The organism is Blautia sp. HCP3S3_G3 (genome assembly GCF_052063365.1).
GTDB lineage: Bacteria > Bacillota > Clostridia > Lachnospirales > Lachnospiraceae > Blautia_A.
In genome coordinates, this window is the sequence record NZ_JBQHXR010000018.1 from 1 (window position 1) to 51,011 (window position 51,011).

A 51,011-nucleotide genomic window follows, 5' to 3' on the forward strand; every position below is an offset into this window, starting at 1 on the left:
GTTTTTCACATCACACTTCACAGTGTTTCGCACTGAACCAAAGTTCCGGAGAAAACCATACGCATAGTAAAACTCGAAGAATTCTCACATACAGTTGCTGAACTAAAGCCTTCTTTAATTAACAAAAACTCACTTTGATTTTCAGGCATATACATAACAATTTCATAATCCGGCACAAAAACGAAAGCGCCATTGCCTCCGCAGAACCCCTTCTGCCGGAACCAACAGCGCCTTAAAACACCCCATATAAAAAAACTTATCCGTTAATTACAACACCCTTCTGCAGCATAACATTTGCATAAAGAGCCTTTTCGCTTGTAGAAATAATGCAGTAAGCAGTTTTTGCTTCATCATAGAATGCAAAACGCTCGATATTACCAACTGCTGCAGCACCACGCTCATCATGTTTGGCAATAATCTCTTTATAGGTATCCCAGATCGGAGTCTCTACATTATCACCAGGCATTACTTCCATCAGATTCACAGGATGCTCTACATAAGTATCCAGAGGGAATAACTGAAGGATCGCATCCAGAATTTCCGGAACACCATGTCCATCGCAGCGGATCGTGATTGCATTCTTGCCCATGGATTCTACCGGGAAATTGCCGTCTGCAATAACAAGACGGTCACTATGTCCCATTTCACACAAAACCTTTAATAATTCAGGGGATAAAATTTCAGGAATTCCTTTTAACATATTCATTTCTCCTTTCATTTCAGCAGCAGCGTATGTCCGCTGTGACTGATTTTCCATAACGTACGAAGCAGAATCTCTTTTTCGCTACTCTATACCATAACTTGATTTTGGAATGAAAACAAGGCAATATTTTCCGGGAAATGATGAAATTTTTATGGTTGACAGGAAGATAGGGATGAGGTAATATGAAATTAAACAGAAACGTTTCGGTTTCTGAGACAACATAGTGCGTACACATGAAAAAAGGATTGCCAGAGAATAGAAAATGTACAATCCGGTGCTCCAGATCGGAGAAATCAGATCTGATTAGTATAATCCACGTTAGTGTTGATTATACGAGACACAATGATATCAGGTTCATACAAAACAATCAAAAAACAGGATGATATCAGGCACATACAAAACAATCACAGAACAGGGAGGAAAAAATTATGCCATTAGTTACATCGAAAGAAATGTTATTAAACGCTCAGAAAGGCGGCTATGCAGTTGGTGCATTTAATGCAGAGAATATGGAGATGGTTAAAGCCATCATTCAGGCTGCGGAAGAATTGAAAGCTCCGGTCATGATCCAGACAACTCCATCAACAATCAAATATGGAACACTGGAAACGTACTCCGCAATCGTAGCAGCAGAAGCAGCAAAAGCGACAGTACCGGTATGTCTGCACCTGGATCATGGCAGCAGTTTTGAACTGGCTATGCAGGCGATGAAAGCAGGATATACTTCTGTTATGATCGACGGTTCCAAACTGGATCTTGAGGGAAATATGGAAGTCAGCAAAAAAGTAGCAGATGTTGCTGCAGCAATGGGAATTCCATGTGAGGCGGAACTTGGAAAAGTCGGCGGTAAAGAAGATGATCTGGAAGCCGAGGCAGATACTAATACAGATCCGCAGGAAGCAAAAGAATTTGTTGAGCGTACAGGAGTAACTTCTCTTGCAGTAGCAATTGGAACAGCACATGGATTTTATGTGGGAACTCCGGTTCTGGACAAGGAACGTCTCAGTGAAATCAGAGAAGTGGTAGATATTCCGCTGGTTCTTCACGGTGCATCCGGTCTTACCGACGAAGATGTCCGTGACTGTGTAAAACGGGGTATCTGTAAAGTGAATTTTGCAACAGAACTTCGTGCTGCATATACCAAAGCAGTGAAAGAGCTTCTGGAAGAAAAACCAGATACGATTGATCCGAAAGCATATGGAAAAGCCGGTATTGCAGCAGTCAAAGAACTGGTAATGAGCCGTATGAAAGTCTGCGGATGTGACGGAAAAGCAGAATAATAAGAAAACAGCAGATACGAGGTGAGGTGATTTTTACGGCTGCAACGATGAAAGATATCGCCAAACGTACCGGGCTTGGACTGGCTACGATTTCTTCCTATTTTAATGGAGGAAATGTAAGAGAGAAGAATCGCATAAAAATCGAAGAAGCTATTGAAGAACTTCACTATGAAGTTAATGAGGTCGCAAGAGGATTGAAGACCAATGCGACAAAGACCATCGGTGTTGTCATTCCAGAACTGAATAACGTGTTCTGCTCGGAAATTATCACTGGAATGGAAGATATTCTGCGAAGTCATGGTTACGCTACCATTATCTGTGACTGCCGGACAGACAGAACTCTGGAAAAAGAAGCTGTGGATTTTCTGACCCGCAAACGAGTAGATGGAATTGTGAATATGCCGGTGGATATTACAGGAAGCCATCTGACAGAATTTCAGGATAAAGGCAGACCGGTTGTACTGATTGACCGTAAAATTCAGGGTATGGAGTGTGACAGTGTTCTGGTAGACAATCAAAAAGCTGCTCACGACGCTGTGGAACTGCTTTTGAAGAACGGACACAGGAATATTGGAATCGTGTGCGGACCGAGAGATGTATTTACTGCCCGGGAACGCATGAAAGGATATTATGCCGCTCATGAGGAAACCGGAATTGCGGTACGGGAATCGTTGATCTATCACGGGGATTATACGATTCAGAGCGGGGCTCGCGCTCTGGAAACACTTGTGGATCGAAACAAAGATATGACTGCTGTTTTTGTTACGAATTATGAAATGACCATGGGGGCTGTGATCGGACTGAATGAACTGGGGATTTCCATTCCGGGACAAATGTCGGTCATCGGTTTTGATAATCTGCAGTTTGCCCGGGCATGCAGCCCGAAACTCACGATTGTATCGCAGCCTACACAGGAAATCGGCAGAGAAGTGGCAAGAATCCTTCTGAAACATCTGGAAGACGGAGAAACAGCAATAACCACCGAAAAACTGCAGACAGAAATGATCATGGGCAGATCCGTGGTGAAATATGGAGGAATATATGAATAAACCGTATTTATTAGGCATTGATATCGGTACCAGTGCCTGCAAAGTGGCAGTGTTTGACCGGGAAGGTCATGTGGTTGCTGCTGCGACAGGCGACTATCCGGTGTATTACCCGAAGGAGGGGTGGGCGGAACAGAATCCTGAGGAATGGTGGACGGCAGTCTGCCATGCGATTGGTAAAACTCTGGACAGCGGGAAAATCTGTCCGGACCAGATTGCAGGAGTAGGAATTGACGGACAGAGCTGGTCTGCGATTGCAATTGACAAAGAGGGCCATGTATTGACCAATACACCGATCTGGATGGATACCAGAGCGCAGTCCATCTGTGACCGCCTGAACAATGAAATAGGAGCCGATGAAATTTTTGCGCTGGCAGGGAATTCCCTTCAGCCCTCATATACGACTGCAAAGATTCTCTGGTATCAGGAAAACCTGCCGGATGTATATAAAAAAATTGACAAAATCCTGCAGTCCAACAGTTATATTGCCTATAAACTGACAGGGGCTGTGACTCAGGATGTATCGCAGGGATACGGACTTCACTGCTTTGATATGAGAAATGGATGCTGGAATGAAGAGATGAGCAGAAAGCTTGGAATTCCCATGGATTTTCTGCCGGATATTGTTCCATGTGATCAGGTTGTCGGAACTGTTACGAAAAAAGCCGCACAGGAATGCGGCCTTGCAGAAGGAACTCCGGTGGTTGCAGGAGGCCTGGATGCTGCCTGCGGTACACTGGGAGCCGGAGTGATTCATCCGGGAGAAACGCAGGAACAGGGCGGTCAGGCCGGAGGAATGAGTATCTGCATGGATACCTACAAAGCGGATCCAAGATTGATCCTGGGATATCATGTGGTTCCCGGACAGTGGCTGCTGCAGGGAGGAACTACCGGCGGCGGTGGTGTCATGCGCTGGTTTGAAAGAGAATTTGCCGGTTATGAGCGGGAAATGCAGAAACAGAACGGGAAATCTTCTCTTGTTCAGCTGAATGAGATTGCCGAAGAAGTCGCACCGGGAAGTGAGGGAGTGGTTTTTCTTCCTTATATGGCGGGCGAGCGTTCCCCGATCTGGAACCCGGATGCCAAAGGCGTATTTTATGGACTGGATTTTTCCAAAACCAAAGGTCATATGGTCCGGGCATGTATGGAAGGGGTTGCTTTTTCCCTGAGACACAATCTGGAAGTGGCAGAGGAGGCAGGTGCAGAGGCAGAGGTACTTCGTGCCATGGGAGGTTCCGCAAATTCTCTGCTGTGGACACAGATTAAATCCGATATTACCGGAAAACCGATCGTGGTTCCGTCTTCTGATACGGCAACCACCCTGGGAGCGGCTATCCTTGCAGGTGTTGGTGTAGGATTTTATAAAGATTATGAAGAGGCGGTTTCGCTGACTGTAAAAACTACAAGAGAACATCATCCGAATCCGGAAAACAGAGAAGTCTATGATCAGAATTATCAGACCTATCTGAAGGTGTATGAATCTTTGAAAAACCTGATGAAGAGATAAAACGTGTGTTTTCAGGAATGATGAAGATGCAACAGGTATATTTTCAAAATGCATAAAAGAAATAAAAACGTGTGCTTTTGAAATGACCTAAAAATAAAAGTTGAAAAACAGAAGTCTTTCAAAAAAGGAGGAACTGACAAATGAAAGCAGCAGTAGTTGTAGCTAATGAGGATGTACAGTATCTGGATGTGGAAGAACCACAGGTAAAACCGGGGTATGTCAAAGTAAAAGTAAAGGCATCCGGAATCTGCGGATCGGATATCCCGCGTGTGTTGCATAACGGCGTGCATTTTTATCCAATTGTACTGGGACATGAATTTTCCGGAGATGTAGTAGAGGTAGGGGAAGGCGTTACCAAGACAAAAGTCGGCGACCGTGTTTCCGGTGCACCTCTTCTTCCGTGCATGAAATGTGATGACTGCCAGAACGGAAATTATTCTTTATGCAAGCATTATAGTTTCATTGGTTCCAGAGAGCAAGGAAGCAATGCGGATTATGTGGTTCTTCCGGAAAAAAATGTAGTACCGTTTGATGCATCCGTTCCTTATGAACAGGGAGCAATGTTTGAGCCGTCTACCGTTGCTCTTCATGGCCTGCTTCAGAATGACTATCAGGGAGGACAGTATGTTGCCATTCTCGGCGGTGGCACCATCGGTATGTTTACTATGCAGTGGGCAAAAATTTTCGGCTCCAGAAAAGTTGTTGTTTTTGATATCAGCGAGGAACGTCTTGCTCTGGCAAAACGTCTGGGTGCGGATGAAGTGATCAACACAACCAAAGAAGATTTTATGAAGACTGCTATGGACATTACCGGCGGTAAAGGTTATGGATATGTTTTTGAGACCGCAGGACAGGTGCCGACTATGCATATGGCATTTGAACTGGCTGCCAATAAAGCGCATGTATGTTTTATCGGAACACCGCATGTAGACCTTTCCTTTACACCAAAGCAGTGGGAAAATATGAACCGCAAGGAATTCAAACTTACCGGTTCCTGGATGTCCTACAGTGCACCATTCCCGGGAAAAGAATGGGAACTTACCGCACATTATTTTGCAACAGGGCAGCTGAAATTTGATCCGGATCTGATCTACAAAAAGATACCGATGAGTCAGGCGCAGGAAGCATTCCAGCTGTACAAGACACCGGGACTTGTAAAGGGCAAGATCCTGCTTGTGAACGAAGATTAGGAGAATGCGGGAAATGATACTGACAGTAACGTTAAATGCGGCAATTGATAAGCGCTATGTGGTGGAAGGCTATAAGGTCGGCGAGGTAAACCGGGTCAAAGAATGTGCCTATGTACCTGGCGGAAAAGGATTGAATGTTTCCAAACCTGCCGCAATCTATGGCGCGGAAGTGGTTGCTACGGGATTTGTGGGCGGTCATGCAGGCAATTATATTGAAGAAAAACTGCTGCCGTTTCATATTAAGAGTGATTTTTATCATGTAGAAGCAGAAAGCCGTTCGTGCATTAACATCTGGGATGAAGTGAACCATGTGCAGACGGAATTTCTGGAGCCTGGCTTTACACTGACACCGGAGGATTTTGCCGGATTTACAGAGAAATTTCAGGGGCTTGTACAAAAAGCGGATGTGGTGGCAATGTCCGGAAGCGTACCAAAAGGACTGGACGGAACCGCCTACCAGAAACTGGTAAAAATCGTAAAAGACGCAGGGAAACCGGTGATTCTGGATACCAGCGGCAAACTGCTGGAAATGGGAATCGAATCCTGCCCGACGATGATTAAGCCGAACATTGATGAGATTCGTATGCTGACCGGAACATCCTGCGATAATCTGGAAGAGATTATTGAGGCTGCTAAAGCTATACATGAGAAAGGCATTGAGATCGTTGCCGTTTCTCTGGGCGGGGATGGTTCCATTGTAGTGTGTGGCGAAGGTGTTTTTCAGGCGAAAGTTCCGAAAATTGATGCAGTGAATACGGTTGGATGCGGTGATTCCATGATTGCCGGATTTGCGCTTGGAATCAGTGAAAAACTGCCGATGGAGGAAATCCTGCGAAAGGCCAGTGCAATTTCTGCTGCAGCAGCCATGAGAGAAGAGACCGGATTTTTTGTAAAGAAAGATATGGAAGAAATTCTGCCGAAAGTACAGATTATCAGGCTGGACTGAAAAAGCTTCAGAAGATAATAAAAATAACTATTTATAAAATAACCATTTATATTGAAGGAGGAAATGAACAATGACATTTATTGATCCGTCTACAGTACCACAGAGAACCCTGTATACAGGGGTAAAAATGCCAGCAGTGGGAATGGGAACCTTTGGAAGTGACCATGCAGATCCGGATGCAGTATCTGCTTCCGTTGCAGGTGCCATCCGTGTTGGATACCGTTCCTTTGACTGTGCAGCCTGCTATGGAAATGAAGATCAGATTGGAAAGGTTTTCCAGGATGCTTTTGCGGAAGGCATTGTAAAAAGAGAAGAGCTTTTTATTGCATCCAAGGTATGGAACGACATGCACGGTGATGGAGATGTTCTTCTGGCATGTGCGAAAACTCTGAAAGACCTGAAGCTGGATTATCTGGATATGTACTATGTACACTGGCCATTCCCGAACTACCATGCACCGCACTGTGACGTGGATTCCCGTAATCCGGATTCCAAGCCGTTTACGGTAGAACGTTTTATGAAGACCTGGAGACAGATGGAACGCCTTGTGGATATGGGACTTACAAAACACATCGGTATGTCAAACATGACCATTCCGAAACTGGAAGCAGTTCTTCCACTGTGCAGAATCCAGCCGGCAGCTATTGAGATGGAACTTCATCCATGCTTCCAGCAGCCGGAGCTGTTTGATTACTGCCGTGCACATAATATTGAAGTGGTAGGCTTCTGCCCGATCGGTTCTCCGGAACGTCCGGAACGTGACAAAATGCCGGAAGATATTGCGGATATCGAACTTCCGGAACTGAAAAAAATCGCAGAGGCTCATGGAGTCCATCCGGCAGTTGTCTGCATCAAGTGGGCAGTTCAGAGAGGCCAGACTCCGATTCCATTCTCCCTGAAAGAAAAGAATTATACCAAGAATCTTCAGTGTGTGACAGAAGATCCGCTGACAGAGGAAGAAATGGAAATCATCAAATCACTGGATAAAAACAACCGCCTGATCAAAGGCCATGTATTCCTGTGGGAAGGTGCCAACGACTGGCATGATCTCTGGGACGAAGATGGAGTGATCGTGAAATAATAAGAGGGGACTTGTCGGTTAAGGACGTTTTTAAGTCTTTCATCAATAAGCAGGAATCTTCTTCAGAATCCGGTGCTTTTTGGCATCTGGTTTTCTGCAGGAGATTTCTGTTTTTTTACATTACAGGAAAGTGCTTTGTATTTTCCTGTGATATAGATAAAGATTACAGGAGTGTGCTTTGCATTTTCCTGTGATATAGCAAAATTACAGGAGCGTTCTCTGTATTTTTCTGCAATATAAGAAACTGCTTCATGAAACGACAATTGTAAAAATTGCTGAAACATGATAACATAAAAGAATAGATGCCGTATTTTTGAAAGAATAGAATAGTGTGCGGCTTTTAAGAAAAATGAACGGAGAAGGCAGAATTTATGTATCGTATTTTACTTGTGGATGATGAGATTCTTGTGCGTGATGCGATTAGGGAAAATATTGACTGGGCCGGCATGGACTGTGAACTTGTGGGGGACTGCCAGAACGGGCAGGAAGCAGCAGAGTTTGTAAACAAGCACCCGGTTGATATTGTATTAACGGATATCTGTATGCCTTATATGGACGGCATGGAACTGAGTCATTTTCTGCACGATAACTATCCGGATATTGTGATTGTGATCTTCAGCGGATTCGGGGAATTTGAGTATGCCAAAAAAGCAATTCAGTATAATGTAAGCGAATATCTTCTGAAACCGATCACAGCCATGGAACTGACTGCTGTGATCGGTCGGATGAAAGAAAAAGTAGACCAGCGTCAGAAAGAAAAACGGAAACTGGAAAATCTCACAAAAGCCTCCGAGAATTACCGCAAAAATGCGCAGATCATCCGCTCCAAGGCGATTGAAGCACTTGTTGGCTGTTCACAGGATGTAAATGAGAGTCTTGCGCAGCTGAAAAATATGGGAATCGAACTTGTCGGTCCCAATTACAGAGTGGCGGTGTTTGACATTGACCTTTACTCGGATATGTATAAAGTGGATGTGGAAAAGCGGCAAGAGAGCGCCCTGATGGCATTTGTCCTTTATAATATCAGCAATGAGATCGCTGAGAGGGAATCCGCAGGAATTGCTTATCAGGAAGGCAGCAACCGTGTGTGTATTCTGTTTCAGGGAGTGCGGACACGGGATTCGAACAATAAAATCCGCAGTATCTGCAGAGAAATCCAGCAGAAAGTAAAAGAAGTGATCGGAATCGAAGTTTCCATGGGAATCGGCGGATGGGTGAGAAACCTGGAAGATCTGATACTTTCTCATGACGTGGCTGCCAAAGCAATACAGTATCGTTATCTGCTGGGTGGCAGCCTCCTTCTGGATATGGAAGAGAAAAAACCGAACAGAGAAATCTCTCTGTATGATACTTTGGAACAGCTTACAGACAGTTTGAAAACCGGCAAAAAAGAAACGATGGAACTATGCCTGTCGCGGATGGAGCAGGAAATTAAAGATGCACTTGTGGAAAAAAGCCGTGCATGCATGTATCTGCAGCAGATTGTCCGTGCAGTCGGAAGTGCCAGTGAGTCTTTACAGACAGAGCGGGAGGAGCCGCTCCGGGGAAGTGAGACTCTGCTGCGCAATGTGACAGAGCAGAGTACGTTTCAGCAGGCCATCGGTCTGGTCAAGGAATATGCGGAAGAAGTATTTGAGAAACTGTCCAGTCTGAACAGCTCTAGCGGCCAGCGTCAGGCCAGTCTTGCACTGGATTATATACAGAATAATTACATGGATCCCAATCTGAGTCTGAACAGTATCTGTTCTTATTTAAGTATCAGTACCAGTTATTTCAGTACGATATTCAAGGAAGTAACAGGCGAGACCTTTATGGAAGTACTGATTCGCACCCGTATGGATAAGGCAAGAGAGCTTTTGGAAAATACAACCCTCAAAAACTATGAGATCGCAGAAAAAGTAGGATTTTCCGATCCCCATTACTTCGGAATCTCGTTCAAAAAGATCACCGGAAAAACTCCTACCGAGTATGCCAGGGAGTATCGTAAATGACAGGCAAAAAAGAATATGGACGGATTCTGGGAAAGTTTAAAAGTATACAGAGTTCGATATTTATGGCAATATCAGTACTGGTTCTCTGTGCGGTCGTTATTGTAACCGCTGTTTCCATGAGATATACCCGTTCTTCTATTTTTGAGAATTCCGTTGTATACACAAAAACAATCATACAGCAGATGACCCAGAATATCGATTCCTATATTGATTACATGGATAATATTGCGCTGATGGTTTCGGAGAGTGATGATGTACAGAATTTTCTTTTTTCGGACAATGACAGTTCGGAATTCAGAAAGAGGCTTTCGAGTCAGTACTCCACAATTCTTAACAGCCGTAACGATATCCGTAATCTGGGTGTCCTCTGCGTGGGCGGCAAATATCTGGTGAATGAAGGAACGCAGACTCTGAATCCTTATCTGGATATTGAGGGACAGGAGTGGTATCAGAAGGCAATGTCCAGTGAGGGAGCATCCAGCCTGACATCTTCTCATGTGCAGCATGTGATCCAGGGGGAAAGGCCGTGGGTCATTACACTGAGCCGCAGGATTCCGAATAATCTGGACAATGGGAAGGACAGAGACGGTATTTTCTTTATTGATCTGAATTACAGCGCAATCAGTGGATTGTGTGATAACAACAGCATCGGGGAAAAAGGTTATATCTTTATCGTGGATGAGAATGGAAATATTGTTTATCATCCGCAGCAGCAGCAGCTTTACAATGAATTGCAGACAGAGAATATTGATATTGTCATGAATGCGGATTCTGATACGGTGATTACCGACAACAGTGATAATGGAAAACTTTATACCATTTCCAGATCAGAAAAAACAGGATGGACGGTTGTCGGGTGCATGAATGTGGGAGAACTGATGAAGAACAGCAGACAGGCGCAGAGTATTTATATTCTGATGGCAGCTGCGCTTGTGGTCATTGCATTATTGATCTCGAATCTGATTGCAAGAAATATCACACTTCCGATCCAGCGCCTGCGTGATTCCATGGCAAAAGTTCAGGAAGGAGATTTTGAGACTGCTGATGTGGAAGTAGTTTCTGAGAATGAGATCGGGAGCCTGACAACCTCCTTTAATGTAATGACACACCGGATCCAGGAGCTGATGGAGCAGAATATCTATGAACAGAAAGAAAAGAGAAAGAGTGAGCTGAAAGCTCTTCAGTCACAGATCAATCCGCATTTTCTGTATAATACGCTGGATTCCATCATCTGGATGGCGGAAGGCAAAAAGAATGAAGAAGTGGTGCTGATGACTGCTTCTCTGGCACGCCTTCTCCGTCAGAGTATCAGTAATGAGGATGAACTGGTTTCTGTCGGGCAGGAAGTGGAATATGCCAGAAGTTATCTCACGATTCAGAAAATGCGCTACAAAGACAAGCTGGAATTTCAGATTGATGTTGCTCCCGAGATCAGCAAAGTCATGATCATTAAACTGGTTCTTCAGCCGATCATTGAAAATGCCATTTATCATGGATTGAAATACAAAGAGAGCCGGGGGCTTCTGATCGTTCACGGTTATGCGGAAAATGACCGTGCAGTCCTGGAGATCATTGATAACGGAGTCGGTATGGATCAGCAGACTCTGGATCATATTTTTGAAAGACACAAAGTGAATTATAACTCCAATGGAGTCGGAGTCTATAATGTGCAGAAACGGCTTCAGCTGTATTATGGAAGTGACTTTGGAATTACCTATCGAAGCCGTGTAGGCGAAGGAACTATGGCAACCATTACGATTCCTATGAACCAGGAGGGCGCCCATGAGACAACATAAAAAAAGAATGATGATTCTGGGAATCGTGATTGCTGCGCTCGCTCTGTTTCTGGGACTGCGTTTCTCGGACTGCCGCAGCAAAAATCAGAACTGGTCCCTTGTCTATATCCCAAAAACAATCGATAAAACCAACGATTTCTGGACATCTCTGATCGCAGGGGTGAATATGGCGGCAAAAGAATATGGTGTTTCTGTGGAGATTATGGGGCCAGACAGAGAACAGGATGTAGAACGGCAGAATGAACTTCTGGCTCAGGCCATTGAGATGAAACCGGATGCACTGATGATCTCACCGTCCAGTTTTACAGAATCAGAGGAACTTCTGAGAACTGCGAAAGAGAAGGGAATCCCTGTGGTCTACATCGATTCCTATACGAAAGATGAAATTCAGGATCTGACTGTCGCAACGGACAATCTGGAAGCCGGTAGAAAACTGGGCGAGTATGCGGCAAAGCTTCTGGATGATGACAGCCGGATCGCGGTGGTATGCCATGTAAAAGGAGTTTCAACCGCCCTGGAGCGCGAGCAGGGATTCCGTGAGGGACTCGGGGATAAATCAGAGAATATTGCGGAAGTGGTCTACTGTGATTCCATGTATGAAAAATCCTATCGACTGACAATGGAACTTCTGGGAAAATATCCGGATCTGGAACTGATCGCAGGTCTGAATGAATATTCTTCTGTTGGAGCAGCCCGGGCAATCAGAGATTCCGGTCTGGAAGGCAGGGTAAAAGTGGTCGGTATCGACAGTTCGCAGGAGGCTGTAGAACTGATGGAGCAGGGAGTCTTCCAGTGCCTGGTTCTTCAGAAAGCGTTCAAAATGGGATATCTTGGACTGAAAGAAACTGTGAAAATGCTCAAAGGAGAACATGTGGAAAAAAATATTGATTCCGGATCCGAAGTAGTGACTCCCGAAAATATGTATACCAGTGAAAACGAGAAGCTTCTGTTTCCATTTGACAGCAATGGATGGGAGTAAATCGCTTCTGTATGAAAAAGGTTAAAAATTTACGGTATCGTAAATTTTTAACCTTTTTCTAGAAGAATTTCCATTTTCATCAGAAGAATAAAAAGTTATTATTATTAAGACAAAACACGAGAGTGTAAAAAAAGATAGGGAGGGAAAAAATTGGAAAAGCTGAAACATAATCCAATCGTAAAAAAGCTCGGACTTAACAGAATCCTGTTGGTGGGGATTCTGATTCTTATGTTCGTGGTTTTCAGAGCCGCACTGGGAAGTAAATTCCCGATTGCCGACAGTATCAAATCCACATTGAACTATGTGTATTTCCTGGGCTTTTTGTCACTCGGCGTTACATTTGTAATTGCTACCGGAGGAATTGATTTCTCCATCGGACCGGTAATGTTCTGCTGTGCACTGATTTCCGGTTACTGCATGACCAGCTACGGTGTTCCATGCATCTTATCTATGGTAATCTGTATTCTGGTTGGTACCTGCTTCGGAATCTTTAACGGATGGCTCGTATCCTATATGTCGGTACCGGCATTTATCGTATCCATGGCATCCATGAACATTGCAAAAGGTCTTGCATCAGTATTTACCAAGACCCAGTCTGTAAGCTGGCCGTTAGGTAATGACCCTGAGAATGGATGGTTCAGAAACATTGTTTCCTACAACGGATTTCCGGTAGGTCTTGTGATTTTTCTGGCAGTTGCTGTTCTCTGCGGTGTTGTTCTTTATCGTACCAGACCGGGACGTTATATCCTTTGCCTTGGTTCCAACAGTGAGGCGGTTCGTCTTTCCGGTGTTAACACGAAGAAATGGCGTATGCTTGCATACATCATCTGCGGACTGATGGCAGGAATCGCAGCTCTGTTCTTCGTAGCTACCTATACAACGGTTCAGCCGGGATATGGTGACCAGTACAACAACGAGGCTATTGCAGGCTGCGTTATGGGCGGTACATCCATGGCAGGCGGACTTGCATCCATCGGCGGCACAGTGATCGGTGTATGTATCATTTCTCTTTTACAGCAGGGCATCATGGCCTTTGGTCTTGGAAAGGGACAGCAGATGATCATTACCGGTATCATCGTAATCGTAGCAGTTTATGCCGATGTTTCTGCAAGACGCAGAAAGAATTAATGTGAAGGGAGGATGCAGCAATGAGTGAAGTTATTTTGACAATGAAAGACATTGATAAGTCCTTTCCTGGAGTTCATGCTTTGGATCACGTTAATTTCGAGGTGAAACGCGGTGAAGTGCATGCTCTTATGGGAGAAAATGGTGCCGGAAAATCTACACTGATGAAGGTTCTGACCGGTATTTACCAGAAGGACTCCGGTTCCATTACCTACAAAGGCAAAGAAGTGGAATTCCACAACACAAGAGAAGCGCAGGATGCAGGTGTTGTAATCGTACATCAGGAATTAAATATGGTGGGTGACCTTACCGTCGCTCAGAACATTTTCATCGGACGTGAGCCGAAGAAGGGCTTCCGCATTGATGATAAGAAAATGATCGAGGATTCCAAGAAACTTTTCAGAGAGCTGAATATTGATATTGACCCGAAAGAGAAGATGCATAATCTTACTGTTGGTAAACAGCAGATGTGCGAGATCGCAAAAGCGATTTCTCATAAGGCGGAGGTTATTATCTTTGATGAGCCTTCTGCAGCTCTGACAGAGAAAGAAATTGCTGACCTGTTTGTCATCATCCGTGACCTTCGTGAAAAGGGACTGGGAATTGTCTATATTTCACATCGTATGGATGAGATCAAGGTTATCACAGACCGTGTAACTGTTATGCGAGACGGTGGTTATGTAGGAACTCTGGTTACCGCTGAGAGCTCCAAGGAAGATATCATCAATATGATGGTTGGCCGTGTTATTTACGAAGATCCGAAACAGCACAGCATGGTTGCTCCGGACGCTCCTGTTGTTCTTAAGGTAGAACATCTGAATGCAGGCAAGATGGTTCAGGATGTCAGCTTTGAACTTCGCAGAGGAGAGATTCTCGGTTTCTCCGGACTGATGGGTGCCGGACGTACAGAGACAGCCAGAGCCCTGTTTGGCGCAGATCCGAAACAGAGCGGAAAGATTTCTGTTATGGGAAAAGACGGTCAGCTTCATGAAGTAACCATCAACAGCCCGCAGGATGCTGTGAAATATGGTATCGGTTATCTTTCAGAGGACAGAAGAAGATACGGATGTGTCGTACAGAAGTCCTGTATTGAAAATACAACTCTGGCTACTATGGAAGAGTTTACAAGTGGTCTTCTGATCAACTCAGCCAAAGAGAAAGAAGTAACCGAGAGATACATTAAGGAACTTGCAACAAAGACACCTACTGCAGATCAGCTTGTTGTAAATCTTTCCGGTGGTAACCAGCAGAAAGTGGTTATTGCCAAGTGGCTTACAAGAAACAGTGATATTCTGATCTTCGATGAGCCTACCAGAGGTATCGACGTTGGTGCCAAGAACGAAATTTATAAATTAATGAACAAACTGGCAGCTGAGGGTAAATCAATTATCATGATTTCTTCAGAGATGACAGAAGTTCTCCGTATGAGTGACCGAATCATCATTATGTGTGAGGGTAAAGTTACAGGAAATATTGATATTTCCGAAGCAACCCAGGAAAACATTATGAACAAGGCTACACGAAATATCGATTAAGGAGGACAGTCATGACTAAGAAGAAAAAAAGTATTTTAAGTGATCAGAGATTTATTGTTTTGTTAGTTGTTATTGCATTGACAGCAGTATTCTCAGTGATGAGTAAAGAGTTCAGACAGTATAATACTCTTCTGAGCCTTCTGGATTTTTCCTACTATGACCTTCTGATGGCAATCGGTGTTACGTTTCCGCTTATTACAGCCGGTGTAGACCTGTCAATCGGAACAGGAATGGTTTGTTACGCACTGATCGGCGGAACTCTGATCAGAAGCTACGGATGTCCTGTTATTGTTGCAATGCTGGTATGTGTGCTGCTGGGCGTTCTGTTCGGTGCAATCAACGGCAGCCTGATTGGTATTATGAATCTTCCGCCATTCCTGGCTACTCTTTGTACCTGTATGATTACCCGTGGTATCGGTTCTTTGTGCAGTGCAACTCCATGGCCGGGACTTACACAGGAAGGCGGCTGGTTCCATTCTATCTATAAGCTTACCATCGGTTCAGGAAGAAGTGCTGACCGTTATCCGATTGGTTTCCTTTGGATGGTTCTTATGGTTCTTCTGATGGAATTCGTTCTGAACCATACGAAATTTGGTCGTTATACGATCGCTATCGGTTCCAACAAAGAAGCAGCAGCTCTTTCCGGAATCAATGTAAAGTTCTATCATGTAATGGTATATGTTGTCTGCGGTCTGTTTGTAGGTCTTGCAGCAACTGCATATGCAGCAGTTACTCCTACTGTACAGCCGGGTACCGGTGCAGGTCTTGAAATGGATGCCATCGGCGGTGTATTTGTAGGTGGTGTTGCAGCATCCGGCGGATATGGATCCATTCTTGGAACCTTCGTAGGTATTTATGTAATCATGCTTTTGAAGACCGGTCTTCCCTATATTGGTCTTCAGGCTAACTGGCAGCAGATTATCACAGGTATCGTTCTGATCGTTGCGGTCCTGATCGATATTCTCAAAGAGAAAAAGGGAATGCAGTAAATTTTATTAAGATATGTGAAACGGCGAACGTTTTTACATAAACAAAGCTATATAATAAAAGGAGGAAAACAAAATGACAATGAAAAAAGTGATCGCACTGGGAATCAGTACAGCAATGGTGGCAGGTATGGCCGTTACACCAGTATTTGCAGCAGAGGATCCTACCGCACAGTTTGAGGGACTGACAGCTAATGAAGCTTACGAATTCCCGATGATGGTAAAATCTTTCCAGTCTACATATTGGGAAGCAGCTATGAAAGGTATGGAAATGGCTGCTGAAGAACTTGGCGTTACTTTCAAAGCACAGGGACCGAACAGCGAATCTGATATCGCTGACCAGGTAAACATGATCAACACAGCAATCGGAACAAGCCCGGCTGGTCTTGGTCTTGCAGCATGTGATACTTCTTCTGTACTGGAAGCTCTTCAGACATGTGCAGACAAAGGTATCCCGGTAGTTACATTTGATACCGGTGTTGCTGATGCTCCGGAAGGCTCCGTAGTAGCAGAAGTTTGTACAGATAATGCACAGGCTGGTGCTGTTGCAGCTGAAAATATGTATGCAGCAATCAAAGATGTTATCGCAAACGCAGAAGGACAGGTTATCATCGGTGAAATCAACCAGGATGCAACCGCTCTGAATATTCAGCAGCGTGGCGGCGGATTCATTGACAAGATGATCGAACTGCTTCAGGCAGATGGAAAAACTGTTGCAGTAGCTGGTAACGAATTCTATGTAAACGCAGCAACAACAGCAGATGCAGCAGAAGCAGATGCAGACGTTGTGATCCAGGTTGCAGTTCCGGCACAGACAACTGTAGAGCTTTGCTCCACAGAAGCTCAGGCTATCCTTTCCAAAGAAAACTGCATCGCTATCTTCGGTTCCAACCAGACAGCAGCAGAAGGTGTTCTTGCAGCTAACGCAAACCTGAACGTTCTTGGTTCTGACGCAGCAGCAGGCGATGTAATCGGTGTTGGTTTCGATGCTGGTTCTATCATTAAAGCAGCTGTACAGGATGGCACATTCCTTGGTGCAGTTACACAGTCTCCTCTGATGATGGGCTACTATGCAATCTATGCTCTTACAGCAGCTGCAAACGGACAGGAAGTTTCTGACGTTCCTACAGATGGTTACTGGTATGATGCAACAAATATCGAAGACGAGACAATCGCTCCGAACCTGTATGACTAATCTGTAAAAAAACTAATTTTGTACTGACATGAACGAAAGTTTCTCTACGCAGATAGAGTGATTTAACCATGGAGGGTCGTACACCGGGAACAGGTGTGCGGCCTTCTTTGGTATACGGATGAATGGGAAAAAGATGGCAGGGGGAATACACAAATGTCTGTAATGGGAATTGATATTGGAACAACAACGATCAGTGTGATTATGATGGATGACGAGACCGGAAAGCTTCTGGACAGTCTGACGATTCCTCATAAATCGTTTTTGAAAGGATATCCCGCATACAGTAAGGTTCAGGATCCGCAGGTTATATGGAAACTGACAGAGCAGGCAGCAGCAGAACTGATCAGCAGAAATGGTGTGCCGAAATGTATTGGAATGACCGGTCAGATGCATGGATTTCTGTATGTAGACCAAAAGGGTGAGGCAGTAAGTCCTCTTTATACATGGCAGGATGGAAGCGGAAACGAGTTTCTTCCGGATGGCAGGACAAGTGTGGAGATTCTCCAGAGTGCTGCAGGATCGGCTGCGTCCGGGTACGGCCTGATTACACATTATTATCTGCAGAAAAAAGGACTTGTTCCGGAGAACGCCCGAAAGATGGTAACCATCAGTGACTATATTGCCATGAAACTGTGCGGAGGATGCGATCCGTTTATTGCAGGGGATATGGCTGCAAGCTGGGGATGCTTTGATCTGGAGCTGGGAGATTTCTGCAGACAGGAACTGGAAGAACAGGAATTGGATCTTTCTGTTTTGCCGGAGATTCTATCCGGACATCCGGTTGTGGGAGTTACTTCTGGAGTGTTCCCGAAAAACATTCCGGTAATCGCTTCTCTTGGTGATAACCAGGCAAGTGTGATTGGCTCCGTAAAGGATCTGTCAAATACGGTTCTGATTAATATCGGTACAGGAAGTCAGGTCTCTTTTGGTACAGAACGATATGTAGATGCTCATGGTTCCATTGAACTTCGTCCATGTACGGGCAGGCATTTTTTGATGGTGGGTTCCGGACTCTGCGGAGGAAGAGCCTATGCCATGCTGGAAAAATTTTACCGGGAAGTTTCCGGTACAGAGGATTCCAAAGAGATGTATCGCAGGATGGAACAGCAGGCCCGTGAATTTATGGATGCCTATGGAAAAGAAGCAGCATGGAAAATCAGGACGGTTTTTTCCGGAACAAGAAGCAATCCCGGAGAAAGAGGCAGCATTTCCTCCATCAGTGTGGAAAACTTTTATCCGGGAGCCATGACTCTGGGGATGCTGCAGGGAATTCTGGGAGAATTAAAAGAAATGTACGGGGAGATGTGTTCCATAACAGGAACCAAAGCAGCAAATCTGGTGGGCTCCGGAAACGGACTCCGGCGCAATGCTCTGATGCGGGAACTTGCAGGAGACATCTTCCGTATGCCAGTGAAGATTCCCGTATGTACGGAAGAAGCCGCTTATGGAGCAGCACTCCAGGCACTTGTTTCTGCCGGTTTTGAGGATTCTCTGGAAGAGGCACAGAGAAAAATACAGTATGAATCATGAGAAGATAAGAAAGAACCGGATACATCCGGGAAATTATGATTGCAAATAAAGACACTTTTTTTGACAAACAAGGTTCTTCACTATTGATGAAAACTATAGTAATATGTTATTATCAAATATGAAAGAACTCACGTGAAAACAGCAATATGCACAAAAGTTTTACAAATCTTACATATTTAGGAGGGTTTTACAATGGCAACATACTATTTAGCAGTAGACATGGGAGCATCCAGCGGACGTCTGATTCTGGGACATATGGAAAATGGAAAAATGGAGCTGGAAGAAGTTCATCGTTTTGAAAACGGAATGGTAAAAAAAGACGGAGAACTCTGCTGGGAATTTGACCGCATTTTCAAAGAAATCATCATCGGTATGAAGAAATGTAAAGAAATGGACAAGATTCCGGTAAGTATGGGTGTAGATACCTGGGGTGTTGACTTTGTACTTCTTGACAAAGATGACAAGGTATTGGGAAATACTGTCGGATATCGTGATCATCGTACCGATGGTATGGATGAAGAAGTTTACAAGATTATTTCTCTGGAAGACCTGTATGCAAGAACCGGTATCCAGAAGGCAATCTTCAACACTGTTTATCAGCTGATGGCTGTTAAGAAAAAACATCCGGAATATCTGGAACAGGCAGAAACACTTCTTCATGTGCCGGATTATTTCCATTATCTTCTGACAGGTGAAAAAACCAACGAATATACAGAAGCTACCACAGGTCAGCTGGTAAATCCGCATACCAAGGAGTGGGATTACGAACTGATCGATATGCTCGGCTATCCGAGAAAGATTTTCCAGAAGCTGATCATGCCGGGTACTGTGATCGGACATCTCTCTGAAGAAGTTCAGAAGGAAGTAGGATTTGACCTGGAAGTAGTTGCACCTGCAACTCATGATACAGGATCTGCTGTACTGGCTGTACCGGCAAATGATGATGACTTTATCTACATCAGTTCCGGAACATGGTCCTTAATGGGGCTGGAAAGAGAAACTGCAGACTGCTCCAGAAAGAGCTGCGAAATGAACCTTACCAATGAAGGCGGTTATGCAGGAAGATTCCGTTATCTGAAGAATATCATGGGTCTCTGGATGATTCAGTCCGTACGTCATGAAGTCAACGATATGTACAGTTTTGCGGAAATCTGCTCCATGGCTGAAGAGGCCAAAGATTTCCCGTCCAGAGTAGATGCAAATGATGAATGCTTCCTTTCTCCGGAAAACATGACAGAAGAAGTCAAAGATTACTGCCGCAGAACAGGACAGCCGGTTCCGGAGACAATGGGTGAGATCGCAACTGTTATTTACACCAGCCTTGCAGAATGCTATGCGAAAACTGCAAAAGAACTGGAAGAAATGACAGGCAGAACCTACAGCCGTATTCATGTAGTAGGCGGCGGTTCCAATGCAGGCTATCTGAATGAACTGACAGCCAAAGCTACCGGCAAAGAAGTGCATGCAGGCCCTGGAGAAGCAACTGCAATCGGTAATATTACTGCCCAGATGCTGAAAGCCGGAGAATTCCATAGTATTGAAGAAGCACGTACCATGATTCATGAATCCTTTGGTATCAAGATTTACAAACCGGAATGATTCGGATTGACAGGAAATAACAGAAAAGCGGAGTGAAAAATATCTGCTTTTCTGTATAAACAGGAAAGCAGACTACATACATCTGCTTTCCTATATTCAAATGAACAGGAGGAAACAAGAATGACAGTTAAAGAAAGATACGAAGAAGCCAAAGCCAGATATGCAGCCATTGGCGTTGATACAGACAAGGCTGTGGAAATTCTGAAAAACGTTCCTGTTTCTCTGCATTGCTGGCAGGGAGACGACGTAAAGGGATTTGACCAGGATGGTCCTCTGACAGGCGGTATCCAGACTACCGGTAATTATCCGGGAAAAGCTACCACACCGGAACAGCTGATGGCAGATATGGACAAGGTAATGTCTCTTGCACCAGGTAAGAAAAAAATCAATGTTCATGCATGCTACGCTATTTTTGAGGATGGTGAGTGGGTCGACAGAGATAAACTGGAGCCGAAACATTTCAAAAAATGGGTAGAATTTGCAAAAGAAAGAGGTATGGGTCTTGATTTCAATCCGACTTTCTTCTCCAGCCCGAAGGTGAAAGATGGTCTGACTCTGTCAAGCCCGGATGAAGAAACCAGAAAATTCTGGATCGAACATGGCAAAGCCTGCATCCGTATTTCCCAGTATTTTGCTGAAGAGACCGGTATTCCATGTGTTATGAATATCTGGACCGGTGACGGATACAAAGATATTCCTGGCGACAGACTTGGACCGAGAATGCGTTATAAAGAATCCATCGAGGAAATCCTTTCCGAGCCGTTTGATACCAATCTTGTAAAACCGTGCGTAGAGTCCAAGGTTTTCGGTATCGGTGTAGAATCCTATACAGCAGGAAGCGCAGAATTTGCTCTTTCCTTCGCAGCAGCACACAAAGATAAATGCCTTCCTCTGATGGACAATGGTCATTATCATCCGACAGAAGTTGTTTCTGATAAGATTTCTTCTCTGCTGTGCTTCTTCCCGGAACTGGCTCTGCATGTAACACGTCCGGTTCGCTGGGATTCTGACCATGTAGTTCTCTTTGATGATGAGACAAGAGAAATTGCAAAAGAAATCGTAAGAAACGATGCTCTGGATCGTGTTTATATCGCACTGGATTACTTTGATGCAAGTATCAACCGTATTTCTGCATGGACAACCGGTCTGAGAAATATGCAGAAATCCCTGCTGTTCGCACTTCTTCAGCCGAACGCAGAAATGAAAGCACTTCAGGAGTCCAACAACCTGACCAAGCTGATGACCGTTCAGGAAGAAGTAAAGACCTTCCCGTTCGGAGATGTATGGGATTATTACTGCGAAGAATGCGGTGTGCCTGCAGGATTCCAGTGGTTTGAAGAAGTTGAGAAATACGAAGAGGAAGTACTTTCCAAGAGATAACAGTGAAGCCGTAATGGAACGGTTTTACTCTGAAACATCATAAGCCTTCTAACCTATCTTTATATACACATATTCACAGAAGCAGGAGCCTTATATACAGGCTCCTGTTTTACGTTAGAGGGCAGGCTGCGGAGAAATACCGAAAATAGTGAAATATGACGAAATTTGCAGATGATTTCTGAAATAGAGTTAAAACAGATTGACACACGAAAAAAAATTGTCTAAAATAAACACATTAGTTTTTTATTAAAGTAACACTTTACATTAACCGGACGTAGAGACTGATAGTCGTATACTGTCAGTTTTTTTAGGTCAAAAGAAAAAGGAGATTGTATTATGGCAAAGTATATTGCAAAACGCCTTGGGATGGCAGTAGTAACAATCTGGCTGGTTGCCACACTGACCTTTTTCCTGATGAATCTGGTTCCCGGCGGACCATTCTTGTCAGAAAAGGCAGTAAGCCCCAAAGCTTTGGAAGCTTTGGAAGCAAAGTATGGTCTGGACAAACCTCTGCATGAACAGTACATCACTTATATGAAGGATGCGCTTCATGGAGATTTTGGAGACAGTCTGAAACAGAGAGGACGTACCGTTTCCTCCATTATTACATCCAAATTCCCGGTCTCTGCCAAAATCGGCGGACTTGCCGTTCTGGTGGCATTTTTCGTGGGAGTACCGCTGGGATGTGTGTCGGCTCTGCACAGGGGAAAGGTGACAGATAATATTATCATAGTGATCGCCACCTGCGGAATTGCAGTCCCCAGTTTTGTGATCTGTACATTATTGATGTATACCCTGGGTGTCAAACTGGGATGGCTGCCTACTCTGGGACTGGGAACCTGGAAACATTATATTATGCCGATCATTGCACTGGCATTTTATCCGACTGCTTATATTACCCGTCTGATGCGTTCTTCCATGCTGGATGTACTGGGACAGGATTATATGCGTACCTCCAAAGCAAAAGGTTTAAGCCAGTTTGTATGTCTGTTCAAGCATGCGCTGAGGAATGCAATCCTTCCGGTTGTTACCTACCTGGGACCATTGCTGGCCTACACAGTATCAGGAAGCTTTATCGTTGAGAAAATCTTCTCTATTCCTGGTCTTGGAAGAGAATTTATCAGTTCCATTACAAACCGTGATTATACGGTTATCATGGGAACGACTATTTTCCTGGCAACACTGATGGTACTGATGAATGTTGTTGTGGATATTGTCTACAAACTGGTAGACCCGCGTATCAAACTGAAATAGGAGGAGAGGACAAATGAAAGAAAATCCGTTAAATATGCAGTTGGATTTGGATGATTTCCTGCCCGCTTCCGACGAAGAAAAAGAAAATCTTGTAGTCATGCGTGACAGCGTCAGCTTCTGGAAAGATGGTATGCGCCGTCTGCGCAAAAATAAAATTGCTATGGTCAGTCTGGCAGTGATTGTTCTGATCATGATCTGTGCGTTTATCGTACCGTCATTTTATCCGTATACTTATGAAGAGCAGATCAAAGGCAGTGAGAATCTGACACCGATGACGTATTCAGCAGCAGAGCTTGAAAGAAAAGAAGCAGGAGAGCATGTATTTCCGCATATTCTCGGTACAGACAAAATGGGACGTGACTATGCGATCCGTGTTATGATGGGAAGTCGTGTTTCCCTGATTGTCGGTCTGGTAGCTGCTGTGATCATTCTGGTAGTTGGTTCCGTATTTGGTTCCATTGCTGCATTCTGCGGCGGATGGGTGGATATTCTGATGATGCGAGTCGTGGATATCATTTATACCATACCGGATGTTCTTCTGATCGTACTGTTATCTTTTGCACTGAAAGATCCGCTGGAACGTCTTTCCACGGTTCCCGGATTCGGATGGATTCAGATACTGGGACGTAACCTGATCAGTATTTTCATCGTATTTGCGCTTCTGTACTGGGGTGGAATGGCCCGTATGGTCCGCAGCCAGATCCTGATGCTGAAAGAAAGTGAATATGTAACAGCAGCCAGAGCTCTTGGTGCATCTGCAGGCAGAATTATCAAAAAACATCTGCTTACCAACTGTATCGGAACTCTGATCGTAACAACAACACTGCAGATCCCGTCTTCTATTTTTACTGAGAGTTTCTTAAGCTTCCTGGGACTTGGTGTTGCCGTGCCGATGCCTTCTCTTGGAAGTCTTGCCAGTGATGCCATCAACGGTCTGAATACTTATCCGTACCTGTTGTTTATTCCGGCATTGCTGATCAGTCTGATCATTCTGAGCTTTAACCTGCTGGGAGATGGTCTTCGTGATGCATTTGACCCGAAGATGAAGAATTAGAGAGGAGACAAATCTGATGAGTGATTATTTGGTAAGTATTGAACATGAGAGACTCTCCTTCTTCACACCGGCAGGAGAAGTCAAGGCTTTGAATGATGTCACATTTCATATAAAAGAAGGAGAAGTTCTTGGTATTGTAGGTGAGAGTGGTTCCGGTAAATCGGTAACCGCCTACAGTCTGATGGGGCTGACTGCTCATCCCGGAAAGCTTCTGGGAGGAACTCTTGATTTTAACGGACACCGCATCAATGATATGACAGAAAAGGAGATGCGGAAAATCCGCGGAAAAGAAGTTTCCATTATTTTCCAGGATCCCATGACCAGTCTGAATCCGGTTTATACCATCGGTAATCAGATTCGGGAAGTGCTGAAACTGCATACCGATAAGAGCAAGGCGGAAATCCAGGCAAGAGCAGTGGAACTTCTGGAACTGGTAGGAATCAATGAGCCGCAGAAACGTCTGAAACAGTATCCGCATGAACTTTCCGGCGGTATGCGTCAGCGCATTATGATCGCAATCGCACTTGCATGTGAACCCAAGCTTCTGATCGCGGATGAACCGACGACAGCTCTGGATGTGACGATTCAGGCACAGATCCTGGAACTGATGATGGAACTGAAGGACAAACTGGGAATGGCGATCATGATGATCACTCATGACCTTGGCGTGGTTGCAAGTATGTGTGACCATATTGCGGTCATGTATGCTGGAAATATCGTGGAATATGGTACGACAGATGATATTTTCTATCGTCCGAAGCATGAATATACCAAGGGTCTGATCCGAAGCATCCCGAGAATGGACAGCAAAGAACATGAACGTCTGGTTCCCATCGAAGGAACACCGGTGGATATGCTGAATCCGCCGAAAGGATGTCCGTTTGCTTCAAGATGCGATAAATGTATGAAAATCTGTCTGAGAGAGAAAGCTCCGGTTATGCATTTCAGTGATGTTCATTATTCTTCATGCTGGATGAATCAGAAAGCGGAACTGGAAGGAGGAAATAAGTAATGAGTGATAAATTACTGAAGGTGGAACACCTCTACCAGTATTTTCCGGCAGGAGGATATGGTAAAAAGAAAAAATATGTACAGGCGGTCGATGATGTTTCCTTCTTTATCAACAAGGGAGAAACTCTTGGGCTGGTAGGAGAGTCCGGCTGCGGCAAGACAACGACCGGCCGTTCGATTCTCCGTCTTTACGAACCGACCAAAGGCCGTATTATCTACAATGACAAAGTGTTATTTGACAGCGGCAATGTTGCTCTGAAAGATGAAAACGGTAATGACATCATAGAACAGGGCAAACCGAAATTTGGTACAAAAACAGCTGTGGATATGAAACCCTACCGCCGGGAAATGCAGATTGTATTTCAGGATCCGTATGCAAGTCTGGACCCCCGAATGACGGTAGCGGATATCGTAGGAGAGGGCATTGATATTCATCATCTGGCTGCAAATAAGAAGGAGCGTTACGATAAGGTACAGCATCTTCTGGAGTGTGTGGGACTGAACTCCGAGCATGCCAACCGTTATCCCCACGAGTTTTCCGGAGGACAGCGTCAGCGTGTGGGAATTGCCCGTGCTCTGGCAGTAGACCCGAAATTCATTGTCTGTGATGAGCCGATTTCCGCACTGGACGTATCCATTCAGGCACAGGTGGTCAATATGTTTGAAGATCTTCAGGCAGAGATGGGACTGACCTATCTGTTCATTGCCCATGACCTTTCGGTAGTGAAACATATTTCCAACCGTATCGGTGTTATGTATCTTGGAAAACTGGTGGAACTGGCAGACAGTTATGAACTGATTTTCCACAATGTTCATCCATATACCAGAAGCCTGATTTCAGCGATTCCGATCGCAGATCCAGAAACTGCAAGAGCAAACAAGCGTATTGTCCTGGAAGGGGATGTTCCGAGTCCGCTGAATCCGCCATCCGGATGCCGTTTCCGCACCAGATGTCCGTACGCGACAGAACAGTGTGCGGCAGAAGTACCGCAGTGGCGTGAGGTCAGCAAAGGACATTATGCGGCCTGCCATAATCTGGACAAATTGAATTAAGTAAATGGGTATTTTGCCTATAATGATGACGGAGGATTTGTAAAAAACAGAAATCCGAACGTCAATCCGCACAAAAATATGGACAAATTTCTGAAATAATGATATAGTTCATATATTCATAAACATGGGAACAGAAAGAAAAGTTCCTGTAATCCCTGTGTATGCACCAGCTAAGTGCAGCTGATGACATAAATAATCTATCCTATAGGAGGAATAAGATGAAGAAGAGAATTTTCAGCGTTCTTCTTGCAGCGATGATGACTGTTACCATGATGAGCGGAACAGTTATGACTGTAGCAGCTGAAGAAACAGAAGGAAAAGAGCTTTCCGTACAGGTAGGCCCGAACCCGGAAACAATCGATCCGGCACTGAACAGCGCAGTAGACGGCGGTAACATGATCCTTCATGCATTTGAATGTCTTCTGACCTATGATCAGGACGGCAACATCGCACCTGGTCAGGCTGAAACCTGGGAAACATCTGAAGACGGATTAACATGGACATTCCATCTTCGTGACGGACTGAAATGGTCCGATGGATCCGACCTTACAGCAAACGATTTCGTTTACAGCTGGAAACGTGTATGTGATCCGAACGTAGCAGCTCCTTATGCAGAAACTGTTCTGGGTATGGTAGAAGGCTATGACGCAGCAATCGAGGGTGACCTTGATGCACTTGCAGTAACAGCACCGGATGACAAGACTCTGGAAGTAAAACTCAGCTCTCCGTGTACTTATTTTGACGGACTTGCAGCATTTGCTACATTAAGCCCGGTTCAGCAGGCAACTGTTGAAGCAAACGGCGATGCATGGGCAATCGAGCCTTCCACCTATGTATGTAACGGACCGTTCTACATCAGTGAGTGGGTACCGAGCTCCCATATTACCATGACCAAGAATCCGTACTACTGGAATGCAGACGCTATCAAACTCGGCAGCATCAAATGGAACCTGATCGAGGACTCCAATGCTGCATACAGCGCATACCAGAACGGTGAAGTTCTGATGATCAAAGATGTTCCTACAGAAGAAATCCCGTCCTTACAGGACAATGAGGAATTCTATGTAGATCCGATCATCGGTACTTACTACATTTCCTACAATACACAGGTTGAACCTCTGAACAACTCCCTTGTTCGTAAAGCTCTGAACCTTGCGATTGACAGAGAACATGTTGCCAATACTCTGATGCAGGGTACTTATACAGCAGCACCGAACTTCATGGGACCTGGCTGGCAGGATACCGACGGTTCTGAATTCTACAGCAATGCAAACAACGGCGAGCCATATATGAGCACAACTGCTGATATCGACGGCGCACTTGCAGCTCTGGAAGAAGCAGGTTATCCGAATGGCGAAGGCCTTCCGGTTCTTCACTACATCACCAATGATGCCGGTTATCACAAAGTAGTTGCAGAATATCTGCAGCAGGCTTGGAAAGAAATCGGTGTTACTCTGGAAGTAGAAATCGTAGAATGGTCCAGCTTCACACCTATGAGACGTAACGGTGATTTCGAGATCGCACGTAACGGATGGGTTGGAGACTACAAAGATCCTTCTAACCAGTTAGAGCTTTTCTATTCCACCAACGGAAACAACGATGGAAAATACTCCAGCGAAGCATTTGATGCAGCGATTGACACATCCAGAGCTTCTACAGATGCCGCAGAGCGTTCTGCCGCTCTTCATGAAGCAGAAGATATCATGATGGAAGATTCCGCATGCTGTCCGCTGGCATACTACAATGACTTCTGGCTGCAGAGCAGCAAGATTGAAGGAATGTGGCATTCCCCGACAGGATACTGGTACTTCATGTATGCAGATATCGCTGAATAATCTGTAAAAAAGAAAATTTGGCTGATCAGGCCATGAAAAGAGCCGATGCACCGGATATCCGGATGCATCGGCTTTTTGTATAGATGCGCAGAGGATACGATCAGAGAAAATGATTGCATTTTTTTTATATTACTGGAAAGTGCTTTACATTTTCCTGTAATATAAAAAGGTGACCCCAAAAAAAGTTATCAGCCTATTTTTTTGGACGTTGCATGGCTTCATGTTCTTTCCTGAGTTCTTCATAAAGCTGCATGGAAGTCCAGTGCTGTGTGACAGGGGTCAGGACTGCTTTGAGAGAAACGGATTTCAGACCGTTCTGACGGAAAAATGCAAGAAAGCTGTCCAGCTGTTCCCTGGAGAAATCTTTCAGTACGATCATTTCATCTGAAAAGTTATTCCCCATGTTAAACTGAGGGTTCCGTGAAAAACCGGGAAGTCCGAAAAGGTATCCAAGGCTTTCCAGGAATTCCGGTGTCTGAACGACTCTTATTCCGATACCGGCTCTGTTTAAATACTGCCGGATCAGGTGCGTACGTTTCTCCTCTTGAAAGTTATACATTAAAATCTGTGGTTCTGTATTCATATCTGTCTCCTTATCTGATTTCTTGTCTGCTTCGTTGTCGTCAATCGATGATGCCACGCATCACCTCATTCCTCCACCTTGTATATGAGAAAATCATTCTGCGTGATATAACTAATCATTTATTTTTCGATGCACTTGAGCGTGTTTAATCCTGACCTGGAATCATAGAAAACGTTTTCTGTATTCCGTAGGGGATATCTGAAATCTTCGTTGAAATTCTTCAAAAAAGTTTTCCGCATCCGTATAGCCGCATTCTTCGGCAATCTGATAAAGGTTCATTTCCGGTTTTGCAAGGAGCTGCAGAGCTCTGTCCAGGCGGATTTCACTGACAAGTGTCTGGTACACAAAAGGACTTTCGTATTCTTTCCGGGCAGGAAGCCGGATCTGTACTTCCGTTCCTTTTCCCGGTTCACTGGAGTAGGTAAGGCCATATTCGGATCCATAGAGAATCTGAAGCCTCCGGTGCGTGTTGTAGACGGCAATGTGATTGCCGCCGGAAGATCCGGTACCATTTCCGGTAAGAATTGTTTTCAGTTTTTCCGGAGGAATGCCGACACCATCATCAGAAATCAGAAGGACAATATCTTCGTTCTCCATCCATCCGGTAAGTACGATTGTACCGGATTTATTTTCGGTTTCCAGAATGCCGTGGAGAATGGCATTTTCGATGACCGGCTGCAGTGTCAGTTTGGGGATCGGATAATCCATGAGTTCATCAGGAATATCCGACACGAAAGAAATACTGTCGTGAAACCGCATGTTCTGCAGGTGAACATAAATGGAAACATGCGCTTCTTCCTGGGCAATGGTACTGATACTCTGTTTCCTGCTGAGGGTAAGTTTGTAGAATCTAGATAGATTTTGTACGGCATCAATAACCTCGGCATTACGTCCCTGCTGGGCAAGCCAGTTGATCATATCCATAGTATTATAAAGAAAATGAGGATTGATCTGTGCCTGCAGAGAATTGAATTCTGCAATACGGAGATCTTCGGCTGCTTTGCCCTGATCCGCAATCAGTTTATCCATTTTCCGGGTCATATAGTTGTAAGTATCAATCAAATCACCAACTTCATCGTGGTAGATGGGACTGTCCATGGGAAGAAGCGACCCCTTCCTGACCTGGCTCATCTGACGGATGACAGAAGAAATACGGTTGGTAATGGAGCGCGCCAGTGAGTTTGCCAGAAAAAGAGCCAGAAGCAGAAACAGAATGTAAAACAATACATACTGAAGCATCAATAATCCGCTCTGATTGAGCAGAGGTCTGGAAGGAAGCACAGTTACCATAAACCAGCCGGGCTGGGAAATCCGGTAAAAGCCCGCATAAATCTTATTGTCCAGAATGGTCCGCTCAATGAAATTATTGGAAGACATGACAGATTTTTCAATGTCTTCATAATTCAGCCAGTAGATTCCCGACAAAGAGTTATCGGAAGAAGCTACCAGCGCATTGCGTTCGTTAATAATGTAGGAAACGCTGCCGTCCAGAGAGAGATTTTTGGATAATACATCTTTCAGTGGTTCGGAAGAGTAATACACTGCTGCATAAGCCCGATATGGCTGTCCCTGATAATAAAGAGAAAGCTGCCGGATATAGGCCATATCGCCGTATTGTTTCTGTTCCTGCGTTCCAAGGTAAAAGGACGGACAGAAAAGTTCCGTAATATTGGAACCCTGAAAAATTCCATGCCAGTAGGTTCCGCGAATGTCCTGAATGGAGGCGAAATACTCTTCCATGGGGCTGTCGGCCAAACGCTGCATATCTTCAGGAAAATCCAGATAAATTCGAAAATCGGAAATATTCTCTTTGCTGACTGTCTCGTTCAGATACTGTACAAACTCCTCTGCTTCCGGGGATTCGGCCAGCTCAGATAAGGTAGAATTGACCGGCTGGTGAAACAGCGTCTGGAAGAAAGGCTGATCGGAAATTCCGGTATAAGTATCCATAATCTCCTGTACCATGTCTTCGATCATTGGAGAAGTTTTTGCGGAGGCATCCTGTTCCTGACGGATCGTATAGGAAACCATCATATCGTACAGTCTGTTGTAAAAGAAGATTCCAATCATCAGTACCGGTACGGTAACGGTAACCATGAGTGCAAGAGTGAATTTGGACTGCAGGCTCAGGTCACCGTAAAACTGCCGGAGTCTGCGGTAACATGTCTTCATGATAAAAGTTTCTCCCTGTATTCTGACGGAGAAAGTCCGGTGTATTTCCGGAAACTTTTTCCGAAGTAATTTCCATCACTGTAACCGACTCTGGAGGAAATTTCTGTGATTTTGTACCGGGAATCCCCCAGAAGCTGTTTGGCGCGTTCCATGCGGTATTCTGTCAGGTACTGATTTAATGTCTGCCCGGTTTCGTTTTTGAAAAAAGTACATACATAGGAAGTGGACAGAAAAACATGGGCGCTGATATCCCGGACAGAGAGCGTTTCATTCATATAATGCCTGCTGATGTAATCCTTGATCAGGAAAATGGTATGGTTCTCTTCGGAAGCATTCTGCGCATCATGAAAGAATTTTTTCAGTTTCTCTTCCAGTACATGATGAAGTTCACGGAAGGTAAAGCACTGTTCCATGGTATCAGAGATATTTTCCTGCATAGATGATGCGGAGTCAGTGAGTTTGCGCTGACGGCGGGCATCCTCAAGCGTAAGAAATAATTTGTAATACAGATCTCTGACCTGATTGGGAAGCAGGGCATGATTTCTGGTAAAGTGTTTTTCTATTACTTTCAGCAGATTGTCTGCAGCAGCCTGGTCCATGGATGAGAGTGCTTCCGTAAGGGCAGCGTCGGGAGCCTGCGGATATGAGGTTTCTTGTTGGGTTGTTTCTTCAAAAATTGCGGAAGTGAGCATCGTATTTTCCGGAAAGAAAAAACTGCTCTGAAGCAGAATGACTGCAGATTCGTACGAGTGGTAAGCTTTGGAGATTCCTGTTACTGTGTCACCGGCTGCAATAAAATGTTTTCCGAGAATACTGTGGTGCTGGCTCAAAAAGTTTCCGATTTTCTGAATAAAAGACGGTGACGGAGCCGAAGTACCATAAATGAAATACACCAGATACTGCACCCGCTTTTCAACACAGATACAGTTCATGTGGTGCGGTTTCAGAAAATGGTTCAGTTCCTGACAGATACCGCTGACAGAATTCTGTGCCGGTTCCAGAGAGACATCATGTTTCACGATAAAAGCAGTGAAACAGGTTCCGCTGGTTATGGGAGGAGACATCTCACGGCTGAATTCTCTGAGCAGGGTATTATCCGCATCGTAGGGTATCGTAAGCTGAAGGGCCAGTCTGGAGGCATTTTCCATGGAATGAAGAGTTTCCGCCCTGCGGGAGTGCGCTTTCTGCAGACAGAGTGTTCTCGCTTCCGCAACGGCATCACGGATTTCCTGTGGATCGAGAGGTTTTTCAATATAGTTGACAGCTTTCAGTTTGATGGCTGCTTTGAGATATTCCTTGTCGGAATAACCGCTCATAAAAATGAATACGGTGTCCGGCAGAATCTGTTCGATCTGTTCCAGCATGGTGATGCCGTCCATTCGCGGCATGCGTACATCACACAGGATGATTTCCGGGTGAAAAAGACGGGCGGTTTCCAGTCCGTGGATCCCGTCATCTGCCTGCAGAACCTCATTAATTCCAAGGTCCTCCCAGTTTATGGAAGAGATGACACCGGTGCGTGTCAGTTCCTCATCGTCAACAATTAATAGTTTCATTCCTTTCTCCTTTGAATCCGTGCAGACCATTTAAAAATATGATTGAATAAAAATAACGGTCATCCAGTTGCTTCTCCGTTTATTTTAGCATAAATTGCCTATAAATACGAGAAAAATACTTTCATTTTTTGTGCATAAAAAAGAGAAAATTTTACCCTGATTCAAAAAATATTCCCATTTAAAAAAAAATATACCAATGCTACAATAAGGAAGAATAAAAAAGCAGTATGCAAGGGAGGAGAAAAAGCCGTGTCTGAATATGTTCTTGAGTTAAAAGGCATCACCAAGATCTTTCCGGGTGTCAAGGCACTGAACAATGTACAGTTTCAGTTAAAGCCTGGTGAAGTACATGCACTGATGGGCGAGAATGGTGCCGGCAAATCTACCTTTATCAAGGTAATCACTGGTGTACATAAGGCTGAAGAAGGCGAAATGTTTCTGTATGGACAGAAAGTGGATTTCAAGGGACCGAAAGATGCCCAGGCAGCAGGTATTGCAGCCGTTTACCAGCATCCCACATCTTATCCGCATCTGACTGTTGCAGAGAATATCTTTATGGGTCACGAGATCATTAAACATAAAATGATCCAGTGGAAAGCCATGAATGATGAAGCCAATAAGCTTCTGAAAGAATTAAATGCAGATTTTACTGCAACTGCAGAAATGGGTACCTTAAGTGTGGCACAGCAGCAGATGGTGGAAATTGCAAAAGCGCTTTCTACTCATGCAAAGATTATTATTCTGGATGAGCCGACAGCTGCACTTACCAGAAGAGAGTCGGAAGAACTGTATCGGATTGTTGATAAATTAAAAGCAGATGGAGTATCCATCATCTTCATTTCCCATCGTTTTGAGGATATGTATCGTCTGGCAAGCCGAGTTACCGTATTCCGTGATTCTCAGTATATCGGAACTTATGATGTAAACGGTATTACAAATGCAGACCTGATCAAAGCCATGGTAGGACGTGAGATCAAGGATCTGTTCCCGAAACCGGAAGTAAAACCGGGTAAGGAAATGCTTCGTGTGGAACATCTTTCCAGAACCGGTTTTTATAAAGACGTTTCTTTTGATGTTCGTGCAGGCGAGATTGTGGGTCTGACAGGACTTGTAGGTGCAGGACGTACAGAAGTTGTAGAAAGTATCTGCGGAATTACAAGAGCAGATTCCGGAAAAGTATATCTGGAAGGAGAAGAGGTCTGTATCAAACAGCCGTCTGAGGCAATGGAAAAAGGTATTATCCTTCTTCCGGAGGATCGTCAGAAGGAAGGCCTGATCATGAGCTGGGGACTGGGAAGAAATGTAACACTTCCAACCATCAGCAAATATGCAAAAAAAGGTTTCAATGATGAAAAGACAGAACGTGAACTGGCAAAGAAACTTCTGGAAGATGTAGATACCAAGGCTGTGGATATTTTCCAGCCGGCAAGCTCTCTTTCCGGCGGTAACCAGCAGAAGGTTGTAGTTGCCAAGGCACTGAGCCAGGAAATGAAAGTGGTTATCATGGATGAACCTACAAAGGGTGTTGACGTAGGTGCAAAAGCAGAAATCTATGGCATCATGGGTGAGCTGGCACTGAAAGGATATGCGATTATCCTGATTTCTTCGGAAATGCCGGAGATTCTTGGTATGTCAGACAGAATCATTGTTATGTGCAACGGCCGCAAGACCGGTGAACTTTCCCGTGAGGAAGCAACTCAGGAGAGAATTCTGGAACTGGCAATGGAAAAAGGTACGACAAACGGAAAGGGGGCTAAATAATGGAAAAGAAATCCGTTCTCAAAAAAATTACAGGCTCTCGTGAAGCCCTGCTTGCCGTTATCCTGATTATTATGTTTGCGGCAATTACGGTTGTCAGTCCTTCTTTCCTGACACCGAAATCACTGATGGATATGCTGAAAAACAATGCAGTAACCATGGTAATGTCTCTTGGTATGCTGTGTGTTATGCTGGTAGGCGGTATTGATATCTCAATTATGTCTACACTGGCGCTGTCAGGTATGTCTATTGGTATGCTTCTGAAATATGAGTATATTACCAGCCCTGTACTGGCTTTTGCAATCGCACTTCTGATCGGTACTGCATGCGGACTTGTAATAGGTCTTGTGATCTCCCGTGCAGATGTTCCGCCGATCATCGCAACGATGGGCTTCATGTATATTTACCGCGCAATGGGATATCTGGTATCCAATGGCGGTGAATGGGCAAGTGCAAAAGCACTTGGAACTTTTAAAAATTTTGCAACATCAAAACTTCTTGGCCTCAACTGTGTAATCTGGGTCATCATTCTCTGCTATGTGGTTTTCTTTGTCTTTATGAAATGGACAAGAACCGGCCGTAAGATTTATGCAGTAGGAAGCAATGCAAATGCTGCAGAGGTTTCCGGTATCAATGTAAAAAATATCAAGATGCTGGTTTATGTGATCATGGGATTTCTGGCAGGTCTCGGCGGAGCTCTTCAGGTTTCCATTTATGCATCTGCCATGCCGGATATGCAGCAGGGCGGAGAAATGGATGTCATTGCTGCCTGTGTAATCGGCGGTGTCAGCATGAGCGGCGGACGCGGTACAGTAATCGGAGCTTTGCTTGGTTCTCTGATTCTGGCTACTATCGCGAAAGCACTTCCGCTGGTTGGATTTGATGCTCTGTGGCAGAATACCATCAAAGGTATCCTGATTCTGGTCGTAGTTGTTGTAAACGTTGTCCTTCAGAGGGTAGCGGACAGAAATGCATTAAAAGGAAGGGAGATGTAATCATGGCTGGAAAATCTGGAAGAAGTATTAATAACGTGCCGGAAGCTCCCATCAAAAAGATGATTCTCAGCTGGGAAGGTATTCTGGTTGTGCTCTTTGTCCTGGTAAATATTTTCTGTGCGGTTTTTTCTGAATTTTACAATTTGAAAAGCCTGCTTCGCCAGATGCCGATTTATCTGGCAGAAGTATTCCTGATGCTTCCTATGGCATATATTCTGGTGCTGGGAGAAATTGATATTTCCGTAGGTTCTATCGTATGTCTTTCCGCAACCATGAGCTGTATTGTCTGCAATACAGGAGCACCGTTTATCGTAGTTGTCCTGACCGGTCTTGTGGTAGGTACTCTTTGCGGACTGGTAAATGGATTTATTCTGACAAGATTTGAAGAGCTTCCTCCGATGATTGTAACACTTGCAACACAGATTATCTTCCGTGGAATCGCGGAAATCGTTCTTGGAAGCGGCGGAAGTATTTCTGCAACCAATACAGATGGTTTCCGTCTGTTGGGCGGCAAAGTGGGAAGTGTTCCCTATATTCTGTTTCTGGTAGTGATCCTGTCTGTTGTTTTTGCAGTAGTTCTTGGCAAAAGCACTTTCGGACGTCGTGTATATGCGATCGGAACCAATCGTCTGACAGCTTATTATTCCGGTATTCATGTACAGAAGATTCGACTGATCATCTATACCGTGATGGGAACGATGGCTGGTCTCTGTTCTCTGTTCCTGGTGTCTACTTCTTATGGAGCAAACACAACGACAGGAAACGGATTTGAGATGGATGCCATTGCCATGGCAGTATTTGGAGGTATTTCCTCTACAGGCGGTAAAGGTAACCTGGCAGGCGGTATTATTTCCGCATTTATCATTGTCTGCCTCCGTGTAGGTCTTGGACAGAAAAATGTTCACGCGCAGGTGATTCTTCTGATTCTCGGTGTACTTCTGATTGCAGCAGTAGCACTTCCGAATATTATCGGACAGATAAAAAGAGTTGTAAAAAAATAAAAAATGTTTTATTATTAAAGAGTGATATTAAACAGTTAAAGTTGGAATAATCAGAATTCCATTATTTCAGATAGTAGCTGTATACCTGTATGGGGGTAGCAGTTGCAAATAAACTATATTCCAAGGGAGGAAAAAAACATGAACAAAAAATTAGTAAGCGCAGTTCTTTGCGGAACCATGATCCTGGGATCTGTCAGCCCTGTATTTGCAGGAACAGCAGACGGAATGAAAATCGCTCTGGTTGCAAAATCCGCTGGTAACGCATTCTTCGAAATCGCAGCAGATGCTTTCGAAGAAACTGTAACCGCTGAAGGCGGCACAGTAGAGAAAGTTTATCCGGAAGCAGCTACAGCAGACGCTCAGATCAAAGCTCTGGATAACCTGATTTCTCAGGATTTCGATGCAATCTGCATCTCTGCAAATGACGTAAACGCTCTTCAGGCAAAACTGGAAGAAGCTATGGATGAAGGAATCAAAGTTTCCTGTTTTGACTCTGCTCCGAACAAAGACAGCCGTCAGGTATTTGTAAACCAGGCTGGTACAGTTGCTGTAGGACAGGCTCTGATGGACGCTGTTCTTGATATCGCAGGCGGCGAAGGTCAGTGGGCAATTCTTTCCGCTACTTCTCAGGCAGCAAACCAGAACGCATGGATCGATGCTATGAAGAAAATCATGGAAGAAGACGAGAAATACAGCAAACTGGAACTTGTAGAAGTTGCATATGGTGATGACGAACCACAGAAATCCACAGACCAGACAGCAGCTCTTCTTGAGAAATATCCGGATCTGAAAGTAATCTGTGCTCCGACAACTGTTGGTATCGCAGCAGCTGCTAAATACCTTCAGGATAACGAATCTGCATGCAAACTGACCGGTCTTGGACTTCCATCCGAAATGATCGAGTACACAGGCGCTGACGATGCTCATTCCTGCCCGTACTTCTATCTGTGGGATATGGTTGGTCTTGGAAATCTGAGCGCATACTCTACAATCGCTCTGATCAACGGCGACATCACAGGTGCTCTGGATGAAACCTTCACAGCTGGTGATATGGGTGAATACACCATCACAGAAGCTGATGACGGCGGTACAGAAATCGTTCTTGGTCTGCCTCTGCAGTTCAATTCCGATAACATCGAAGAAATGGCTAAACTGTACTAAGATTCAGTCTGATACGGTTAAAGGTAATAATTTCAGGAGCGGAACCTTCATGGTTCCGCTCTTTTCTCATGTAAAGTTTTTTACAAAGAAGAAAATAATTGTCAGATATGTTTTGACAAACAGAAATTTATTTTGTCATGCAGGCATGTTATAATAAATACATATGGTGCTTATGGGAGCACGAAGTACGTAACAGCCAACTTTTCATGATTCGTGATGTATGTGAAAGCAGACATTGTGTTTGGTTTTATAGGAAATATCAGGCAGGAGAAAGAGTATGCAGCAGGCTTTATTGGATCATCTCAGGAAAATTACAGAAGAAGAGCGACGTATTCTGGATGGTGTGGGAGAAGTGGATAAAGATCTTTACACATCAGGAAAGGATTTTACGGTAGACAGCGGTAAGATGCTGGAGGAAGGAAAACTGATAGCAGTCCGGACGCATACCCGGTTTGTGCATTTTCCTGTGCACAGGCATAACTTTATTGAAGTTCTTTATGTCTGTGAAGGGCATCTGACAAATATCATTGACGGGAAGCAGGTGGTGGTCCGGAAGGGGGAACTGTTGTTTCTCAATCAGTTTACCAGGCATGAAATTCTTCCGGCAGGAGAGAATGATATTGCTATCAATTTTATGGTGCTTCCGGAATTCTTTGATGTGGCATACAGTATGGCGGGCAGCAACAATGTTCTTGCGGACTTTCTGGTAAATGTGCTGAGACAGGATGAGGAACGGGGAGAATACCTGCATTTCAAAGTATCGGAGGTTCTTCAGATCCAAAATCTTCTGGAAAACATCATCTATTCCCTGGTAACAGGTCAGGGAGACCAGAGCCGCATTCATCAGACGACAATGGGATTGATTTTTCTATATCTTCTGGATTCCGTGCAGTATGTGGAAATGCGTGTTCCCAATCAGTATGAAAATATGATCACCATGACTACCCTGGACTATATTGAGCAGCAGTACAGGACGGCAACGCTTACAGAATTGTGTGAGAAGCTGCATCTTCCCATGCACATGCTCAGCAAAATGATCAAGAAGTCTACCGGCTTTAATTTCAAGGAACTGCTGCAGCGCAAACGCCTGAATAAAGCAGCGGAACTGATCTGTGACACGGATCTGCCTATCAATGATATTATTGCTGCGGTAGGATATGAAAATAACAGTTATTTTCACCGGGTATTCAAAGGACATTATCACATGACACCCCGTGCCTTCCGTGTCCGGAATACGGAAAAAGTGCAGGTGAGATTATAACAGAAAAGTCCCCTTTTGCGGCATACACGCAAAAGGGGACTTTTCTCATAGGAAAATGCTTCGGGCAGGATCATACTGCGATGGAGAAGAATTATATTGCCAAAATAATCCGCCGCAGGCGGAGAAGCCTGCAGAATCGGATTCTTTCATAGTTTTTATTTTAATCATTGGAGAGTGGAGTACAGATTCTCCAGAAATTGATTCGCGCTGCAAGATATGCGAAGAATGCGCGGAAGCTTTCAAAATTTCTTATGTTTGATTCATTGGTTTTTAGAATAAAAACTGTACGTATTGTATCATAGTTTTGAATTATTTTAAATATTCTAAATTGCACAAAAATTCAGCACCATATTTGTACAAATAATTCGAACGTTCGAAGAAAACATCAAATATCATGAAATTTTCCGATTTTATTTTTGATATTCTGCATTTCATTATCCATTTCAATGACCGCAGCTGCACACTGCATCAGTTCTTTACTGATTTCCTCGTAGCCTTCCATCTGTTCAATTCCTTTTTTGTAGCGAAGCTGATGTTCCAGTGTTGCCCAGAAGTCCATACCGTTGGTGCGGATCTGAATTTCCACCTTCATAGGCGTTTTGCCTTTGGAGAAGAATACAGGAATCTCAATGATCATGTGATAGCTGCGGTATCCGTTGGGTTTTGGATTTTTGATGTAATCTTTGACCTGAAGTACCGTGATATCGTCCTGGCTGGACAAAAGATCCGCGATGGTATAAATATCATCAACAAAAGCGCATATAACACGGATGCCGGCAACATCATGAAGCTGTTCTACAATATTTTCCGGAGTAAATGTACAGCCAAGTTTCTGAAGCTTGCGGTAAATACTCTCCGGTTTCTTGATACGGGTTTTGATAAAAGAAATCGGATTACGCTGATTTTCTACTGAGAACTCATCGTCCAGGACTTCGAGTTTGGTGCGTACTTCGCGGATGGCACAGCGGTACATCATCATCAGATCATTGAATTTGGCCGTGTTGTTGATAAATTTCTGAGGATCTGAGGTGTCAAGCCACGGTTTGGTATCTTTTGTTTCCATGTGTTTCGTCCTCCTTGTGGGGATTGTGTGCTCGATTGTGTTTAAAAATTCATTCCCGTCATCTGCACGTCCCACAAATGGTGACGCGCATCTGTCGGAAAGCCTCTTGATTGTTTCATTATAAACCATATAAAGAAAATTATCAATTTCCTATTGTAAATCTTTTTACCGGAGGTTATGATAAAGTTAAAGTTCATTGAAAATATCCTGCAGGATGTTTTATACATGAGCGTGAAAGGGGAGTAGTCGCATGCGTATTGTTACGTTAATGGAAAACACGGCTGTATCAGAGGAATATGTCTGCAGCCACGGACTGAGCCTTTACATTGAGACAAGAAGTCACAGAATCCTGTTTGATATGGGACAGGATGGAAGATTTCTGCAGAATGCACAGAAGCTGGGAATTGATATCGGAAGCGTGGATGTGGCGATTCTTTCTCACGGCCATTATGACCATGGAGGCGGTATCCGTGCCTTTCTGGAGGCAAATTCCCAGGCGGATATACATATTCAGAAAAAAGCGCTGGGGGAATTCTATGCACATGATCCGGATGGGACGAACCGTTATATCGGATTGCCTCCGGAGTGGAGCAATCATCCCAGAGTGATCACACACACAGGAGATTATAAGCTGGATGCAGGGATTCAGATTTTTGCAGGGGTTACGGGCAGAGAATGCTATTCTCCGGCAAATGACCGTCTTTTTGTATCCATGAACGGACATCAGATTCAGGATCTTTTTATGCATGAGCAGAACCTGCTTTTAAAGGAGGGCGACAAGATGGTGCTGGTTGCTGGCTGTGCGCATAATGGAATGGTGAATATCCTGAAAAAAGCTTCCATGTTCGCTCCTGCAGGGATTGATTATGCCATTGGCGGAATGCATCTGATGAATGCTTATCCGGACAGGAATAAGCAGCAGATGTTCTGCCGGAGTATGGCAGAGAAGCTTCAGGAGAATTCGTGTCAGTATTATACCTGCCACTGTACAGGAACGGAATCCTATCAGATGCTGAAAGAGGCCATGGGAACACAGATTCATTATCTTTCCGCGGGCAGCATTCTGGAGATTTCCTAGAAGATTCAGAGTCTGAGAAAGACAACTGATGAAAACGACAACTGATGAAAACAGCTGCCGGATGTGCGGACTGTCCGGGATTTATGACCTGTGCACCGGCAGCATTTTATACAGTGTTTTGTATTAAATGAGGAACAAACGGTATTTTTATACACGTTTTTGAAAAAAAAGATTGCATTTGTCACTTTATTCGTGTAATATAGTAAAATATTAGAGAATAACGAAGATAATAGCACCGATTACGAAGACGAATCGCAAGAGGTGTTTTTTTGTATCAAGGGGAGAACAGAGGACTTTCGAGTAATACAAAAAGCTTTCAGAGCAGAATTCTGTCTTTCTGGATAAATGACGGAGGAGGAGAAATTATGATTGAAAATGAAATGATGAACATTGACGAGATGGGTGAACTGAAACGTCCGATGCAGGAACTTCAGGATGAATTAATGAGGAATCACCGAATTGATCCGAATCTCTATATCGAATATGATGTAAAGAGAGGTCTCCGTGACTCTGCAGGTAAGGGTGTTCTTACTGGTCTGACGGAAGTATCGGATGTGACAGCTTATGACCTGATCAATGGACGTAAGATTCCGGCAGAAGGAAGTCTTTATTATCAGGGATACAATGTTTATGATCTGGTCGACGGACTGAAAGACAGGAAATTCGGATTTGAGGAAACCATTTATCTTCTTTTGTTCGGAAAACTTCCAGGTGAAGAGGAACTGAAGCAGTTTGTCGATGTCATGTTTGAACTGGAAACACTGAGCGGACGTTTTGTACGTGATGTAGTTATGAAGGCCTCCAATGCCAATATCATGAATTCCATGCAGCGCTGTATTCTGACATTGTACACCTATGATTCCGATCCGGAAGATATTTCTGCAGGCAATGTGCTTCGTCAGTGTCTGGAACTGATTGCCAAGCTTCCGCTGATTGCTGTGTATTCTTATCATTCCTACCGCCATTTCCGCAAGGATGAGACTTTATTTATCCGTAATCCCGAGAAGGGACTTTCCATGGCGGAAAACATTCTTCTGATGCTTCGCCCGGATGGCAAGTATACAGAGCTGGAAGCCAAGGTTCTGGATATCGCACTGGTGCTTCATGCAGAGCATGGCGGCGGTAACAACTCTACCTTTACCACCCATGTTGTGACGTCTTCAGGAACAGATACCTATTCCTCTGTGGCAGCTTCGATTGGTTCTCTGAAAGGTCCGCGTCACGGCGGTGCCAATCTGAAGGTACAGGATATGTTTGATGACATCAAAGCTCATGTGGAAGACTGGACGGATGAGGCAGCAGTGGAGGAGTATCTCCATAAGATCCTGAATAAAGAAGCCTTTGACCATACCGGTCTGATCTATGGTATGGGACATGCTGTTTATACTCTTTCTGACCCGCGTGAAGTGATTCTGAAGCGTTTTGCCAAGAAACTTGCAGAGGAGAAGGGAATGATGGAGGAATTTGCCCTGTATGAGCTTGTAGAGCGCCTTGCTGGCAGACTGATTATGGAACAGCGCAAACTGTTTAAGAATGTCTGTGCGAATGTGGACTTTTACAGTGGATTTGTTTATACGATGCTTGGTATTCCGAAGGAACTGTTTACCCCGATTTTTGCGATTGCACGTATTCCGGGCTGGAGCGCGCACCGTCTGGAAGAACTGCTGAATGCAAGCAAGATTATCCGTCCTGCATATAAATATGTGGGCCATCATGAAGAGTTTATTCCGATTGAAGAACGCTGAAATGGATTTCATATAATTACAGCCCATTTTGTCAGTTTTGTGAAATAGAAAAGGGGTAGTTTGCGCTTTTTTGAGATGCACTTTCAGAAAAATATCCAGCGCCATCTGACCAGTTATTTATTTTCTGATGGATTAGACAAATTTTATTTATATCATAGGAATGTGTTTTGTATTTCCCTGTGAAAAAAGCCGAAGCAGATGATATGCAGCCTTTTACTGTATGTTTGGTAAAGAGGCTGCCTGTCACCTGTTTCGGCTTTTTGCTGTGTCAAAATAAGGAGGCTTGCGAAAAAATGATATTTTCACAAGACCCCTGACAGTATCCTGTAAGATTTTTTGAGGAAATTTGTATGTAAAGTATGTGTTTCTGTACGGTCTGTTATCAGATTCCGCTGACACGGATGGCTTTGATCACTTCTTGGATCTTTTCCGGAGGGAGTACCAGTGCGAAGCGGACATAACCTTCTCCGTGAGGACCGAAACTTGCTCCTGGTGTGACGATGACGCCTGCTTTTTCCATAAGTTCCATGCAGAATTCCATGCTGTCTGTGCGTCCGCCGGGGATTTTGGCCCATACAAACATGGTGCCTTTGCCGTTGGGGAGTTCCCATCCAATGCTGCGAAGACCGTCACAGAGGGCATCACGGCGTTTTTCGTAGTCCTGGCATTGGTCCTTTACACTTTCCAGAGGTCCGTTTAATGCGGCAATGGCAGCCTTCTGGATAGGCAGGAACATGCCGAAATCAATCTGGCTGCGAAGTTTGCGAAGAGCAGCGATCACGTCAGGTCTTCCGACAAGAAAACTGATTCTTGCACCGGTCACATTAAATGATTTGGAGAGACTGAAAAATTCTACACCAACTTCCCGTGCTCCGGGAGTGGAAAGAAAACTTCCGCCGTATGCGTCGTCAAAAATAATATCACTGTAAGCATTGTCATGAATGATCAGGATATCATATTTCTTTGCAAACGCAACAATTTCTTCGTAGAGTCCTGGTGACGCAATGCTTCCTACCGGGTTGGAAGGCAGGGAGACGATCATGTATTTGGCTTTCCGGGCAACGTCTTCCGGAATGTCTTCTACATAGGGAAGAAAGTCATGTTCTGCAGTCAGCGGGTAATAATAGGGAACGGCACCGCCCAGCAGACTTCCGGCAGCAAATACCGGATAGCAGGGATCAGGAAGAAGTACGGTGTCGCCCTCGTCACAGAGCGTCATTCCAAGGTGTCCCATTCCCTCCTGGCTGCCGTATACAGACATGACCATATCCGGGGTAATTTCCACCTGGAAACGTTTCCGGTAATAGCTGCAGACGGCGTCCAGAAGCTCCGGAAGATCGCGGAGACTGTATCTCCAGTTGGCATCATCTGAAGCTGCTTCAATCAGCGCCTTTTTGATATGTTCCGGCGTGGTGAAATCCGGTGTTCCCACGCTCATGTTATAAATTTTTCTGCCCTGGGCTTCCAGTTCCAGTCGCCGGTTATTCAGGGCTGCAAAAATTTCATTTCCAAACAAATCCAGTCTTTTGGAAAATTGCATCGTATGTATCCTTCTTTCTACTTTTTATGGAAATATCTGCCTGCACAGACATTACTTATGATGAGCCAGTGATGAGCCAGAGCGTGCAGATGACGGAAATGAATGTTCAGACACGCTCTAAATCAGAGTCAGTCTTTATTCTAACATTTCAGGGGCTGGAAAACAAGGAAATTTTCGCAACCTGGTATCAGGGTAAAATTATCGAAATCTGGCATCAGGAGTAAAATTTTTTTGGGGGATTTTTCTGGTCAGAATCGTAGGATTTTCAGGTTTGGAATTTGGGGCTTGCAATTCCCGGATGATTTGTTATAATGAGGAATGAAAAACGGGGTGCTCATAGAAATGGGCTGAGAGAAAGCGGAAGCTTTTAACCCATAACCTGATTTGGATAATGCCAACGTAGGGAAACAGTAAGCGGAGTTGTTGCGCAGAATACCTTAATTGGTGTTTGGCGCATTTTTTACGCTTTCGAGCGGCAAATTGGGGGCACCACCTTGGGCCGCTATAGGAAAAATGATGCGGAGAATTCTGCATTCATAATCGCCGGATGACCGGTGAAGGCGCTGAAATATAAGGAAAAGAGGAAAAAATTATGAAGAACTCAAACACAAAGAAAATCGCACTGACTGCAATTTTTGCAGCAATCGCAGTCGTTGGATCTACATTTTCCATTCCTGTATTCGGCTCCAAATGCGCGCCGGTGCAGCATCTGGTGAATGTACTCTGCGGCATTTTGCTGGGACCATGGTGGGCACTTGCAGCAGCATTTATTGCCAGTCTGATCCGGAATCTTCTGGGACTGGGAACACTCCTTGCATTTCCGGGCAGTATGTGCGGTGCCTTTCTTGCAGGATTTCTGTACAGAAAGATGAAAGCGCTTCCGGCCGCTTATGTGGGAGAAGTATTTGGAACAGCAATTATCGGAGGAATGCTTTCCTATCCGATTTCTGCATTTATTCTTGGAAATGAGAGTGCAGCATTATTTACTTTTGTGGTACCGTTTCTGATCAGTACAGTGGGCGGTACACTGATTGCGGTCGTGATTACCTTAGCCCTTAAAAATGTGGGTGTACTGGAAAATATGAAAGCACAACTGAACTCATAACGTGCATCAGAAGAGGAAAGGATGGGGAAGACATGGCGGAGCTTACGTCGGAAAAAATATGTGATTTCTGGACAGCAATACAGGAAGAACGGCCTGTGATCCACTGTATCACCAACATGGTCACAGTCAACGATTGTGCGAATATCCTTCTGGCAGCGGGAGCATCGCCTGTTATGGCCCATCATCCTCTGGAAGCGGCAGAAGTGACAGAGGGCTGCCGGGCGCTGGTGTGCAATCTGGGTGCCACGGAATCCTTTGATGCCATGCTTGCAGCTGCAGAGAGAGCCGTAGAAATCGGTCATCCTGTGGTGCTTGATCCGGTAGGAGTATCTGGTTCCTCTTATCGAAGAAGTCTTTGCTTTGAACTGATGAATCATGCAAACCCCTCTGTGATACGGGGGAATCTTTCGGAAATCAGGGCACTTGTTACCGGCAGTCGTACAGCAGCCGGGGTAGATGCGGCAATGGAGGACCGGATTCAGGAAGGAGTTCCTGAGAATACCATGCAGGTGGTACGGACACTTGCACAAAACCGCGGAACGATTGTGATTGCTTCCGGAGAAACGGATGTGATATCCGATGGAGAAACGGTTTATACTGTACATAATGGAAGCAGGATGATGTCCAGGATCACCGGTTCCGGATGTATGGCTTCTTCTCTTCTTGGAGCATTCCTGAGTATAGAGAGTTCTCTGGAATCCGCCGCGGCTGCCTGTACGGTCATGGGAATCTGTGGGGAGATTGCCCGGAGGAGAACAAGGGAATTGAGAGCCGGAACAGGTACTTACCGTACAGAACTGATCGATGCGGTATCCCTTTTGAAAAGGGCGCAGATTAAAGAAATGATGCGTGTGGGACAAATACGAAAAAAATGATTTATAAAGTGTATAACGTACCAGAGCGTGTTTGAAAAGTCGGAAAGCAACTTTCAAACACGCTCTGGACAAAAGAAGGATTTTCGGAGTAAACAGGTTCCGAAAATCCTTCTTTTTATATCGTAATAAAATAATGGGACTGTGAAAGCGTTGCTTTATTGGAGCTGTTTTTCCGCCCTGAAGAAAGCGTTGCTTTATTGGAGCTGTTTTTCCGCCCTGAAGAAAGCGTTGCTTTATTGAAGATGTTTTTCCGCTTTGAAGAAAGCTTTTGTTTCTTTTGCAACCACTCCGCTTAATGCAAACAATGCGATCATGTTCGGGAGTGCCATCAGACCATTGAAGATATCAGCAATCGTCCAGACAGCACTGACTGTCATATATGGTCCGATAAATACGGCAAGAATATAGATCCAGCGGTAAGCCATAACCGGTTTCTGATTTCCGCCTGTGAGATATTCCAGGCAGCGTTCGCTGTAGTAATCCCATCCGAGAATGGTAGTAAAAGCAAAAAATACAAGACAGATCATCAGAATAAAGCTGGAGATCTGAGGCGGGATCGGAAGACCATTCTGGAATGCATAGGTGGTAACCTGAACGCCTTCCAGACCTTCTACCTGCCATGCGCCGGTAAGGACAATGGAAAGACCGGTAAGTGTACAGATGATAATGGTATCAATAAAAGTTCCGGTCATGCTGACCAGACCCTGACGTACCGGCTCTTTTGTCTGAGCGGCAGCAGCAGCGATCGGAGCACTTCCGAGGCCAGCTTCATTGGAAAAGATACCTCTTGCAACACCTTTCTGCATGGAAACAATCATGGTTCCCACAACGCCGCCGGTCACTGCAGAAGGATTGAACGCACCTTTTACGATAGCTGTAACGGCTTCCGGAACAGCGGTGATGTTGAAAAGAATCAGGGCAATACTGAAAATAAAATAGATCACTGCCATAAATGGTACAACAACCTGGCTGACGCTGGCGATACGTTTGATTCCGCCAATGAGAACGGCTGCAACACAAAATGCCAGGATCAGGGAGGAAATCACAACTGCCCAGGAATATTCTCCAAGGAACGGGATGGTAATACAGTTGGATTTGGTCGGATCAAAGAAATTCTGTACAGCACTGGCAATTCCATTTACCTGGCTGAAAGTACCGATACCAAACAGACCGACACAGACACCGAAAAATGCAAACATTTTTGCCAGCCATTTCCAGTTTTTGCCCATACCCTGTTCTATGTAATAGAAAGGACCACCAAGGCTGTGATTGTTCTCATCAATGACTCTGTATTTGACTGCGAGCAGGCCTTCTGCGTATTTGGTAGCCATACCGAAGAAAGCAGCGACAATCATCCAGAACAAAGCGCCGGGGCCTCCGGCACAGACAGCAGTTGCCACACCGACAATATTGCCGGTACCGATGGTAGCACTTAAAGCCGTGCAGAGTGCGGCAAAACTTGAGATTTCACCCTTACCGTCATTTTCATTCTGAAACATCCATTTCAGTGCGAGCGGCAGACGGCGAACCTGAAGCAGACCAAGTCTGAGGGTCAGAAGAATACCGCCAGACAGGATCAGTACCATCAGGGGCACTCCCCATACCAGGTCATCAATGGTAGTTAAGAGTTGATTGATTGAGTTCCACATAAGATTTCTCCTTTTTCATAGAAATAGCAGCGGTTCTGAAGAAATCGGGACGAAAGCAATTTTCAAACATGCTCCAGGGGGATTTGCGGTGATATTTCTGTATCATGGAAAAAGAAAATACTGATTCTTCCCTATGATAGGAAACATGGGAAGAGGAAATGCAGAGTCTTCCGCATGATAGGAAACATGGGAAGAGGAAATGCAGAGTCTTCCGCATGATAGAACACATGGGAAGAGGAAATGCAGAGTCTTCCGCATGATAGGAAACATGGGAAGAGAAAATGCAGAGTCTTCCGCATGATAGAACATATTGGAAGAGAAAATGCAAAATCTTCCGCATGATAGGAAACATGGGAAGAAAGAATGCAGAGCATTTCTTCATGATACAAAATATGAGAAACGAAAACACAGAGTATTTCCCGGTAAAGCAAATATGAGAAAAAATACAAAGCATTTTCCATGACACAAAAAAAGAGCCCATCTGGCTCTCTACGCAAAAAAAGAATGCAAAGAATAGCATTCCTCTGTCCTTTTGCCTGAGAGATTCAAACATAAATTCACTTATGCCTGTTGCACCTTCGGCCCCCGGAAATCCGGGTGTCTCCAGAGATACGATCCATTTACAGTTTTCACCCTGAATGGGGCACCTGAGAGTGTTATTCCTTCGGTGGGCGCAACGCCGCTTTCCTGTAGACTTCATTTCGTAATTGCTGTTGCACTAGCAACTATACCGCAAAAGAGAGCGCTCGTCAAGAGGGAATTATAAAATGCTTTAACGGAGAGTATTGTTTTATGTCTGGCATAAGAGCTTCTTAAAAAATTGACAGGAAACGTTCTTTTTGGTCCGCAAGATGGGATTTTTAAGAGATTCATACAGAGTATTCTTTTATATTTGGCAGAGGATATTCTTTAGACAGATTGACGACACGCACAAAGAATAAAAGAAAAGATTGTCGAAAATGACGATTTACAAATGAAAAAGCCTGATATATAATGTGCGTGAAAAGTGAAAACGATATCATATTTCGTAGCTAAAATATGAAATCTAGGAAAGGATGGTTTTAGAAATGCAGCAGGTATATGTAAAATTCAATAACGTAGAACAAGTGACCAACTTTATCAATATTATCGACAAAATCGATATCAATTTCGATCTGGGAATGGGAAACCGCACAGTGGATGCCAAATCTGTCATAGGTGTATTCGGACTGGACCTGACAAAACCGCAGTTGCTCCGTTATGATTCTGATGATCATCGGATCATGGAAAAAATCACTCCATTCCTTGCGGCAGCAGAATAAAGCATTTTGCAGCAGAAATAATCGTATGAAGCATATAAAATGGAAAAAATCCGTTGGATAAAGGTAATGAAGTTGCCATAAGGGCTGTGTACTGAGTATGGTTCGGTATGCGGCTTTTATTTTATCATAGGAAAGTGCTTTGCCTTTTTCTATGATGAGTTTCTAAAAACTTTATCAGAGAATTGATTCTGGGATATTACAAATGTTTGGATATTTTCATATTATGTTTTGCTGAATATTGAATGGTATATTTGAAAAAGCTGTGCTAAAATTTAAAAAAATGGTAAAGGGTGAATTTTGTGGCGACAAGTATGACCGAGGGGCGCCCTCTGAAACTGATTTTACAGTTTGCGGCGCCCCTTTTGATTGGAAATCTTCTGCAGCAGACCTATAATATCATTGATTCTGCGATTGTAGGACGGGTTCTGGGCACGGAGGCACTGGCAGGTGTGGGAGCATCCAGCAGTGTACAGTTTCTGGTGCTGGGGTTTTGCATGGGAAGCTGTGCGGGCTTCGGTGTGCCGGTGGCAAAATATTTCGGTGCAGGGAAACATGACCATATGAGGGATTATGTATTTAATGGAGCTGTGATGACAGGAATACTGGCTGCCGTGGTCACGGTGCTTTGTACATTTTTGTGTCCATGGATTTTACATCTTCTGTCCGTACCACAGGATATTTATCAAAATGCCTACCAGTATCTGGTGATCATATTTCTGGGAATTCCGTTTACTTTGCTGTATAATTACCTTTCCAGTATTCTGCGGTCAATCGGAGACAGCAGAACACCGTTTGTATTTCTGATGATTTCCACAGTTTTAAATATTTTTCTGGATTTGTTGTGCATTATGGTATTGAAATGGGGATGTGCCGGAGCGGCCGTTGCAACGATTACCGCACAGGCAATAAGCGGACTTCTTTGTCTGTGTTTTATTATGAGGCGTGTGGAAGTGCTGCGGCTTTCCCGTGAGAACTGTCATATTCGTAAGGAAGTAGCAGGAGAGCTGGCTCTGATGGGCTTTCCCATGGGACTTCAGTTTTCTATTACGGCAATCGGCAGCATGGTAATGCAGGCTGCAAACAACAGTCTGGGAAGTGTCTGTGTGTCGGGTTTTACAGCAGGAATGAGAATCAAGCAGTTTACCATGTGTCCTTTTGAAGCGCTTGGAACAGCGATTTCGGTATACTGCGGACAGAATCTGGGTGCCGGGAAACCGGATCGAATCCGCAAGGGAATTTATGAGGGGCTGGTGATGGCAGTCGGATATGGAATTATTGCAGGTTTGATTCTGATTTCCTTTGGAAGACCGCTTTCTATGCTTTTTGTAAGCAGGGAGGCTGTAGATGTGCTAGATGCTTCCGGCAAATATCTGCGTTATCTGGGATTTTTCTACTGGGCACTGGGAATTTTGAATGTATGCCGGTTTTCCACGCAGGGGCTTGGTTATTCCGGAAGGTCGGTTTTCTCCGGCGTAACAGAAATGTTTGCCAGAAGTATTGTAGGTATTGTGTTTGTACGGTATTTTGGTTACACGGCTATTTGTGCAGCTGATCCGGCTGCCTGGGTATCGGCATGCTTTTATATCGTGCCCACCTGCTTTTTCTGCCTGAAAAAATCTTCGGAGAGATGGAACGCTCCGTAATGATCATTTAAGATGAATGATGGAACTCTCTGTAATTATCACTCAAGATGAAAGATGTATTATTTAGCAGCGATCCTTTAAGATGAATAAGTCTCGGAAAGGTTAGACTATCCGGGACTTATATAGCTTCTAAATATTCCAAAATTAATTAAAGTTTTCCGATGCCGAATTCTTACTGTGATACAAGAGGATTGGCATTGATTTATTATATTTGGGAATTTACGATGTATTTGAAGAATTTTACACGGAATAAAACATCACGAAAATTCTTTATAATGATTCATTTTGAACTGTCAAAACATCTTGATTGACTAAAGAGTGCTTTAGTTAATTACAGAGGGTTTTAATGAATTAGACGTTAGTTCTGTATTAATCCGTGGGGATTTTTTGCGTTTGGTTGTGCTATGGTTTTCACCGGAACTTCCGTTCAGGGCGAAACTCTGTGAGGG

General features: G+C 44.4%; 39 protein-coding genes and 2 riboswitches. Of the genes, 32 read left to right on the plus strand and 7 right to left on the minus strand.

The features are described from left to right. Positions 1 to 256: 256 nt before the first annotated feature. Entirely contained in the window at positions 257 to 700 is a 444-nt protein-coding gene (locus ACTNEW_RS12640) for an RbsD/FucU family protein (RefSeq protein ID WP_441061587.1), read from the minus strand. 431 nt (positions 701 to 1,131) lie between these two features. Between ACTNEW_RS12640 and ACTNEW_RS12645 the strand changes: the two genes are divergently transcribed. The 21 genes from ACTNEW_RS12645 to ACTNEW_RS12745 all read left to right on the plus strand — a co-directional run bounded on the left by ACTNEW_RS12645 (position 1,132) and on the right by ACTNEW_RS12745 (position 28,076). After that, positions 1,132 to 1,983 carry a class II fructose-bisphosphate aldolase gene (locus ACTNEW_RS12645; protein ID WP_441061590.1) on the plus strand — a complete coding sequence of 284 codons (852 nt, stop codon included), beginning with the start codon at positions 1,132 to 1,134 and terminating at the stop codon, positions 1,981 to 1,983. 26 nt (positions 1,984 to 2,009) lie between these two features. Further along, complete coding sequence (locus tag ACTNEW_RS12650) at positions 2,010 to 3,032, plus strand: LacI family DNA-binding transcriptional regulator (RefSeq protein ID WP_441061593.1); 1,023 nt, start codon at positions 2,010 to 2,012, stop codon at positions 3,030 to 3,032. Continuing rightward, positions 3,025 to 4,536, plus strand: a complete 1,512-nt coding sequence (gene xylB, locus ACTNEW_RS12655) for a xylulokinase (protein WP_441061596.1) — start codon at positions 3,025 to 3,027, stop codon at positions 4,534 to 4,536. The genes ACTNEW_RS12650 and xylB overlap by 8 nt, the downstream gene beginning before the upstream one ends. Before the next feature lie 140 nt (positions 4,537 to 4,676). Then, the gene (locus ACTNEW_RS12660; protein WP_441061599.1) at positions 4,677 to 5,726 is read left to right on the plus strand and encodes a galactitol-1-phosphate 5-dehydrogenase; all 1,050 of its coding nucleotides are present in this window, start codon (positions 4,677 to 4,679) and stop codon (positions 5,724 to 5,726) included. Between the two features lie 13 nt (positions 5,727 to 5,739). After that, complete coding sequence (gene pfkB / locus ACTNEW_RS12665) at positions 5,740 to 6,672, plus strand: 1-phosphofructokinase (RefSeq protein ID WP_441061602.1); 933 nt, start codon at positions 5,740 to 5,742, stop codon at positions 6,670 to 6,672. A gap of 70 nt (positions 6,673 to 6,742) precedes the next feature. Further along, complete coding sequence (locus ACTNEW_RS12670; RefSeq protein WP_441061604.1) at positions 6,743 to 7,753, plus strand: aldo/keto reductase; 1,011 nt, start codon at positions 6,743 to 6,745, stop codon at positions 7,751 to 7,753. Positions 7,754 to 8,124: 371 nt separating this feature from the next. Further along, positions 8,125 to 9,744: a response regulator gene (locus ACTNEW_RS12675; RefSeq protein WP_441061606.1), complete on the plus strand. Its 1,620-nt coding sequence runs from the start codon at positions 8,125 to 8,127 to the stop codon at positions 9,742 to 9,744. Positions 9,745 to 9,806: 62 nt separating this feature from the next. Beyond that, positions 9,807 to 11,540, plus strand: a complete 1,734-nt coding sequence (locus tag ACTNEW_RS12680; RefSeq protein WP_441061608.1) for a cache domain-containing sensor histidine kinase — start codon at positions 9,807 to 9,809, stop codon at positions 11,538 to 11,540. Then, the gene (locus ACTNEW_RS12685) at positions 11,527 to 12,519 is read left to right on the plus strand and encodes a substrate-binding domain-containing protein (protein WP_441061610.1); all 993 of its coding nucleotides are present in this window, start codon (positions 11,527 to 11,529) and stop codon (positions 12,517 to 12,519) included. Before ACTNEW_RS12680 ends, ACTNEW_RS12685 begins: the two co-directional genes overlap by 14 nt. Before the next feature lie 150 nt (positions 12,520 to 12,669). After that, on the plus strand, positions 12,670 to 13,647 hold the full coding sequence (locus ACTNEW_RS12690; protein WP_441061613.1) for an ABC transporter permease: 978 nt from the start codon (positions 12,670 to 12,672) through the stop codon (positions 13,645 to 13,647). A gap of 20 nt (positions 13,648 to 13,667) precedes the next feature. Further along, entirely contained in the window at positions 13,668 to 15,179 is a 1,512-nt protein-coding gene (locus tag ACTNEW_RS12695) for a sugar ABC transporter ATP-binding protein (protein WP_441061616.1), read from the plus strand. 11 nt (positions 15,180 to 15,190) lie between these two features. Then, positions 15,191 to 16,168 (plus strand): ABC transporter permease, encoded by a 978-nt coding sequence (locus ACTNEW_RS12700; RefSeq protein WP_441061618.1) that lies wholly within the window; start codon positions 15,191 to 15,193, stop codon positions 16,166 to 16,168. A 73-nt stretch (positions 16,169 to 16,241) separates the two neighbouring features. Then, the gene (locus ACTNEW_RS12705; protein ID WP_441061621.1) at positions 16,242 to 17,360 is read left to right on the plus strand and encodes a substrate-binding domain-containing protein; all 1,119 of its coding nucleotides are present in this window, start codon (positions 16,242 to 16,244) and stop codon (positions 17,358 to 17,360) included. Between the two features lie 153 nt (positions 17,361 to 17,513). Further along, positions 17,514 to 18,890 carry a sedoheptulokinase gene (locus ACTNEW_RS12710; RefSeq protein WP_441061624.1) on the plus strand — a complete coding sequence of 459 codons (1,377 nt, stop codon included), beginning with the start codon at positions 17,514 to 17,516 and terminating at the stop codon, positions 18,888 to 18,890. A gap of 192 nt (positions 18,891 to 19,082) precedes the next feature. Continuing rightward, positions 19,083 to 20,489: a rhamnulokinase gene (rhaB, locus tag ACTNEW_RS12715; protein WP_441061626.1), complete on the plus strand. Its 1,407-nt coding sequence runs from the start codon at positions 19,083 to 19,085 to the stop codon at positions 20,487 to 20,489. A 120-nt stretch (positions 20,490 to 20,609) separates the two neighbouring features. Further along, positions 20,610 to 21,869 carry an L-rhamnose isomerase gene (locus ACTNEW_RS12720; RefSeq protein WP_441061629.1) on the plus strand — a complete coding sequence of 420 codons (1,260 nt, stop codon included), beginning with the start codon at positions 20,610 to 20,612 and terminating at the stop codon, positions 21,867 to 21,869. Between the two features lie 336 nt (positions 21,870 to 22,205). Beyond that, positions 22,206 to 23,123 carry an ABC transporter permease gene (locus tag ACTNEW_RS12725; RefSeq protein WP_441061632.1) on the plus strand — a complete coding sequence of 306 codons (918 nt, stop codon included), beginning with the start codon at positions 22,206 to 22,208 and terminating at the stop codon, positions 23,121 to 23,123. 13 nt (positions 23,124 to 23,136) lie between these two features. Then, on the plus strand, positions 23,137 to 24,177 hold the full coding sequence (locus tag ACTNEW_RS12730; protein WP_441061635.1) for an ABC transporter permease: 1,041 nt from the start codon (positions 23,137 to 23,139) through the stop codon (positions 24,175 to 24,177). A 16-nt stretch (positions 24,178 to 24,193) separates the two neighbouring features. After that, positions 24,194 to 25,189 carry an ABC transporter ATP-binding protein gene (locus ACTNEW_RS12735; RefSeq protein WP_441061638.1) on the plus strand — a complete coding sequence of 332 codons (996 nt, stop codon included), beginning with the start codon at positions 24,194 to 24,196 and terminating at the stop codon, positions 25,187 to 25,189. Beyond that, on the plus strand, positions 25,189 to 26,241 hold the full coding sequence (locus ACTNEW_RS12740) for an ABC transporter ATP-binding protein (protein ID WP_441061641.1): 1,053 nt from the start codon (positions 25,189 to 25,191) through the stop codon (positions 26,239 to 26,241). The genes ACTNEW_RS12735 and ACTNEW_RS12740 overlap by 1 nt, the downstream gene beginning before the upstream one ends. A 218-nt stretch (positions 26,242 to 26,459) precedes the next feature. After that, positions 26,460 to 28,076 (plus strand): peptide ABC transporter substrate-binding protein, encoded by a 1,617-nt coding sequence (locus tag ACTNEW_RS12745; protein WP_441061644.1) that lies wholly within the window; start codon positions 26,460 to 26,462, stop codon positions 28,074 to 28,076. Positions 28,077 to 28,269: 193 nt separating this feature from the next. Here ACTNEW_RS12745 and ACTNEW_RS12750 read toward each other — a convergent pair whose 3' ends face one another. The 3 genes from ACTNEW_RS12750 to ACTNEW_RS12760 all read right to left on the minus strand — a co-directional run bounded on the left by ACTNEW_RS12750 (position 28,270) and on the right by ACTNEW_RS12760 (position 32,387). Continuing rightward, positions 28,270 to 28,716, minus strand: coding sequence for a DUF3783 domain-containing protein (locus ACTNEW_RS12750; protein WP_441061647.1), 447 nt, complete (start codon positions 28,714 to 28,716; stop codon positions 28,270 to 28,272). Between the two features lie 105 nt (positions 28,717 to 28,821). Continuing rightward, positions 28,822 to 30,831 (minus strand): histidine kinase, encoded by a 2,010-nt coding sequence (locus tag ACTNEW_RS12755; RefSeq protein WP_441061649.1) that lies wholly within the window; start codon positions 30,829 to 30,831, stop codon positions 28,822 to 28,824. Further along, the gene (locus ACTNEW_RS12760) at positions 30,828 to 32,387 is read right to left on the minus strand and encodes a response regulator transcription factor (RefSeq protein ID WP_441061651.1); all 1,560 of its coding nucleotides are present in this window, start codon (positions 32,385 to 32,387) and stop codon (positions 30,828 to 30,830) included. The genes ACTNEW_RS12755 and ACTNEW_RS12760 overlap by 4 nt, the downstream gene beginning before the upstream one ends. Positions 32,388 to 32,636: 249 nt before the next feature. Between ACTNEW_RS12760 and ACTNEW_RS12765 the strand changes: the two genes are divergently transcribed. The 5 genes from ACTNEW_RS12765 to ACTNEW_RS12785 all read left to right on the plus strand — a co-directional run bounded on the left by ACTNEW_RS12765 (position 32,637) and on the right by ACTNEW_RS12785 (position 38,563). Then, positions 32,637 to 34,148: a sugar ABC transporter ATP-binding protein gene (locus ACTNEW_RS12765; RefSeq protein WP_441061654.1), complete on the plus strand. Its 1,512-nt coding sequence runs from the start codon at positions 32,637 to 32,639 to the stop codon at positions 34,146 to 34,148. After that, complete coding sequence (locus tag ACTNEW_RS12770) at positions 34,148 to 35,140, plus strand: ABC transporter permease (RefSeq protein ID WP_441061657.1); 993 nt, start codon at positions 34,148 to 34,150, stop codon at positions 35,138 to 35,140. Before ACTNEW_RS12765 ends, ACTNEW_RS12770 begins: the two co-directional genes overlap by 1 nt. 2 nt (positions 35,141 to 35,142) lie before the next feature. After that, positions 35,143 to 36,141, plus strand: a complete 999-nt coding sequence (locus tag ACTNEW_RS12775) for an ABC transporter permease (RefSeq protein ID WP_441061660.1) — start codon at positions 35,143 to 35,145, stop codon at positions 36,139 to 36,141. A gap of 138 nt (positions 36,142 to 36,279) precedes the next feature. Beyond that, positions 36,280 to 37,302, plus strand: coding sequence for a substrate-binding domain-containing protein (locus ACTNEW_RS12780; protein ID WP_441061663.1), 1,023 nt, complete (start codon positions 36,280 to 36,282; stop codon positions 37,300 to 37,302). Between the two features lie 277 nt (positions 37,303 to 37,579). Next, entirely contained in the window at positions 37,580 to 38,563 is a 984-nt protein-coding gene (locus tag ACTNEW_RS12785) for an AraC family transcriptional regulator (RefSeq protein ID WP_441061666.1), read from the plus strand. Between the two features lie 385 nt (positions 38,564 to 38,948). Here ACTNEW_RS12785 and ACTNEW_RS12790 read toward each other — a convergent pair whose 3' ends face one another. Beyond that, positions 38,949 to 39,626, minus strand: a complete 678-nt coding sequence (locus ACTNEW_RS12790; protein WP_441061669.1) for a GTP pyrophosphokinase — start codon at positions 39,624 to 39,626, stop codon at positions 38,949 to 38,951. Positions 39,627 to 39,876: 250 nt separating this feature from the next. On the opposite strand from ACTNEW_RS12790, the gene ACTNEW_RS12795 reads away from it, so the two are divergent. Both ACTNEW_RS12795 and ACTNEW_RS12800 read left to right on the plus strand, forming a co-directional pair. Further along, positions 39,877 to 40,704, plus strand: coding sequence for an MBL fold metallo-hydrolase (locus ACTNEW_RS12795; RefSeq protein WP_441061672.1), 828 nt, complete (start codon positions 39,877 to 39,879; stop codon positions 40,702 to 40,704). A gap of 365 nt (positions 40,705 to 41,069) precedes the next feature. After that, complete coding sequence (locus ACTNEW_RS12800; RefSeq protein ID WP_441061675.1) at positions 41,070 to 42,449, plus strand: citrate/2-methylcitrate synthase; 1,380 nt, start codon at positions 41,070 to 41,072, stop codon at positions 42,447 to 42,449. 382 nt (positions 42,450 to 42,831) lie between these two features. Here the strand turns inward: ACTNEW_RS12800 and ACTNEW_RS12805 are convergent, their stop codons facing one another. Next, on the minus strand, positions 42,832 to 43,989 hold the full coding sequence (locus ACTNEW_RS12805) for a pyridoxal phosphate-dependent aminotransferase (protein WP_441061678.1): 1,158 nt from the start codon (positions 43,987 to 43,989) through the stop codon (positions 42,832 to 42,834). 316 nt (positions 43,990 to 44,305) lie between these two features. Then, positions 44,306 to 44,413: riboswitch (TPP riboswitch) on the plus strand. Positions 44,414 to 44,581: 168 nt separating this feature from the next. Between ACTNEW_RS12805 and thiW the strand changes: the two genes are divergently transcribed. Beyond that, positions 44,582 to 45,094, plus strand: coding sequence for an energy coupling factor transporter S component ThiW (thiW, locus tag ACTNEW_RS12810; RefSeq protein WP_441061681.1), 513 nt, complete (start codon positions 44,582 to 44,584; stop codon positions 45,092 to 45,094). A gap of 32 nt (positions 45,095 to 45,126) precedes the next feature. After that, positions 45,127 to 45,969: a hydroxyethylthiazole kinase gene (gene thiM, locus ACTNEW_RS12815; RefSeq protein WP_441061683.1), complete on the plus strand. Its 843-nt coding sequence runs from the start codon at positions 45,127 to 45,129 to the stop codon at positions 45,967 to 45,969. A 233-nt stretch (positions 45,970 to 46,202) separates the two neighbouring features. Here the strand turns inward: thiM and ACTNEW_RS12820 are convergent, their stop codons facing one another. Further along, complete coding sequence (locus ACTNEW_RS12820) at positions 46,203 to 47,618, minus strand: alanine/glycine:cation symporter family protein (protein ID WP_441061687.1); 1,416 nt, start codon at positions 47,616 to 47,618, stop codon at positions 46,203 to 46,205. 514 nt (positions 47,619 to 48,132) lie between these two features. Next, positions 48,133 to 48,235: riboswitch (glycine riboswitch) on the minus strand. 450 nt (positions 48,236 to 48,685) lie between these two features. Here ACTNEW_RS12820 and ACTNEW_RS12825 point away from each other — a divergent pair. Together ACTNEW_RS12825 and ACTNEW_RS12830 are read left to right on the plus strand one after the other, a co-directional pair. Continuing rightward, positions 48,686 to 48,919, plus strand: a complete 234-nt coding sequence (locus ACTNEW_RS12825; RefSeq protein ID WP_441061689.1) for an HPr family phosphocarrier protein — start codon at positions 48,686 to 48,688, stop codon at positions 48,917 to 48,919. A gap of 299 nt (positions 48,920 to 49,218) precedes the next feature. Then, positions 49,219 to 50,562, plus strand: a complete 1,344-nt coding sequence (locus ACTNEW_RS12830) for an MATE family efflux transporter (protein WP_441061692.1) — start codon at positions 49,219 to 49,221, stop codon at positions 50,560 to 50,562. Positions 50,563 to 51,011 lie beyond the last annotated feature (449 nt).

Bases quoted from the DNA above. Each gene is read 5' to 3' on its own strand.
- ACTNEW_RS12640 (WP_441061587.1), bottom strand. From the start codon at position 700: ATGTTAAAAGGAATTCCTGAAATTTTATCCCCTGAATTATTAAAGGTT.
- ACTNEW_RS12645 (WP_441061590.1), top strand. From the start codon at position 1,132: ATGCCATTAGTTACATCGAAAGAAATGTTATTAAACGCTCAGAAAGGC.
- xylB (WP_441061596.1), top strand. From the start codon at position 3,025: ATGAATAAACCGTATTTATTAGGCATTGATATCGGTACCAGTGCCTGC.
- ACTNEW_RS12660 (WP_441061599.1), top strand. From the start codon at position 4,677: ATGAAAGCAGCAGTAGTTGTAGCTAATGAGGATGTACAGTATCTGGAT.
- pfkB (WP_441061602.1), top strand. From the start codon at position 5,740: ATGATACTGACAGTAACGTTAAATGCGGCAATTGATAAGCGCTATGTG.
- ACTNEW_RS12670 (WP_441061604.1), top strand. From the start codon at position 6,743: ATGACATTTATTGATCCGTCTACAGTACCACAGAGAACCCTGTATACA.
- ACTNEW_RS12675 (WP_441061606.1), top strand. From the start codon at position 8,125: ATGTATCGTATTTTACTTGTGGATGATGAGATTCTTGTGCGTGATGCG.
- ACTNEW_RS12680 (WP_441061608.1), top strand. From the start codon at position 9,807: ATGGCAATATCAGTACTGGTTCTCTGTGCGGTCGTTATTGTAACCGCT.
- ACTNEW_RS12685 (WP_441061610.1), top strand. From the start codon at position 11,527: ATGAGACAACATAAAAAAAGAATGATGATTCTGGGAATCGTGATTGCT.
- ACTNEW_RS12695 (WP_441061616.1), top strand. From the start codon at position 13,668: ATGAGTGAAGTTATTTTGACAATGAAAGACATTGATAAGTCCTTTCCT.
- ACTNEW_RS12700 (WP_441061618.1), top strand. From the start codon at position 15,191: ATGACTAAGAAGAAAAAAAGTATTTTAAGTGATCAGAGATTTATTGTT.
- ACTNEW_RS12705 (WP_441061621.1), top strand. From the start codon at position 16,242: ATGACAATGAAAAAAGTGATCGCACTGGGAATCAGTACAGCAATGGTG.
- ACTNEW_RS12710 (WP_441061624.1), top strand. From the start codon at position 17,514: ATGTCTGTAATGGGAATTGATATTGGAACAACAACGATCAGTGTGATT.
- rhaB (WP_441061626.1), top strand. From the start codon at position 19,083: ATGGCAACATACTATTTAGCAGTAGACATGGGAGCATCCAGCGGACGT.
- ACTNEW_RS12720 (WP_441061629.1), top strand. From the start codon at position 20,610: ATGACAGTTAAAGAAAGATACGAAGAAGCCAAAGCCAGATATGCAGCC.
- ACTNEW_RS12725 (WP_441061632.1), top strand. From the start codon at position 22,206: ATGGCAAAGTATATTGCAAAACGCCTTGGGATGGCAGTAGTAACAATC.
- ACTNEW_RS12730 (WP_441061635.1), top strand. From the start codon at position 23,137: ATGAAAGAAAATCCGTTAAATATGCAGTTGGATTTGGATGATTTCCTG.
- ACTNEW_RS12735 (WP_441061638.1), top strand. From the start codon at position 24,194: ATGAGTGATTATTTGGTAAGTATTGAACATGAGAGACTCTCCTTCTTC.
- ACTNEW_RS12740 (WP_441061641.1), top strand. From the start codon at position 25,189: ATGAGTGATAAATTACTGAAGGTGGAACACCTCTACCAGTATTTTCCG.
- ACTNEW_RS12745 (WP_441061644.1), top strand. From the start codon at position 26,460: ATGAAGAAGAGAATTTTCAGCGTTCTTCTTGCAGCGATGATGACTGTT.
- ACTNEW_RS12755 (WP_441061649.1), bottom strand. From the start codon at position 30,831: ATGAAGACATGTTACCGCAGACTCCGGCAGTTTTACGGTGACCTGAGC.
- ACTNEW_RS12760 (WP_441061651.1), bottom strand. From the start codon at position 32,387: ATGAAACTATTAATTGTTGACGATGAGGAACTGACACGCACCGGTGTC.
- ACTNEW_RS12770 (WP_441061657.1), top strand. From the start codon at position 34,148: ATGGAAAAGAAATCCGTTCTCAAAAAAATTACAGGCTCTCGTGAAGCC.
- ACTNEW_RS12775 (WP_441061660.1), top strand. From the start codon at position 35,143: ATGGCTGGAAAATCTGGAAGAAGTATTAATAACGTGCCGGAAGCTCCC.
- ACTNEW_RS12780 (WP_441061663.1), top strand. From the start codon at position 36,280: ATGAACAAAAAATTAGTAAGCGCAGTTCTTTGCGGAACCATGATCCTG.
- ACTNEW_RS12785 (WP_441061666.1), top strand. From the start codon at position 37,580: ATGCAGCAGGCTTTATTGGATCATCTCAGGAAAATTACAGAAGAAGAG.
- ACTNEW_RS12790 (WP_441061669.1), bottom strand. From the start codon at position 39,626: ATGGAAACAAAAGATACCAAACCGTGGCTTGACACCTCAGATCCTCAG.
- ACTNEW_RS12795 (WP_441061672.1), top strand. From the start codon at position 39,877: ATGCGTATTGTTACGTTAATGGAAAACACGGCTGTATCAGAGGAATAT.
- ACTNEW_RS12800 (WP_441061675.1), top strand. From the start codon at position 41,070: ATGATTGAAAATGAAATGATGAACATTGACGAGATGGGTGAACTGAAA.
- ACTNEW_RS12805 (WP_441061678.1), bottom strand. From the start codon at position 43,989: ATGCAATTTTCCAAAAGACTGGATTTGTTTGGAAATGAAATTTTTGCA.
- thiW (WP_441061681.1), top strand. From the start codon at position 44,582: ATGAAGAACTCAAACACAAAGAAAATCGCACTGACTGCAATTTTTGCA.
- thiM (WP_441061683.1), top strand. From the start codon at position 45,127: ATGGCGGAGCTTACGTCGGAAAAAATATGTGATTTCTGGACAGCAATA.
- ACTNEW_RS12820 (WP_441061687.1), bottom strand. From the start codon at position 47,618: ATGTGGAACTCAATCAATCAACTCTTAACTACCATTGATGACCTGGTA.
- ACTNEW_RS12825 (WP_441061689.1), top strand. From the start codon at position 48,686: ATGCAGCAGGTATATGTAAAATTCAATAACGTAGAACAAGTGACCAAC.